This window comes from Parahaliea maris, from assembly GCF_008064665.1.
Lineage (GTDB): Bacteria > Pseudomonadota > Gammaproteobacteria > Pseudomonadales > Halieaceae > Parahaliea > Parahaliea maris.
Genome location: NZ_VRZA01000007.1, coordinates 173015 through 230685, shown reverse-complemented (window position 1 = coordinate 230685; position 57671 = coordinate 173015). Strand labels below are relative to the sequence as shown.

General features: G+C 54.9%; 56 protein-coding genes and 1 tRNA gene (2 of these 57 running past the window's edge). 24 read left to right on the top strand and 33 right to left on the bottom strand.

All coding sequences use genetic code 11. From position 1 onward, the window contains the following. The 10 genes from FV139_RS17935 to FV139_RS17890 all read right to left on the bottom strand — a co-directional run. Window positions 1-1050, bottom strand: partial view of an oligosaccharide flippase family protein gene (locus FV139_RS17935; RefSeq protein ID WP_187276621.1) — the 5' portion only. Its footprint begins 201 nt before the window's first position; 1050 of the gene's 1251 nt are visible here — the first part of the coding sequence; its start codon is at window positions 1048-1050; the stop codon falls past the left edge of the window. Between the two features lie 317 nt (window positions 1051-1367). Then, window positions 1368-2396 carry an SDR family NAD(P)-dependent oxidoreductase gene (locus FV139_RS17930; RefSeq protein ID WP_148069849.1) on the bottom strand — a complete coding sequence of 343 codons (1029 nt, stop codon included), beginning with the start codon at window positions 2394-2396 and terminating at the stop codon, window positions 1368-1370. Between the two features lie 5 nt (window positions 2397-2401). After that, complete coding sequence (locus tag FV139_RS17925) at window positions 2402-3571, bottom strand: NAD-dependent epimerase/dehydratase family protein (protein ID WP_213004157.1); 1170 nt, start codon at window positions 3569-3571, stop codon at window positions 2402-2404. Beyond that, a complete protein-coding gene (locus tag FV139_RS17920) occupies window positions 3572-4537 on the bottom strand; it encodes an NAD-dependent epimerase/dehydratase family protein (protein WP_148069848.1) in 966 nt (321 codons plus the stop codon). Between the two features lie 824 nt (window positions 4538-5361). Continuing rightward, window positions 5362-5571 (bottom strand): NAD-dependent epimerase/dehydratase family protein, encoded by a 210-nt coding sequence (locus FV139_RS21440; RefSeq protein WP_407946831.1) that lies wholly within the window; start codon window positions 5569-5571, stop codon window positions 5362-5364. A 197-nt stretch (window positions 5572-5768) separates the two neighbouring features. Further along, window positions 5769-6539, bottom strand: a complete 771-nt coding sequence (locus tag FV139_RS17910) for a class I SAM-dependent methyltransferase (RefSeq protein ID WP_148069846.1) — start codon at window positions 6537-6539, stop codon at window positions 5769-5771. A 214-nt stretch (window positions 6540-6753) separates the two neighbouring features. Beyond that, a complete protein-coding gene (fcl, locus tag FV139_RS17905; protein WP_148069845.1) occupies window positions 6754-7707 on the bottom strand; it encodes a GDP-L-fucose synthase in 954 nt (317 codons plus the stop codon). A 10-nt stretch (window positions 7708-7717) separates the two neighbouring features. Then, complete coding sequence (gene gmd, locus FV139_RS17900; protein ID WP_148069844.1) at window positions 7718-8848, bottom strand: GDP-mannose 4,6-dehydratase; 1131 nt, start codon at window positions 8846-8848, stop codon at window positions 7718-7720. 161 nt (window positions 8849-9009) lie between these two features. Then, entirely contained in the window at window positions 9010-9330 is a 321-nt protein-coding gene (locus FV139_RS17895) for a MarR family EPS-associated transcriptional regulator (protein ID WP_148069843.1), read from the bottom strand. Between the two features lie 230 nt (window positions 9331-9560). After that, window positions 9561-10061 (bottom strand): transcription termination/antitermination NusG family protein, encoded by a 501-nt coding sequence (locus FV139_RS17890; RefSeq protein WP_148069842.1) that lies wholly within the window; start codon window positions 10059-10061, stop codon window positions 9561-9563. 78 nt (window positions 10062-10139) lie between these two features. Between FV139_RS17890 and FV139_RS17885 the strand changes: the two genes are divergently transcribed. Continuing rightward, the gene (locus FV139_RS17885; protein ID WP_148069841.1) at window positions 10140-11282 is read left to right on the top strand and encodes a hypothetical protein; all 1143 of its coding nucleotides are present in this window, start codon (window positions 10140-10142) and stop codon (window positions 11280-11282) included. Window positions 11283-11316: 34 nt separating this feature from the next. Here FV139_RS17885 and FV139_RS17880 read toward each other — a convergent pair whose 3' ends face one another. Both FV139_RS17880 and FV139_RS17875 read right to left on the bottom strand, forming a co-directional pair. Then, the gene (locus tag FV139_RS17880) at window positions 11317-12036 is read right to left on the bottom strand and encodes an ABC transporter ATP-binding protein (RefSeq protein ID WP_148069840.1); all 720 of its coding nucleotides are present in this window, start codon (window positions 12034-12036) and stop codon (window positions 11317-11319) included. Then, complete coding sequence (locus FV139_RS17875) at window positions 12033-12764, bottom strand: ABC transporter permease (protein WP_235898710.1); 732 nt, start codon at window positions 12762-12764, stop codon at window positions 12033-12035. The genes FV139_RS17880 and FV139_RS17875 overlap by 4 nt, the downstream gene beginning before the upstream one ends. Window positions 12765-12945: 181 nt before the next feature. On the opposite strand from FV139_RS17875, the gene FV139_RS17870 reads away from it, so the two are divergent. The 4 genes from FV139_RS17870 to FV139_RS17855 are packed head-to-tail and all read left to right on the top strand — an operon-like array spanning window position 12946 to window position 16271. Then, window positions 12946-14202 (top strand): Wzz/FepE/Etk N-terminal domain-containing protein, encoded by a 1257-nt coding sequence (locus FV139_RS17870; protein ID WP_148069838.1) that lies wholly within the window; start codon window positions 12946-12948, stop codon window positions 14200-14202. 36 nt (window positions 14203-14238) lie between these two features. After that, window positions 14239-15030: a 16S rRNA (adenine(1518)-N(6)/adenine(1519)-N(6))-dimethyltransferase RsmA gene (gene rsmA, locus FV139_RS17865; RefSeq protein WP_148069837.1), complete on the top strand. Its 792-nt coding sequence runs from the start codon at window positions 14239-14241 to the stop codon at window positions 15028-15030. Window positions 15031-15036: 6 nt separating this feature from the next. Then, window positions 15037-15444 carry a Co2+/Mg2+ efflux protein ApaG gene (apaG, locus tag FV139_RS17860; RefSeq protein WP_148069836.1) on the top strand — a complete coding sequence of 136 codons (408 nt, stop codon included), beginning with the start codon at window positions 15037-15039 and terminating at the stop codon, window positions 15442-15444. 8 nt (window positions 15445-15452) lie between these two features. After that, the gene (locus FV139_RS17855) at window positions 15453-16271 is read left to right on the top strand and encodes a symmetrical bis(5'-nucleosyl)-tetraphosphatase (RefSeq protein ID WP_148069835.1); all 819 of its coding nucleotides are present in this window, start codon (window positions 15453-15455) and stop codon (window positions 16269-16271) included. Between the two features lie 15 nt (window positions 16272-16286). Here the strand turns inward: FV139_RS17855 and FV139_RS21435 are convergent, their stop codons facing one another. From FV139_RS21435 to galE, 3 genes are all read right to left on the bottom strand, one after another. Continuing rightward, window positions 16287-16589 (bottom strand): type II toxin-antitoxin system RelE/ParE family toxin, encoded by a 303-nt coding sequence (locus FV139_RS21435; RefSeq protein ID WP_148069834.1) that lies wholly within the window; start codon window positions 16587-16589, stop codon window positions 16287-16289. 9 nt (window positions 16590-16598) lie between these two features. Then, window positions 16599-16856, bottom strand: coding sequence for a type II toxin-antitoxin system ParD family antitoxin (locus FV139_RS17845; protein WP_148069833.1), 258 nt, complete (start codon window positions 16854-16856; stop codon window positions 16599-16601). Window positions 16857-16959: 103 nt separating this feature from the next. Continuing rightward, complete coding sequence (galE, locus tag FV139_RS17840; protein WP_148069832.1) at window positions 16960-17976, bottom strand: UDP-glucose 4-epimerase GalE; 1017 nt, start codon at window positions 17974-17976, stop codon at window positions 16960-16962. Window positions 17977-18302: 326 nt separating this feature from the next. On the opposite strand from galE, the gene FV139_RS17835 reads away from it, so the two are divergent. From FV139_RS17835 to FV139_RS17815, 5 genes are all read left to right on the top strand, one after another. Further along, window positions 18303-18539, top strand: coding sequence for an addiction module protein (locus FV139_RS17835; RefSeq protein WP_148069831.1), 237 nt, complete (start codon window positions 18303-18305; stop codon window positions 18537-18539). A gap of 189 nt (window positions 18540-18728) precedes the next feature. Next, the gene (locus FV139_RS17830; RefSeq protein ID WP_148069830.1) at window positions 18729-19967 is read left to right on the top strand and encodes a multifunctional CCA addition/repair protein; all 1239 of its coding nucleotides are present in this window, start codon (window positions 18729-18731) and stop codon (window positions 19965-19967) included. Then, window positions 19960-20697 (top strand): pteridine reductase, encoded by a 738-nt coding sequence (locus tag FV139_RS17825; protein WP_148069829.1) that lies wholly within the window; start codon window positions 19960-19962, stop codon window positions 20695-20697. Before FV139_RS17830 ends, FV139_RS17825 begins: the two co-directional genes overlap by 8 nt. A gap of 193 nt (window positions 20698-20890) precedes the next feature. Further along, window positions 20891-21229 (top strand): hypothetical protein, encoded by a 339-nt coding sequence (locus tag FV139_RS17820; RefSeq protein WP_148069828.1) that lies wholly within the window; start codon window positions 20891-20893, stop codon window positions 21227-21229. 7 nt (window positions 21230-21236) lie between these two features. Then, window positions 21237-22739, top strand: coding sequence for a hypothetical protein (locus FV139_RS17815; protein WP_148069827.1), 1503 nt, complete (start codon window positions 21237-21239; stop codon window positions 22737-22739). Here the strand turns inward: FV139_RS17815 and folK are convergent. The 5 genes from folK to FV139_RS17790 all read right to left on the bottom strand — a co-directional run bounded on the left by folK (window position 22736) and on the right by FV139_RS17790 (window position 25369). Beyond that, entirely contained in the window at window positions 22736-23257 is a 522-nt protein-coding gene (gene folK, locus FV139_RS17810; protein WP_148069826.1) for a 2-amino-4-hydroxy-6-hydroxymethyldihydropteridine diphosphokinase, read from the bottom strand. The genes FV139_RS17815 and folK overlap by 4 nt on opposite strands. Next, on the bottom strand, window positions 23254-23613 hold the full coding sequence (folB, locus tag FV139_RS17805) for a dihydroneopterin aldolase (RefSeq protein ID WP_148069825.1): 360 nt from the start codon (window positions 23611-23613) through the stop codon (window positions 23254-23256). The genes folK and folB overlap by 4 nt, the downstream gene beginning before the upstream one ends. Next, window positions 23613-24668 carry a tRNA (adenosine(37)-N6)-threonylcarbamoyltransferase complex transferase subunit TsaD gene (tsaD, locus tag FV139_RS17800; RefSeq protein ID WP_148069824.1) on the bottom strand — a complete coding sequence of 352 codons (1056 nt, stop codon included), beginning with the start codon at window positions 24666-24668 and terminating at the stop codon, window positions 23613-23615. The genes folB and tsaD overlap by 1 nt, the downstream gene beginning before the upstream one ends. Before the next feature lie 160 nt (window positions 24669-24828). Continuing rightward, the gene (locus FV139_RS17795; protein WP_148069823.1) at window positions 24829-25110 is read right to left on the bottom strand and encodes a BrnA antitoxin family protein; all 282 of its coding nucleotides are present in this window, start codon (window positions 25108-25110) and stop codon (window positions 24829-24831) included. Beyond that, window positions 25082-25369, bottom strand: a complete 288-nt coding sequence (locus FV139_RS17790; RefSeq protein ID WP_148069822.1) for a BrnT family toxin — start codon at window positions 25367-25369, stop codon at window positions 25082-25084. Before FV139_RS17790 ends, FV139_RS17795 begins: the two co-directional genes overlap by 29 nt. 261 nt (window positions 25370-25630) lie before the next feature. On the opposite strand from FV139_RS17790, the gene rpsU reads away from it, so the two are divergent. The 4 genes from rpsU (at window position 25631) to rpoD (ending at window position 30317) form a co-directional block, all read left to right on the top strand. After that, on the top strand, window positions 25631-25846 hold the full coding sequence (gene rpsU, locus FV139_RS17785) for a 30S ribosomal protein S21 (protein ID WP_116368301.1): 216 nt from the start codon (window positions 25631-25633) through the stop codon (window positions 25844-25846). Between the two features lie 32 nt (window positions 25847-25878). Beyond that, on the top strand, window positions 25879-26334 hold the full coding sequence (locus tag FV139_RS17780) for a GatB/YqeY domain-containing protein (protein ID WP_148069821.1): 456 nt from the start codon (window positions 25879-25881) through the stop codon (window positions 26332-26334). Window positions 26335-26411: 77 nt separating this feature from the next. Continuing rightward, window positions 26412-28268: a DNA primase gene (dnaG, locus tag FV139_RS17775; RefSeq protein WP_148069820.1), complete on the top strand. Its 1857-nt coding sequence runs from the start codon at window positions 26412-26414 to the stop codon at window positions 28266-28268. Between the two features lie 243 nt (window positions 28269-28511). Then, on the top strand, window positions 28512-30317 hold the full coding sequence (gene rpoD, locus FV139_RS17770; protein ID WP_148069819.1) for an RNA polymerase sigma factor RpoD: 1806 nt from the start codon (window positions 28512-28514) through the stop codon (window positions 30315-30317). Between the two features lie 113 nt (window positions 30318-30430). On the opposite strand, the gene FV139_RS17765 is transcribed toward rpoD, so the two are convergent. From FV139_RS17765 to FV139_RS17740, 6 genes are all read right to left on the bottom strand, one after another. Next, a complete protein-coding gene (locus FV139_RS17765; protein WP_148069818.1) occupies window positions 30431-31393 on the bottom strand; it encodes a homocysteine S-methyltransferase family protein in 963 nt (320 codons plus the stop codon). A 249-nt stretch (window positions 31394-31642) separates the two neighbouring features. Then, window positions 31643-32620, bottom strand: coding sequence for a dipeptide epimerase (locus FV139_RS17760; protein WP_148069817.1), 978 nt, complete (start codon window positions 32618-32620; stop codon window positions 31643-31645). Then, window positions 32617-33678: a DUF1611 domain-containing protein gene (locus tag FV139_RS17755; RefSeq protein WP_148069816.1), complete on the bottom strand. Its 1062-nt coding sequence runs from the start codon at window positions 33676-33678 to the stop codon at window positions 32617-32619. The genes FV139_RS17760 and FV139_RS17755 overlap by 4 nt, the downstream gene beginning before the upstream one ends. Before the next feature lie 122 nt (window positions 33679-33800). Further along, a complete protein-coding gene (locus tag FV139_RS17750; RefSeq protein WP_187276618.1) occupies window positions 33801-36032 on the bottom strand; it encodes an SLC26A/SulP transporter family protein in 2232 nt (743 codons plus the stop codon). A 115-nt stretch (window positions 36033-36147) separates the two neighbouring features. Next, window positions 36148-36801, bottom strand: a complete 654-nt coding sequence (locus FV139_RS17745) for a hypothetical protein (RefSeq protein WP_148069814.1) — start codon at window positions 36799-36801, stop codon at window positions 36148-36150. A 59-nt stretch (window positions 36802-36860) separates the two neighbouring features. Further along, complete coding sequence (locus FV139_RS17740; RefSeq protein WP_187276617.1) at window positions 36861-39302, bottom strand: HD-GYP domain-containing protein; 2442 nt, start codon at window positions 39300-39302, stop codon at window positions 36861-36863. Window positions 39303-39486: 184 nt separating this feature from the next. On the opposite strand from FV139_RS17740, the gene FV139_RS17735 reads away from it, so the two are divergent. Together FV139_RS17735 and FV139_RS17730 are read left to right on the top strand one after the other, a co-directional pair. Beyond that, a tRNA-Ile gene (locus FV139_RS17735) sits at window positions 39487-39563 on the top strand. Between the two features lie 64 nt (window positions 39564-39627). Further along, on the top strand, window positions 39628-40074 hold the full coding sequence (locus FV139_RS17730; RefSeq protein WP_235898709.1) for a hypothetical protein: 447 nt from the start codon (window positions 39628-39630) through the stop codon (window positions 40072-40074). A gap of 455 nt (window positions 40075-40529) precedes the next feature. Here FV139_RS17730 and FV139_RS17725 read toward each other — a convergent pair whose 3' ends face one another. The 7 genes from FV139_RS17725 to mads1 are packed head-to-tail and all read right to left on the bottom strand — an operon-like array spanning window position 40530 to window position 51918. After that, window positions 40530-43718 (bottom strand): DEAD/DEAH box helicase, encoded by a 3189-nt coding sequence (locus tag FV139_RS17725; RefSeq protein WP_148069812.1) that lies wholly within the window; start codon window positions 43716-43718, stop codon window positions 40530-40532. Beyond that, the gene (locus FV139_RS17720; RefSeq protein ID WP_148069811.1) at window positions 43718-44566 is read right to left on the bottom strand and encodes a hypothetical protein; all 849 of its coding nucleotides are present in this window, start codon (window positions 44564-44566) and stop codon (window positions 43718-43720) included. Before FV139_RS17720 ends, FV139_RS17725 begins: the two co-directional genes overlap by 1 nt. Continuing rightward, window positions 44566-47535, bottom strand: coding sequence for a type I restriction endonuclease subunit R (locus tag FV139_RS17715; RefSeq protein WP_148069810.1), 2970 nt, complete (start codon window positions 47533-47535; stop codon window positions 44566-44568). The genes FV139_RS17720 and FV139_RS17715 overlap by 1 nt, the downstream gene beginning before the upstream one ends. Window positions 47536-47537: 2 nt before the next feature. Then, window positions 47538-48740 (bottom strand): restriction endonuclease subunit S, encoded by a 1203-nt coding sequence (locus tag FV139_RS17710; protein WP_148069809.1) that lies wholly within the window; start codon window positions 48738-48740, stop codon window positions 47538-47540. A gap of 2 nt (window positions 48741-48742) precedes the next feature. Further along, window positions 48743-50281 (bottom strand): type I restriction-modification system subunit M, encoded by a 1539-nt coding sequence (locus FV139_RS17705; RefSeq protein WP_213004156.1) that lies wholly within the window; start codon window positions 50279-50281, stop codon window positions 48743-48745. Beyond that, on the bottom strand, window positions 50221-51702 hold the full coding sequence (locus FV139_RS17700; protein WP_148069808.1) for a type I restriction-modification system subunit M: 1482 nt from the start codon (window positions 51700-51702) through the stop codon (window positions 50221-50223). The genes FV139_RS17705 and FV139_RS17700 overlap by 61 nt, the downstream gene beginning before the upstream one ends. A gap of 30 nt (window positions 51703-51732) precedes the next feature. Then, on the bottom strand, window positions 51733-51918 hold the full coding sequence (mads1, locus tag FV139_RS17695; protein ID WP_148069877.1) for a methylation-associated defense system helix-turn-helix domain-containing protein MAD1: 186 nt from the start codon (window positions 51916-51918) through the stop codon (window positions 51733-51735). Window positions 51919-52460: 542 nt separating this feature from the next. Between mads1 and FV139_RS17690 the strand changes: the two genes are divergently transcribed. From FV139_RS17690 to FV139_RS17660, 8 genes are all read left to right on the top strand, one after another. Beyond that, window positions 52461-52937: a hypothetical protein gene (locus FV139_RS17690; RefSeq protein ID WP_148069807.1), complete on the top strand. Its 477-nt coding sequence runs from the start codon at window positions 52461-52463 to the stop codon at window positions 52935-52937. 273 nt (window positions 52938-53210) lie between these two features. Continuing rightward, window positions 53211-53387, top strand: coding sequence for a hypothetical protein (locus FV139_RS21090; RefSeq protein WP_187276616.1), 177 nt, complete (start codon window positions 53211-53213; stop codon window positions 53385-53387). 53 nt (window positions 53388-53440) lie between these two features. Next, entirely contained in the window at window positions 53441-53683 is a 243-nt protein-coding gene (locus FV139_RS17685; protein WP_148069806.1) for a hypothetical protein, read from the top strand. 68 nt (window positions 53684-53751) lie between these two features. After that, complete coding sequence (locus FV139_RS17680; RefSeq protein WP_148069805.1) at window positions 53752-54183, top strand: antirestriction protein; 432 nt, start codon at window positions 53752-53754, stop codon at window positions 54181-54183. 483 nt (window positions 54184-54666) lie between these two features. Further along, window positions 54667-55128 carry a bifunctional DNA primase/polymerase gene (locus FV139_RS17675; RefSeq protein WP_148069804.1) on the top strand — a complete coding sequence of 154 codons (462 nt, stop codon included), beginning with the start codon at window positions 54667-54669 and terminating at the stop codon, window positions 55126-55128. Beyond that, window positions 55125-55508: a PriCT-2 domain-containing protein gene (locus tag FV139_RS21430; RefSeq protein WP_148069803.1), complete on the top strand. Its 384-nt coding sequence runs from the start codon at window positions 55125-55127 to the stop codon at window positions 55506-55508. Before FV139_RS17675 ends, FV139_RS21430 begins: the two co-directional genes overlap by 4 nt. Beyond that, window positions 55505-56692 carry an ATP-binding protein gene (locus FV139_RS17665; RefSeq protein WP_148069802.1) on the top strand — a complete coding sequence of 396 codons (1188 nt, stop codon included), beginning with the start codon at window positions 55505-55507 and terminating at the stop codon, window positions 56690-56692. The genes FV139_RS21430 and FV139_RS17665 overlap by 4 nt, the downstream gene beginning before the upstream one ends. A gap of 319 nt (window positions 56693-57011) precedes the next feature. Continuing rightward, window positions 57012-57671: the 5' portion of a site-specific integrase gene (locus tag FV139_RS17660; protein WP_148069801.1), read on the top strand. It continues 531 nt past the right edge of the window; 660 of the gene's 1191 nt are visible here — the first part of the coding sequence; its start codon is at window positions 57012-57014; its stop codon lies off the right edge, out of view.

Sequence of the window (57671 nt, the reverse complement as noted above, 5' to 3'; positions counted from 1 at the left end):
TGCTACTTTACGTTCATTTCCCGTCATATTGAGTACAACACCGACAACGCCAAACACCGAGCTTCCGAGAAAGCCGATAGAGAGAATGAATAGTGGCAACGCCGCGTCAGAGTATGCATCACCAAAAATCAGTACAACCAGAGAGCGACCAGCAAGCAGAGTTCCTAACGTAACTATCAGCCCCGCAGCCGCTGCGATCTTTGTACAGAATCGAACAAGATTTTCAAGTTCAAGGAGCGATGAAGCCGCATAAAGCCTCGCGATATGTGGCCCGGCCATTATCGCGAGGGCCTGCTGTACAATCACAATAAGGTTAGCAATTTGGAAGGCAGATCGATAGATACCGACGGCTTCATCGGTTTGAAAGATACTAAGCGAGAACACGTCTGCAACCGAGTTTATCTGTGCAAGAACTGAGGTAAAGGCAAGTGGTATGCATGCACCAACCCATCGACTAGTATCTGCAATAAACGATGAATTTGTGAAAATGTTCTTTAGTATAATTGTAAGTGTCACGGTGAGGGAGAAACAGAGCGAAACAAACGCCGCGCAAAGGAAAGCCAGTATCGCGTCAGCTGATGAAAGCTGCACCAGGTTGGGTGGCCAAGCGAGAAATACCGCAACGGAAATAAGAACTAATGGCCGAATTAGAGCTACAGATACTTGCCCAAGAATCACTTTCCGAGATCCTTGGATTACTGCATCAAGAATCGCCGTTAATACTACTGCGGTCACAGTGAATAAAACAGTTAGATAGCCATACAGGTTCGCTCTATCGATCAAGCTATAACTGTAATCAAAGATGAAGAATATGGAGCTTGTCCCTAAGGACAGAAAGACGCCGATTACTAGTGCAAATAGGAAGTACCCGTTTATCATAGAATACTCGCCTCGCTGCACGTTCTCGGCGACCACCCTAACGCCTAGGCGATGCAAACCAAACTGCGAAGCAATTGCGAGACTAAGAATTACTGAAATATAAAAGGTATATTTCCCGTAGTTTTCCGGACCCATTATCCGAGCCAAGAAAATTGCTACCAAAGTGCTCACGCACAAGCTTGATGCCCTAACGGCCGTGCTTAGGACTGCAGAGTATCTGTAGCTTTGGTTCACTTAACTACCGGACCCAATGGGAAAGAATCATACTTTACTTTCTGAAAGGATTACTGATAGACCTGAAACGTCAATAGAACTGCTGGCTCCAATGGACACAGATTGGTTTTAGAATTGTCGAGCTTAATAAAGGGATCTACTAGATACACTTGCGAAGTGAACGAAGATGAGCATTCAGATCATAGATTTGAATTAGTGCAAAGTCAGCGTATCCAGAATGCGATAACAACATCTTTATGAATGTTCAGGAGCTTTTAGGCAAAGATCACATCCCTTTCGTGAAGATACTGCGCAAGTGCATCTAGACTAAGCGGCGCTTCATGCTCGGAATGGTAAACCCTATCGGGTGTGGCCCCGTCAACAAGGTGGGGGAAATTTTCAATGTCTGCAAATGCAGAAGTAATGATAAAGAAGTCGCCATACTCTCTTGTTCGTCTCACTTCTTCAGCGTTCATCAGTTCTTCATACATTTTTTCGCCAGGCTTAGCGCCAATCTCCTTGACTTCTATATCAAGGCCTCGCCCCAATGCGTCTTTCATAACGGTGGCAATATCTTCGATTCTTGCGACAGGCATCTTGGTAACCATCACCTCACCACCCGTTGCGAGCCATACAGATTCGAGTACCAAGCGTACTGCTTCCGTCAAGCTCATAATAAAGCGAGTCATGCGTCTATCTGTCAATGTTATTGGGCCGCCACCGGCAATCTGTCTTTGAAAAAGTGGGATGACGGATCCTCGAGAACCAAGTACGTTTCCAAAACGGGTCGACGCAAATATCGTCCCAGCGCCCTCCGAATTCGTAACCTTAGCACTGACTGATGTCTCCGCAGCAGCCGTCATCAATCGCTCTCCCATGAGTTTAGATGTACCCATTACGTTAGTTGGGTTAACAGCTTTATCAGAAGAAGTAAATATAACTCGTTCAACCCTGTTGATTTGAGCCGCATCGATGACGTTCTGGGTCCCTAATATATTCGTTGCGATCGCTTGTGCCGGACTATCTTCGCAGAGTCCAACATGTTTTAGCGCTGCAGCATGAATTACGAGGTCGACTCCGCGCATTCTCAATATTAGGGACTCCCGGTCTCGCACATCAGCAAGATATCCCAACACCCTCCCGGTTTTTCGATACTTCTCAATCAGGAAGAATAATTCAGTCTCATTGTTGTCCAGACAGACGACTTGCTTGGCTGGACTTTCAACAAGCTGACGCACCAGTTCGGATCCCACCGTTCCACAAGCACCTGTAATAAGCACTTTCTTACCGTTAAATCGATCCACCTTAGTCAACTCCAGCGAACGCGTGGCATAATTCGACTTCCCACAATTCGATCGCGATTCTCGATAATTCGTTCGAGCATTGCCCCCAAGACTGCCTCGTTCATGTAGTGTGGTTGTAAGCCTAGTTCTAATAGGCCAGAGTGGGATGGATTATAGTAGTGCTCTTCCCTCTCCTTTCTAGGATTCAAAATGGATTCTATTTTCACATTCAGGCCCATCTGGTCACCAACAGTTTTGACCCGATCAGCAAGCTCATTCACGGAGAATGTTTCAGTAAGCTGATTAAAAACCCTAAGCTGTCCTTCTGCCGCTGGTTTCTCGGCAGCTAATCGTACACACTGCAAAGTATCGCGGAGATTTAGGTAACCTCGGGTCTGGCCGCCTTTACCATAAACCGTTAGCGGAATACCCGCCACCGCTTGCACAAGGAAGCGATTTACCACAGTTCCAAAGATGTCATCGTAGTGAAAGTTTGGGCAAAGCCGTGGGTTTAGATCTGCCTCATCAGTGGATATGCCGTAAACAGGGCCCTGCATTAAGTCGGTGACGCGTAAACCGTGGGCCCGGACGTAGAACCACAATAGATCAGTGTCGAGTACTTTCGTTGTGTGGTATAGAGACCCTGCCGCACGAGGAAACAAGAAGGTGTCTTTGCGGCCTTTATGCTCGATCTCTATCCAACCCTCCTCGATGTCGATGTTAGGGGTGCCATACTCCCCCATGGTTCCGAGCTTGATTATGTGCGCCTGGGGAGCGTGCTCTTTGACGGCCCAAATACAGTTGAAAGTAACATCAAGATTATTCTTAAAGGTCTCTCTAGCCTCTGAAAAACCCTTCATCGAATACGGTGCCGAGGGTTGCTCAGCGTAGTGGACGACAGCTTCGGGTTCAAAGTCCTGAAAGATATGGAACATAAACTCCGGCTGCGCCAGGTCACCGATTTTCACAGCGATTCTGTAGCCCGTTTCTGCTTCAAATATGGCTGCACGCTCTGTGAGAGTTGGCGTTTCAATAAGAGGCTCACTATCCGTCGCCTCAGCAATTATTCTTCGTAGATAGTTATCAGCTACCAAGACTTCGTGTCCGGCCTTGGCAAAGTCCATCGCTGTGGGCCAACCCAGGTAACCATCGCCGCCAAGTATCAATACTCGCATTCCGGTTTTTTCCTCACTCAACTAATTTAAAAAGTACTTTACGGTTCGTAGAAGGCCTTGCTCTAACGAGGTCCGCGCCTCCCATCCAAGTATCGAATGTGCTTTGGACGTATCGGAAAAATTTCGCTCAACATCTCCTGGCCTCTTGTCTCCAAAAACGGTCTCAACGTTATCAATGCCGCATTTTTCCAACGCCGCAACAAGCTTGTCTGTTAGCTCATACACTGTTGTTTCGCTAGATGTCGCGATCTGAAAAGTGTGGCCACCGATATCAGCCATGGTACCCGCTTGGTAAATCGCATCGACAAGATCATCGATAAAGATAAAATCTCGTGTCTGCTTTCCATCACCATAAATTTCTAGAGATTCACCCGCCAGAGCTAGCTTTATGAACTTCGCCACAACCGACATCTTATGACCTGATCTTGGTCCATAAACATTTCCAAAACGCAGTGCCACGGTTTCCAAACCAAAGCAGTGATAGTAAGCAGAACAGTATCCTTCACCTGCCAATTTCGATGCACCATAGGGTGATGCCGGGTGAGGAGCCATCTCTTCATGAAGCGGCGGAGTTTGCACACCTAATGGTGCACCGGAGGAAGCGAACACAACTTTCGGCTTACCTAGCGCTCTTGCGGCTTCCAGCACATTGAGAGTACCTAGGACGTTAGTCTCGCAGTCACTTCTTGGATCTTCAACAGATGGAGCAACACCTGTATTGGCAGCTAGATGTACTATTACATCCGCACCCTCTGCTGCTCTAACCAGAGCCTCGAAATCGGAGATATCAGATCTGATCACTTCTACTTTAGAACCCCATCGTGCGGCTCTAGCAACAACCTCAAATTCGGTGACATCACCAAGATCAGCCAAGGTTCCCACAGACAGATTGTCATAAACCCGGATTGAGTATCCTTCGTTAGCCAATAGTCTGGCCACTAGGGAGCGGCCAATGAACCCGCAACCACCTGTAATCAACCAATTCATATATTAAGCCTTATTGGCCAGAGTCAGTGTGACTCCGGCTCTCCAATTTCAACTCCAGCCGCACCGACGACTGAATGGGGGACACTTGCAGATGCAAAAAAGCAATTGAATCCACCCTCAGACAAGACATCTCGTACTACTCTTGGTAAATGGTCAGGTGACGTTACAAATAGCACCGCTGATCCCCTAGACCTTAGAAGAGCAGCACGCACCTCTCCTAGTGTGTTCTCAGCGGAGTTAAGATTCTCTATGTCCATCCGGCGATATAATTCCTTGTTCTCGCGATCTAGCCGGTCATCCGCCACCAAGGGCACTCCTAGTTGTCTTGCGAGAAATACTCCTCGCGTCACCCTTCCGCTATCTTCGCCCGCCCCCATCATGACACTTCGCCAATTGCTCTTGCAGCTGCTGTAGCTGTGTACAAACACGAACTTGATCGCTCGAAAGTCGTCAGTTGCTGTCATTCTCGCACCTATTCGGCACTCATCGTCTGCTTAGACAACACCCCGTGAAGGCTGCTTTTTTAGCCAGAGCCGCGAAATCTCATCAAAAATGGCAGCTAACTTCCGCCGTAGTTGGGAGAATGCTTTCACTCAGTAACTACAGAAGCGTGTCGAGATACCAGCTACAAGTCGAGTTGATTCCATCGACGATGGTTGATCTTGTGCCTACACACGATAGATATAGGGAAATCGCTGTCTATAAATTTTCTGGGAGAGCCGCCTAGCTTACAGTAATCAAAACTGAACTGACCTTCGAAACCAGCAAACTTACTAATCGTAGAAGCGGGCTCAGATATAGTGCGCTTGATCCTGGAACCAACTTTAAATGTGCGATAGCTGTGTCACTGTGATCTCCGAGTACTTATGCCGTGGTAACGCCATGGTATAAAGACAAGCGCAATCCATGTCCTCAACATGTAGGAACTTTCGCAAAAGATTGCCTATTCCCCAGATCAGAAACTTTCTTCCCACAAACCTCTTGGCTTCGTTGAAAGGACGAAGAACCGCTGACACAACGTGACTATTCTCCAACCGCAATTGTCGCCCGGCTCATGATGATTTTTTAGGCATCAATCTAGGGTAATTAGTTCAGCGTTGCCTGCTATAGCTTTCACACAATTTCATGCCAGCAATCTTGGCGACAGCGTATGGCTCAATTAAGATACCAGTCTTGTTGCTTCTCCGTGTCGAGGGCCTGCTAGTCAAGTATCGATGCTGACTAATTTGCTTTAAGAGCGCTTCCATGCTGTAAGATAGATAACGGAGCAAAGGCTCGGCCATATCTGCATCACCCTATCTAGGTAGGGCGTCAGCGTCCGAATAATGGGCCGAGAACTACGATAACCAATCCAGTTCTTACCCTCAATTGAATAACTTGCGGCTCCCAAGTCCTGCGCTATGTACGCTAGATCTTCGACGTCCGGCTCTCGAACATGACCTCGAAAAACCTCGGTCTCATACCAATCACTCATCGTAGACCACTTGCCGCGCCCAAAAGGGACTGTAGCCCGTTTGCGCAGATTGACCGCGTTTGGGACGCCAATCCAGAACACACCGCCATCGCTAAGCTTGTTCCAGAGCGCTGAGAAAATCCACTTAGGCGAATTGTGCCAATGTTCCATAGAATCATGAGACGTGACCATGTCTAAGTCTTCCGGAATCTCATCAAGTTCTAGCTCAAAAACATCTCCGTCAATTACAGTTGTACCGCTTTCTTGAATTGCGCCTAGGACCTGTTTAGATTCAGGCGACTTGTACAAGTTGTCGGAAAAATCGTCAACGAGAATAGTTTCGTAACCAAGAAGCTGACAGGTGTACATAAAGGGAACGATACCCCCTCCTATATCAACGACGCAGCCACCTTTGGGAACAACATCGAGTGTTCTTTGACACTGCCAGAGCAGTCTCTTTCTGTTGTTCTCAATCAACCATCTCAGTTGGGCTGGATACGACTGCACCGCGAGTTCAAATGCTTTTTGTACTTCCGAAGATGCTTTCATATGAATATTTCTGTGACAGAACCATCGAGGGAGCAAAACCTAATGAACTTCTAAACAGGCTCGCTCATGAGTGCGAATTACCCAATCGAAAGAGCCTGCCTCTTTTTCCATAAAGCTGGGCAAGTCTAGAGCGCTTCTACGAACTCGCGTATGTTGAAATCGAGTTTTCAGCGCTCGATTCGTATGTTTTAAACCAACACGATAGGACAAGCGACTATTCTACCTCATGAGCCAGATACCATTGATAAGTACCTAGAATACCGTCGCTTAGTTGAATTTTTGGTGACCATCCAGACGAACGGATCAGACGGCTATCCATAAGCTTCCTCGGCGCACCGTCTGGTTTCGACTTGTCAAAAACGATCTCTCCGTCGTAATCAACGGCATTGGAGATTTCGCGTGCAAGTTCAGCTATAGAACACTCTTTGCCACTTCCGAGATTTACGTGTGACAGCGATGGTGACGTTAGCTGCATGTGGATATCAAGTGGTAGTCCCATGACATGTAAACACCCAACAGCCATATCATCCACATGAAGAAACTCTCGAAGCGGCTTTCCGGTTCCCCATACCACCACCTTATGATCACCCGCCTCATTCGCTTCGTGAATACGCCGAATGAGCGCGGGCACTACGTGGCTATTCTCTAGATGAAAATTATCCCCAGGACCATAAAGGTTTGTGGGCATTACGCTGCGATAGTCTGTTCCATATTGGCGATTGTAGCTTTCACACAGTTTGATGCCTGCAATCTTTGCAATCGCGTAGGGCTCATTAGTAGGCTCCAACGGACCAGTAAGTAGTGCATCCTCACGCATAGGCTGTGGAGCTTCTCTGGGATAGATACAAGAGCTTCCTAGAAAAAGCAGCTTTTCTACTCCCGCTTGAAATACGGAGTGGATGATATTGCATTCGATTACAAGATTTTCATATATAAAATTTGCGGGATAGGTGTTGTTTGCGTGTATACCGCCAACCTTGGCGGCCGCCAAGTACACCTGATCAATTTTTTCATCCTCGAAAAATGTCTTTACCGCGGCCTGATCGAGCAGGTCTAGCTCCGATCGCCTCTTGGTAATCAATTCGACCTGGCCGTCTTTTTCCAGCTGTCGGAGAATTGCCGACCCCACCATGCCGCGATGGCCGGCTACAAATACCCTTTTACTCATCGACTGCTACTTACTCGCCTGGTGTATTCACCTGATAGCCACTATCCACTAGCAGTCGATGCTTACGGGCTGCCTCCAGATCATGGGCCACCATTTCATCTATCATCTCGTCCAGCGTGGTGCTTGGCTTCCAGCCGAGTTCCTTCATCGCTTTTGAAGGGTCACCTAGTAGAGTCTCGACCTCAGCGGGTCGATAATACTTCTCATCGATTGCCACTATCGTATCGCCTGGCTGAACTGAGATTCCCTCATCGGCGACGTTTTGATCGATAGAGGCAACTAACCCTTTTTCGTCGAGGCCTTGTCCCTCGAACTGAATCTGAACACCTAATCGCTTTGCGGAACCAACAATAAAGTCTCGCACTGAAGCCTGTTTACCGGTGGCTATCACGAAGTCTTTAGCATCATCTTGCTGTAACATAAGCCACTGCATCTCTACGTAATCTCGTGCGTGGCCCCAATCGCGCCTGGCATCCAAGTTGCCCATATAGAGGCAGGGCTCTAGCCCCTGGCTCACGTTGCAGAGCCCTCTCGTGATCTTGCGAGAAACAAAAGTCTCACCACGACGTGGCGACTCATGGTTAAAGAGAATTCCGTTGCAGCAATACATGCCGTAGGCCTCGCGGTAGTTCACCGTGATCCAGTAGGCATACAACTTCGCCACGCCGTAGGGTGACCTGGGATAGAAGGGCGTAGTCTCTGTTTGCGGTGTCTCTTGTACCAGGCCATATAGTTCTGATGTAGATGCTTGGTAGATTCGTGTTTTCTTCTCTAGGCCTAGGAGCCGTACCGCCTCCAACACTCGCAACGTACCGAGGGCGTCAACATCTGCGGTGTACTCGGGCTCCTCAAAACTCACGGCCACGTGACTTTGTGCTCCCAAGTTGTAAATCTCGTCCGGCTGAACCTGCTGGATGATACGGGTGATGTTGCTGGTGTCGGTCAGATCTCCGTAATGGAGAATGAATTGGTGATCATCAGCGTGTGGGTCCTGGTAGATATGATCAACACGTTCTGTGTTGAACGATGACGCCCGCCGCTTTATCCCGTGAACCTCATAGTCCTTCTCAAGGAGCAACTCAGCCAGATACGACCCATCCTGGCCGGTGACGCCTGTGATCAATGCTTTCTTTCGTGTCATATCTTGTTTCTAAAGTGGTAGGGAGCAGTAAAGACGGATTGGAAGGCTCATGGACATTTTTGGGGTGCAATAACGACTGTTAGGATGCTCAATTCTATCACTTGCTTTCGATAACAAGAGTTATCGAGATCCAGAAGCCAATGCCATATCCATTCCAGCATCTACCTTCCCAATTGTCGTTTAAGTTCTGAAATATCTCTTTTCAGAGCCTCATACTCCTTCATCTTCATTTTCAAAAAGCGAGCAGTTAGCCTGGCTTTTGCTGCAATCCCCTTGGGAGTCAGAAGATAAGCGTAACGAGCCTTGCTCTCGCTGCGCTGAAAGTTTTCCATCTTTAGCCAACCCTTATCCACTAGCGCCCGGAGGCAGTAATTGACTCGCCCCAGGCTCACGCCAAGTTTCTCTGCCAACTCTCGCTGTGTTAATTCGGGCTGCGCCTCTAATGTCTGCAGCACGCGTAAATGCGTTTCGGATGGTTTCAAATTTAGCGCTTCGACGAAAATCCAATCGGTGTATGGGAATGCTAAAAATGACGGCGAAAAATAGACAGGCAGGCTACCGCAAGGTGCGCACCGTTAGTGGGAGTGCAGCAGCCTTGCCGAGCGAGTTGAAACATCCAAACAGGGTGGCGTTCAATGACTGAACATCATAACCGCACCACTGCTATGCGGCAACATATCTCGAGGTGAGAATCTGCGGGAGACTCAATCATCTACAGTGAATAGCCCAGATCATTCCGCTTGACCAATACCGGAGATTGGCGCCCTAACAGGTCTAGCAACAACTCAACCCTGTCCTTTTCCCGCTGGACCTGAAAAATACCACTGAGGCCGGCAAAAGGGCCACGCAGTATTTCAACCCGCTCACCGTGGCGATACGGGGAGTCATCTTCAACTGCAGCACCGTCATCCTGTGACTGGCCACGCTGTAAAAACTCGATGACTCGATTCTCCACAGGAATCAAGGCGGCCCCAAATCGGACCAGGTCGACTACTCCACGGGTAGAACGGATGACCCCGAGGTCTGCCTCACCCAGCACCACGTCGATGAACAGGTAACGCGGAAACAGGGGCCCCACCAGCCATTGCCATCCTCCGGGCCGGCGCTTTCGCTGGCGAACCCGAGGGAGAAACACACTAAAGCCCTGCCTCTCCAGGTTCTGTAATGCCTCGATTTCCCCCCGGGGCTTGGTTTGTACAGCTAGCCAAGTCATGATTCACCTCCTACGAGTATTCTACCCGCCCCCTCTTTTGCGTAGAATACCTGCATTACGAAACTCTCATGGCACAGCATGTCACCGGCCCTGCAACAAGCACTTTTCGCCTTCCTCGCGACCCTAGGCTTTATCTGCGCCCTGGCGCAAATGGCTCCCAAGGTAGACTTGGTCGATAAGCCCAATCATCGCAAGCTCCACCAAGGAGACGTGCCACTTATTGGCGGGCTGGCAATCTTCATGACCCTGGCCATTGCCACCTACCTGTTTGCCCATGAGAATCTGATTGTCTTCAGCGGACCTAAATCGGAAGTTCAGGTGCTCCTGCTTGCCGCGGGCCTTCTCGTTGCGCTGGGCGTCATCGATGACCGCAAACACGTTAGTGTGTTTACCCGAACATCCGTAGAAGTGGTGGTAGCACTGATTGTGATAGAGGGCCTCGACCTTCAGGTCGCCCACCTTGGAGACCTGGTCGGATTTGGCCATATACAACTCAATGACTGGCTTGCCTATCCGTTCACGGTCATCTGCATATTCGGCATCATCAATGCCTACAATATGCTCGACGGTATGGACGGCTTGCTGGCGATGATGGTGCTGATCACCATCTTGGCCTTTCATCTCTTCACTGGAATAAAGCCGGGCTTGATTACGCTCACGCTCAGCGCCTCGTTGGTCGCCTTTCTGGTCTCCAATCTCAAGCTGGCCCCCTTCATCCCCAAAACCTTTTTGGGTGACGCGGGCAGCAAACTCCTGGGCTTCATCGTGGTATCGCTGATACTCGCTGTAACATCGGCCCAGATTGGAGGCACCAAGTATATAGACCCAGTAACCGCGCTCTATCTGGTCGGCCTCCCACTCTTTGACATGGTATTCACCACCACAAGGCGCGTCTTTAACAAGCAGTCACCGTTCAACAGTGACAGAACGCATATCCACCATTTAATGCAGAGTCTTGGTCTAAGTCACCGACGCTCGTTGTTGATCATCGGTAGCATCGGCCTTACCCCCCCCTTTCTCGGGTTGATGCTACACAATTCAGGCGCGGCCGTTCCCTACCAGTTTTACATCTTCCTGGGTTGCTTTTGCATCTATTGCGTACTGATGAGCCAGGCCTGGAAGGTCGCAGAGCGATATCAGCAACTCCAGCGTGACCTGAAGGCCACGAACAGCGGTATTTCAGTCAGTTATCTGGAGCCACGAGTGAAAAGCGCCCCCTGAAACGGCACCAGTTGGGCTACGCCCGGCCCTGGCTTCAGGGGGCAGTATTCGAGAGGGAATCGGTATATTTCTCCAACACCTCGCCCACCTCACCTTCCGCGAGAATAGCCCCCCCCTCAATCCAAACCGCGCGATCACACAGCGCCCTGACCTGCGCCAGCGCGTGCGACACGAATACCACCGTCTGCTCACCCGCAATGCGCTCCCGCATACCGGCTTCCGCTTTGCTGCGAAACGCGGCGTCACCAACGCTGAGAATCTCGTCGATCAACAGGATATCCACGTGGGTTTTGAGTGCCGTGGTAAAGCCGAGGCGCGCGCGCATTCCCGTCGAGTAGGTTTTCACCGGCTCCTCGAAAGAGTCGCCTAGTTCGGAGAATTCCTTGATCTCGTCAAGGTACGCCAGCGCCTGTCTCCGTGAGGCGCCCTGCAACATGGCGGCGAGGATGGCGTTGTTTCTGCCGGACAGGTCGGGCCGAAAGCCCAGGCCGATTGAAAGCAGCGAGGCACTGGCGCCGGGGCGGCGACGCACTACTCCTCTGGAGGGCGCCAGGATACCCGCCATCAGTTGCAGCGTGGTCGTCTTGCCCGCGCCATTGCGGCCAATAATGGCGAGCGTTTCTCCCTCGTACAGTTTTAGCGACACATCCCGCAGGATATGGTGCACGCCGTGTTCAAAGGTGTCGCGCCTGGAACGGTAGCTGTGGGACACGTGCTCCAGTTCCAGTATCACTTGCCGGTCACTGGGACTCATGCGGTCAGTGCCTTGAGGGCCAGGTATTGGCTTGATCGGCGCATCAGTGCCAACATGCCGCCAATTAGGAGCACAGCGCCAAGGGCCACCAGGGCCAGGTGCGAAAGGTCCGGTACGGTATTCCACATCAAGGCCTGCCGATAGCAATCCAGGATGAAGGCGATCGGGTTCAGCGCCAGCACCAGCTCGGTTTTGGCCGGGTCTCCCAGGTCATGCACGTTCCAGAATATGCCTGAGGTAAACAATAGAAAGGTCATGCCCAGGGGAATCAGCATGCTGAAATCGCGCACTATGCAGACCAGCGAGGCGCCCACCAACGCGCAGGCCACAATCATCAGGTAATTCACTAAAATGATGGGCACCAGCCACCACCAGGTGCCGCTGGGGGCAAATCCAAAAACCACCAACACCACGAACAGGAGTATAAAGGCTGCCGCCTGCTTGTAGAGGCTTTCCTGCACCACCGACATGGGAAACAGGCTTTTGGGGATATCCAGTTTGGCGATCAAGCCCCGGCTGGCGACAATACTGTTGGACGCCTGGCTGACCGCCTTGGAGAACCAGATAAAGGTGAGCTTGCCGCACATCAGGAAGATCAGAAAATCGTCCTGACGCGACTTGAGGATGACGCTGAACACCAGGTAGAACACCCCCACCCACAACAGCGGCTCCAGCAGCCACCACAGGTACCCCAGGTAGAAGCGCGACGCATCTGCCCGCAGAGCCATGCGGGCCTGGACGTCCATTAGTTGAAAATATTGGGAAAGTGGCATTAGCGGAACAGCACCAGAACCTGCAATCCAGTTAAACGGCGGCGGCGAGTTTAGCAAATCCATCAGGAAGAGGATACGCGGGCACTTTGGCTGGTATAGTAGCGCTCCAGACCCACAAGGACACCGTGCACGCCCAATGACTAACGATGGAAGCCAGGCGGAACTCTACCGCGACGATGAGATTGACCTGTTTGAACTGGTAGAAGGCTTATGGGCGCGCAAGTGGCTGATTATGGGCATTACCGGTGCGGCCACTGTTGCCGGTTTGATCACGGCGCTGCTGCTTTCCCCTAGCTACCAGGCCAGCACCCAGGTGAGGCCACCGGACCTTTCGGACCTGGCCCAGCTCAGCGAACTCGAGATTGTGGAAATTACACCCACGGAGGCCTTCGCGAGAGGCCTGAACGAGCTGAACTCACAGCATGGACGCATGCGGACCTTTGACGCGGTCCGGGACTCCAGCCCCCAGGACTTGGGTGATGAGGAATGGAACTGGCGAACGCTCTCCGAACATATCAACATCACGCCAGACAAAGGCAACAATTTTGCCACGGTCTCCTATACAAACGGTGACGCCGAGTTCAGTGCTGCCGTCGTCAACCAGTTGATCGAAACGGCAAACCAACTGGCCACGCAAACCCTGGTGGAAGAGGTGAAAACATCGCTACAAACCAAGGCCTCTCTGTTACAGCAGCGTATTGAGCAGGAGATCGCACTGGAAGCCCGCTCCAAGCAGGACCGGATTACCCAGCTACAGGAGCGCGACAAGCTCAAAGCCCTGATACTCAAAGATCAGATTGCTGCCCTGAGAACCAAAGAGGAGCAGCTCAGGCTGGACCGCATTGCACAGCTTACCGAAGCGCTGTCAGTGGCCCAGTCGCTGGGGCTGGAAGAGCCCCAGTTCATCGCCCAATTAGGCGCCGGAACCGGGAACAGTTTAGCCATCAGGGCGGATATCGAGGGCGAAGGGGACCCTCTTTATCTCCGCGGGGCCAGGATGCTCAAGGCAGAAATCGCAGCACTGAAACAGCGTAGTTCCAACGACTTCACCAATCCCGATATCCGTAATCTGGAGTCCGATTTGGCGATGCTGGAGTACAATCGGGAGGTGGAAGTACTGCAGGCACGAGCGGACGACACCGCTTTTATTGTGGGCATCCGCGATATGCGTACCGAGCTGAATCAGCTAAAGAGTTACCTGAAGCAGGATTTTTCAGGCGTGCGCGTCCTCAAACTGGATGAGCCCGCCGTTGCGCCAGACAGACCGATCAAACCCCGAAAATCACTGATCGTTGCGGCATCGCTGGTGGCCGGCGGCATGCTTGGCGTTCTGGTCGCCCTCATTATGAATGCAGCCGCCAACCGTCGTCGGGCATTAGGCGGGCAGGGGTGAATACCGTGCAAAAACCGATCATACGTGATGGTTCCAATGGCTAATCCACCCCGCCATTTTCCCCGCAAACGCTTCGGCCAGAACTTCCTCGAGGACACCTCGGTCATTGGCCGCATCGCCGACGCCATACAGCCCCGGGAGGCCGACCACCTGGTGGAAATCGGCCCCGGCCAGGGTGCCCTTACCGAGGCATTGATCACCTTAGGCTGCCGCCTGGACGTGGTGGAACTGGACCGGGACCTGGTCACCGGTCTGCTGGCAGCCTTCAGCATCTACCCGGGCTTCAAGCTGCACAGCGCAGACGCGCTGAAGTTCGATTTCGCATCCCTGGCAGGCGACGAAAGGCCGCTGCGGATCGTGGGCAACCTGCCCTACAACATCTCCACCCCCCTGATCTTCCGCCTGCTGGAGTTTGCGCCCCTGATTCAGGACATGCACTTCATGCTGCAGTTGGAAGTGGTACAGCGGCTGGCGGCGGAGCCGGGCAGCAAGGCCTGGGGGCGGCTGGGTATCATGGCGCAGTACCTGTGTGAGGTGGAGCACCTGTTCGACGTGCCGCCGGAGGCGTTCTATCCGCCTCCCAAGGTGCAATCAGCCATTGTGCGGCTGGTACCGCGGCAGTCCTCGCCCTGGCCGGAGTGCAACCCGAAATCACTGAAACGGGTGGTGCAATCCGCCTTTGCCCAGCGCCGGAAGACGCTGCGTAACAATCTCAAGGGTATGATGGACGACGCCGGCCTCCAGGCCCTGGGGCTTGACCCCGGCGCCAGAGCGGAGACACTGGAGCTGGTGGATTTCATCCACATTGCCAACGCCATAAACGGATAATCCAGCGTGACCGACTTTCAGCCCCAGCAGGTGCGGGTAACCGTACAAACCACCTATCTGCCCAGCCACTCCCAACCGGAGGCAGCGCAGTTCACCTTTGCCTACACCATCACCATCCGCAATAACGGCCCGGTGCCGGTGCAATTACTCTCCCGGCACTGGATCATCACCGACGCCAATGACGAAGTGCAGGAGGTGCGCGGTGAGGGTGTTGTGGGTGAACAACCGGTGATTCCCCCGGGCGAGCAGTTCCGCTACACCAGCGGCGCCACCCTGCCGACGCCGGTGGGCTGCATGGAGGGAAGTTACACCATGATCGTCGCCCTCGAAGAGGAGGTGGACCCCACCGACGTCCCGGCTTTCGACGTGCCCATCCCGCCCTTCACCCTGCATACACCTAACGCGCTGCACTAGGACCGGGCATGGCCACTTACGTCGTCGGCGATATCCAGGGCTGCCTCAACCCGCTCAAGTGCCTGCTGGAGCGGGTGCGCTTCAACGCCGACCGGGACAAGCTCTGGTCAGTGGGGGATATCGTCAACCGTGGCCCCAAGTGCCTGAAAACACTACGCTTTCTCTACGAGATGCGGGACAACCTGGAACTGGTGCTGGGCAACCATGATCTGCACCTGCTGGCCGTCGCCGCCGGCGTGCGCAAGCCCAGCCGCTCCGATACGCTGGACAAAATCCTGGCCGCGCCGGACCGGGACAACATGCTCAATTGGCTCATACATCGCCCGCTGGTGCATTACGAAAACGGGTTCACCATGGTTCACGCCGGCATCCCGCCCCAGTGGAGTGTGGAGGACGCCCTCGCCCGCAGCCTCGAGGTGGAGAACGTCCTGCAGAGCCCGGACTGCACCGAGTTCTTCCGCCATATGTACGGCAACGAGCCGGCGATCTGGTCCGATGAGCTCACCGGCATGCCGCGCCTGCGCACCATCACCAACTACCTGACACGGATGCGCTTTTGCACCCGCGAGGGGGAACTGGACCTGATCAGCAAGGGGCCGATACCCACCAGCGGCAAGAAAGTTAACGCCTGGTTCAGCCACCCCCACCGGAAAACACGCAATGATCGCATCCTGTTCGGGCACTGGGCGTCGCTGGAGGGGAAAACGGAGGGGCCGAATGCGATTGGGCTGGATACCGGGTGTGTGTGGGGTGGTTCGCTGTCGATGTATTGTCTGGAGACGGGGGAGTGGGCGCGGTGCAGGTGTAAGGACGGGAAAGCGGCCTAGTAAGCTCTCCCGAGCTCAGTGGCTTGAAGGGTCCTGACGCTCATGCAATATCCGCGCTATTTCAACTACTCGGCCACAAACTCTGTATACAATTAAGTGCCGGCCACACTTCAAGCTACGCAGCTCCTGGCCGATGTCCTGTCGGACTTTTCCTATGAACGGATTCTCGAGAAGGTCCAGAGTTTGCTGTTCCAGCTTGGCAAGATACTCGTCGCTGCGCCCAAGCCCCCAGTTGTCCACGCCGTAAGCGTAGATCTCCTGCAAGTCATTGAGCGCTTGGCGAGAAAGATAAAGTTGGCGTATTCGGCGACTGGGCATCCGCCCAGCTTATTGCGAACGCCCTTTGATTAACTCATCCAATTCAGCCCGGTTGGCCACAGCGATGCTTTCACCAGCATCCAGTTGAGACAGCCCAATCTGGACCTGCCTGCGCAGTTCCGCAGTTTTCCATTCACGCAGCCAGGCTTCGTGGGTTTCGACAAATCGCAGAGCCTCTCGGACCACTTCACTGGCGTTGTTGTACATCCCGCTCTCGACTTTGGTTTTGACGATTGCTTCAAGTTCGGGGGTGAGGGAAACGTGCATGCCCAATCTCCTGCGTAATTCTCCCAAGGACAATGAGCAAAAATACAAACTTTGTCAAACTTTGATGCGCATCAACTGATGACCGTGCGCAAAATAGGCTCGCTTAGCGATAACCCTCCGGATTCCCCGACTGCCAGCGCCATACGTCCTCGCACATCTGGGCCACCCCACGAGTGGCTCGCCACCCCAGCACCGCTTCTGCGAGGGAGGGATCGCCATAGTACTCGGGGACATCGCCCGGCCGTCTCGCAACGATCTCATGAGCCAGCCGCTTGCCGCAGGCTTCCTCAAAGGCAGAGAGCATTTCCAGCACACTCACGCCCTCCCCTGTGCCGAGGTTCGCGGTCAGGAGGCCCGCCTGCCCCTCCAGATGCTTCAAGGCCGCGACGTGCCCTTCGGCCAGGTCCATCACGTGGATATAATCTCGCACCCCGGTGCCGTCGCGGGTCGGGTAATCACCGCCAAATACACTCAGGTATTCCCGCCGCCCCACCGCCACCTGGGCGATAAAGGGCATCAGGTTGTTGGGAATGCCCTGGGGGTCCTCGCCAATCAGGCCGCTGGGGTGGGCGCCCACCGGGTTAAAGTAGCGCAGGCAGGCCAGGCGCCAGGCCGGGTCGGAGGCGCTCAGGTCTTCCAGCATCTTTTCCACCGCCAGCTTGGTCTGGCCGTAGGGGTTCATGGCCCGGCGGGGGAAGTGCTCCTGGATGGGGTTGCTGTCCGGGTCGCCGTAGACGGTAGCGGAGGAAGAAAACACGAAGCGCTGCACCCCCGCCGCGGCCATGGCCTCCAGCAAGTTGAGTGAGCCGAAGACGTTGGTGCGGTAGTAGCGCAGGGGTTCGGCGACCGATTCGCCCACGGCCTTGAGGCCGGCGAAATGAATGGCGGCCTTGATATCGTATTCGTGGAATACGGCGTCCAGGTCTCCCCGGTCACACACGTCACCTTCGATGTAGGGTACGGAATAACCAGTAATCTCCTCAATACGCTGAAATACCTCGACACTGGAGTTGCAGAAATTATCCAGCACCAGCGGCTGGTAGCCCGCCTCGATGAGGGCCACCACGGTGTGCGAACCTATATATCCGGCGCCGCCGGTAACGAGTATGGTGTTGGGCATGGGGCCTGCTTCTGAAAGTTCGGAAGATAGCCAGTGTGCAAGCACCTTTTTGTGGCGCCAAAACGAATACAGCCAGAATGACCCGCTTGAGCCATATTCCATTCCGGTCGCCAACGCCCGATTGTGAAGTGGTTTCGCCCGATCCGGTCGAGGTTGCGACGACGCTATTCCATCAAATTAAGCCGGTCACGCGGCCCTTCCCGTCATCAGCGCTACAATTCAGGAAACAGGAGGGCCTGAACGCCAGGAACCAGAGACCATCGCCACGGTTTACTCGACAGCACGCCGGCGCTAGCATCATTCTTACAGGCACACGGGAGATTGGTATGCCCACCCAGCGAAAATCCATTTTGGCTCAGGCGCTTGAGCTTCCAGAACACGAGCGCTCGGCGCTGGTAGAGCGGCTGCTTCTCAGCCTGGAAAGAACCGACAGCGAAATCGACGCCGCCTGGGCGAAGGAGGCTGAATGGCGGCTTGCTGCCTACGAAAATGGAGAAATAGAAAGCGTACCAATTTCGGATATTGCCGAGTTCCAAGCTGCCATCGTTTCTGAAGGAGAGTGAAGCCCGAACCAAGGCTGCTCGCACCGGCCCTGCGCTGTTGCCAAATTCCCCTATGCGGTGATCTACCACCATTCCAGTTCAAGGAATGAGATACTTGTCGTAGCCATCGCCCATCTGCACCGAGAACCGGGCTATTGGGGACAACGCGATCTATAAGTGACTGAACAGCCAGCAAAGGCAGATCTGAACATGCAAACCTACCTCGTCGGCGGCGCCGTGCGCGACGCCCTGCTCAACTACCCGGTCACCGAGCGTGACTGGGTGGTGGTGGGTGCGCGGCCGGAGGAGCTGCTGGACCAGGGCTACCAGCAGGTGGGCAAGGATTTTCCGGTATTCCTCCATCCCAAAACCAAAGAGGAGTACGCCCTGGCCCGTACCGAGCGCAAGCAGGGGCATGGCTATACGGGGTTCGCGGTGCATTACGAGCCCGATGTCACGCTGGAGGAGGACCTGCTGCGGCGCGACCTGACGATCAACGCCATGGCGCAGACTCCGGAGGGGGACATCATCGACCCCTACGGCGGGCAGCAGGATCTCGAGCGTCGGCTGTTGCGCCACGTCTCCCCCGCTTTCGCTGAGGACCCCCTGCGCGTACTGCGCGTCGCTCGCTTTGCCGCCCGCTACGCCCACCTCGGTTTCACGGTTGCCGGGAAAACACTCGAACTGATGTCCGACATCGTCCAGGCAGACGAGCTCCCCCATCTGCCCGCCGAGCGGATCTGGGTGGAAACCGACCGCGCTCTGGGCGAGCGCGACCCGGATGTGTTTATCCAGGTATTGCGGAACTGCGGCGCCCTGGCCGCCCTGATGCCCGAGGTGGACGCCCTGTTTGGCGTGCCCCAGCGGGCCGAGTACCACCCGGAGATCGACACCGGCATTCACACCCTGATGGTGCTGCAGCAGGCCGCCCTGCTGTCGGCGGATACCGCGGTACGCTTTGCCGCCCTGGTGCACGACCTGGGCAAGGGGATTACCCCTCGGGAGGAACTGCCCCGGCACATCGCCCACGAACATCGCGGCGTTCCGCTGGTCAAGGACCTGTGCCAGCGCCTGAAAGTGCCCAACCGCCACCGCAACCTGGCGCTGAGCGTTTGCGAATACCACCTGTTGTGCCACCAGGCCGGGGAGCTGCGCGGCAAAACGGTGCTGAAACTGCTGCGTGCCACCGGCGCCCTGCGCCAGGACGAATTGCTGGAGCCCTTCCTGCTGGCCTGCGAGGCGGATGCCCGCGGCCGCCTCGGGCTGGAGCAACGGCCCTACCCGCAGGCGGGCTACCTGCGACGGGCACTGACGGTCGTGCGCGACGTCTCCGCGGAGACGTTTCGCGAACAGGGTATCAGCGGCAAGGCGCTGGGCGAGGCGATTCACGCCGAGCAGGTGCAGCGCCTGGACGCCCTGCGCAAAACGGAGGCGCCGGCCCGTGGCTGAACTGGCCCTGGTCAGCGGCGGCGCACAGCGTATCGGTGCGGCGATCTGTCGCGAGCTGCACCGGCGGGGGCTGGATATCGCGCTGCACTACCGCCACTCCAGAGAGCCCGCGCTGGCACTGGCGCGGGAACTGAACCAGCTGAGGCCAGGCTCCTGTCACACCTGGCGAGCGGACCTCGAGTCCGTGGACGACGTCCGCGCCTTCGCCAGCCGCCTGCTGGACCACCACCCCCGCCTCAGCCTGCTGGTCAACAATGCCTCCGGTTTCGAGCCCACCCCCATCGACCACTGCAACGAGGCGCAGTTCGACGCCATGCTGGGGTCCAACCTGAAGGGCCCCTACTTCCTGACCCAGGCCCTGCTGGGCGCACTGCGCGCCGCCGGCGGCGCCGTGGTCAACCTGATCGACGTGCATGCCGAGCGGCCGCTGAAGGACTTCAACGCCTACTGCGCCGCCAAGGCCGGTCTGGCCTCCCTCACCCGCAGCCTGTCGGTAGAGCTGGGGCCGGAGATCCGGGTCAACGGGGTAGCACCTGGCGCCATTCTCTGGCCCGAGGACGACGTTGCCTTCGATGAAAAGAAACGCGAGGACATCCTGGCCAGCACCCCCCTCGGCCGCCTTGGCGACCCGGCCGACATTGCCGGCGCGGTGGCCTTCCTCGGGCTGGATGCGCCCTTTATCACTGGCCAGGTGGTCTCGGTCGACGGTGGTTGGGGACTGGGTTTGTAGGGCGACTTGAGTCACCTCCGGTAATTTGACTCACCCCTGCCAAGGCGGAAGATCTAAGCTCGGCAGCAACGGGATTCTCTGAATGGATCCCCGATAAAAGCATTCGGGGATGACGCGACAGCGGGCGGCATCTGGCTGCGTCGCCATGTAGAATGCCAACCAGGCAAACCATCACCACCGGGGACCACTCACCTTGAACGCTATCTCAGTCTCCCTCCTTATGCTCGCCGCGCTCTGCGCCTCGGCGGGCCAGTTGCTGTTCAAGGTCGGCGCCACCGGCCGCACTGCGCTACTGGAGTTCATCAATCTGCAGATCATCGCAGGGCTGGGACTCTACGGCGCCGCCACCCTCCTGTGGATCTACGTCCTTTCCACCCAGGCGCTGACCACGGTGTACGCGTTCACGGTACTCACATTTGCCCTGGTCTACATGGGAGGCGTATTTCTGCTGGGGGAGCGCCTCTCACCTGGCGGCATCGCCGGTACCGCGCTGGTACTGCTAGGCCTGTTCTTCATCGCCCGCTTCGGCTGATCCGGGCATGGCGCCAGCCACCCCTGCGCTTCCGACTCAAACCGCACTGCGCAGCGATGTGGTACGCGGCGGCCTGACCCTGGCGGCAGGACTGTGCCTGACGCTGACGGCGCTCCTGCTGTGGGATCTCTTGCAGGTTCAGGTGTATCGCCACGATGCCATGTACTACCTGCAACAACAGGCCTTCTTCGACAAGCTGGTCGCCGAGGGGCGGTGGATCAACTACTACCTGTTTCCACTGCTGCGCCAGATACCTGGCGGGCTGGCCGCCGTGGTCTCCCTGCTTTGTTGGGGATTGTTCGCGTACTTGAGCGCCCGCCGCTGGGTGCAATCGAGCCTGTTGGCCCTGTGCATTGCCTCACTGGCCATGCAGATATCCCCGTTGATGAACCAGTTGCAGTGGCCCGCCACGATTCTGCCGGCTTTCCTGTTACTGGGCCTGGCCCCGCTGGCGGCTGCGAGAATCCCCGCCCTGCTGTTCTTCCCGGTTTTCGGGGTGCTGATGTTCGGAAGCTTCAGCTATATCTACTATCTGCTGCCGCTGCTGTATCTACGCTGGCTGGACTCAGACGATCTGGCCGCAAACATGAAGCGGCTGTGCCTGCAATTGCTGCCGCTGTGGGCACTGGGCTTTGTAGTGGGCTACCTGAGTTCACTGCTGGCGGTCTACCTGGCCAGCGGCGCCTTCGGAATGGAGATCGAGAGCTGGCGCCAGCCGCACTATATCGAGTCCCCTGGCGATGTGGCTGCCAACGTACAGCGGGCCTTTGGCTACTTTACCGAGCACCTTAGCGCACTCTTTCCCGATGGCCTGCACGTTGTAGCGGGCGCGGCAGCCGCTACCCTGTGCCTGCTGGGCAACCGGTCACCGCGCTACATCGCCCTGGGCACGCTCGCCCTGGCCATCATCTGCGTCCACTACGTGCTCACGGTGCCCCTGGGCATTATTATTTCTTTCCGTACTGCCAGCCCGATGTGGCTCGGCTGGATTGCCCTTCTGTTCTTTACGCCCCTGCGCTTACGCTGGCAGGCCCTGGGGCTGCTGGCCTGTCTGCTGTTGTTCACAACCTCTCTCTACCTGCAAAACCGGGATACCCTGCGCTGGTACGCTACGGTCACCACTACCTTTACCGGGCAATTGCGAGCGGCCAGCCCGAAGCCGCCGGAGAGCTACCAGGGTGCCGTGTTCCTGAGCAGCGATACCGCCGTAGCTGAGGCGATCAGTGCAATCGAGAGCCGTTACGGGCTGAAGCCGCTGCCGGAAATGGAATCGCTGGCCCGGGCCGCTCGCTGGGTACCCGCGGCGCGAGAAGCGGGATTCAGGAAGGTGTGGCTGTGCGAAACGGAGGAAAAGCGCGCCAGGCCATTGTGCACGCGTATTCTCGAAGGAGCTCCAGCCTCACCTGCCAGGTGCCAGTCCGGGCTGTATCGGGTCAACGGCGAGAGTAAAGGGTTTCTGCTGGTGGAGATGAATCCACCGGAATGCCTGCAGAACGGCATCGACCCCTAGACAGGCCCGCTCTGGGAGATTTCCCTGCCCCGCCACTTGAATGGCACCCGCCTAACTGCCTGCGAGCCCTGATCGAACTGACTCCACAACGCGGCATAACTTTGCCCCGCTTCCGGGTGCACCTCCTCCGGCGCCAGCTCCGCCAGTGGCCGCAGCACGAAGGCATTGCGCAGGATTTCCGGCCGCGGCAGCAGCACGCCGTCGACCACACCGCAGGCGTCGCCCCAGGTCAGGAGGTCGATATCCAGTTGGCGAGGAGAGTAACGCGCTGCGTCCGGCAGGCGGCCGTGCTCGGTTTCGATGCGGCGCAGGTCGCGGGCCAGTTCGGCCACGCTGGCAGCGGTGTCGATACCCACCACCATATTAAGGAAGGGCTGGCCGACAAAACCGATGGCCTCACAATCGTAGACCGGCGACAGCTCCAGGTGACCGTACAGGGCTTCGAGAGCATCGAGGCCCGCGGTCAGGTAGCGTTCGCGCTCGATATTGCTGCCAAGGCCAAGGTAGACGCGGGTCATGCGGACCGCTCCCCGCGCTCGATAACCACCCCCACATCCCGGGCCGCCGCCACGGCGCCTGGCTTGCACAGGCGCAGGCGCAGCCAGGGCACCCCGAACTCCGAGCGCACCAGGGCAGCTATTTCCTCTGCGGCGGTTTCGATCAGCAGAAATTCGCTGCCACCCAGAAACGCCACTATACGGTCCGCCACTGCGGCGTAGTTCAGCGCATGGCTGAGGTCATCGCCCGCAGCCGCCGGACGGTTGTCCCAGGCCATGTCGAGGTCCAGCAGCAGGGTCTGGCGCACCTCGCGCTCCCAGTCGTAGACGCCGATCACCGTGTCCACGGCCAGTTCGCGGATGAATACGGTGTCCATCAGGCGGACACTCCCGTAGCCAGCCCGGCAGAAAGCGGCGGCAGCTCCGCCATGGGCCAACGCGGGCGCACGGCACTGGCCTCACCATCACGCTGCCCGGCCGCCAGGCGCTGGGCGCCGGCGTAGGCGATCATGGCGCCGTTGTCAGTGCAGAATTCGGGGGCCGGGTAGAACACCTTTGCCTTCTCTTTACTGAGCGCCCGCTCCAGGCTGGCCCGCAGGTTGCGGTTGGCGCTGACCCCGCCGGCCATCACCAGGGTTTTCAGCCCCTCCTGCTTCAGGGCCCGGCGGCACTTGATCACCAGGGTGGCCACCACGGCCTCCTCGAAGGCGCGAGCGATATCGCACTTGTCCTGCTCGCTCAGTTCACCGTTGGCCTTGCAGTCCGTGACTGTATTGAGGGTGTAGGTCTTCAGGCCACTGAAACTGAAGTCCAGGCCCGGGCGATTGACCATGGGCCGGGGGAAATTGAAACGCTCCGGATCACCGCTCTCCGCCAGGCGGGCGATATGGGGGCCTCCCGGGTAGGGCAGGCCGAGCATCTTGGCCGCTTTGTCGAAGGCTTCGCCGGCGGCATCATCCAGGGACTCCCCCAACAGGCGGTACTGGCCGATGCCATCCACCCGCACCAACTGGGTGTGACCACCGGACACCAGCAGCGCCACAAAAGGAAAGTCCGGGCGCTCCTCCTCCAGCATCGGCGCCAGCAGGTGCCCCTCCATATGGTGGACCCCCAGCGCCGGCACACCCCAACCCCAGGCCAGGGCCCGGGCCAGGGTGGCCCCTACCATCAGCGCACCCACCAGGCCGGGGCCGGCGGTATAGGCCACACCCTCGATATCCGCAGCGGTACAGCCGGCCTTGGTGAGCACCTCCTCGAGCAGGGGCAGGGCCTTGCGGATATGGTCCCGCGATGCCAGTTCCGGTACCACACCACCGTATTCCACGTGGATATCCACCTGGCTGAACAGGGCGTGGGCCAGCAGGCCGCGGCTGGTGTCGTAGAGGGCTACGCCGGTTTCGTCGCAGGAGGTTTCAAGGCCGAGGATGAGCATATCGGGTCAGTTTAGTCGTCTGGTCAACATACAGGGCAGCGAATGATACGGGGTTGTCGTTGTATCGTCATCGTTGCACAGACCCGGCCGCGGCGCTCAATCCTGACAGCAAAGACATGTTACCGCCCGCTTCGCGAAGCATTCTGAGCACAGCAGCCACCTAGTCATGCCTGTGCGCCTCGTAATAGGCGCGCAGCACCGCATTGATCCGGCTCTGGTAGCCTTTGCCCTGCGCTTTCATCCAGGCCAGCACGTCGCTGTCCAGGCGGATGGTGACTGACTGCTTGCCGGGCGGATAGACCAGGTCAGCGTGCTCGAAAAAATCGGCATCCAATTCCGGTATATCGCTGTAATCGATCGATTCTTCGGCTTTTCCGCTCAGTTCTTTCAGTCGCTTCTTCGAAACTGAAAGCTCATCGAGCGATTTTCTGACAGTACTCATGATATGCCCTCCTTTCTTTGCGGTTCGCCAGGCGTGCCGAGATGATTCGAATAACTTCAGCTCTGTCTGTGTGCACCACAACAACAGCGATCTGACCGTCCAGAGTGCCAATACTGATATGGCGCACTTCACCGTAGTCAGCGCGACGGTCAACACGGGTCAGCACCGGCTTTTTGAACACCAGTGCCGCCTCTTTAAAGCTCAGGCCGTGTTTCCCCTGATTGGCCTGGTTCTTTGCTTCATCCCATTCGAACTCCATATTTCTGTAATTACATTATGTACATACACCTGTCAATTGCCAGGAGCACCCCAGACACCCAGTTCGTCACCCCAAAAGCCAAGAGGCCTTCCTCCCCATAGGCTCCCCAACCGTCATCCCCGAGCGCCCCTGTCGGGGATCCAATTGGGATCCAATTGGCCTTTGCAAATCCCCCAACATAGGTATAGAATGCGCGCCCTTTCAGGTGTTGTCTGCTCAATTTGCAGGCACCTACAACTATTGGATACAGGTGAAGACTTAATGCCTCACGTTAAGGTCAAAGAAAACGAGCCCTTCGACGTTGCCCTGCGTCGTTTCAAGCGCTCCTGCGAAAAAGCGGGCGTACTGGCTGAAGTTCGCAAGCGCGAGCACTACGAGAAGCCCACCACCGTGCGCAAGCGCGCTGCAGCCGCAGCCGTCAAGCGTCACCTGAAGAAGCTCTCCCGGGAAAACCGCAAGCGCGTCCGTCTGTACTAAGCCGTACAGACCACCCTTCTGGTACAACCCCAATGAGTGACCCGACCCTCGTCGAGACCGTGAAGGCGGCCATGAAAGCCGCCATGAAAGCACGGGAAAAAGAGCGGCTGGGCACGATTCGGCTGATTCAGGCCGAATTCAAGCGCATCGAAGTGGACGAGCGTATCGAAGTCGACGACGCTCGCGCCCTTGCCGTGCTCGACAAAATGGTCAAGCAGCGCAAGGACTCCGCCTCCCAGTACTACGATGCCGGCCGCAATGAGCTGGCGGAGCAGGAAGAGCGCGAAATTGCCGTAATCCAGGAATTCCTGCCGGCGCAGCTGTCTGAAGCGGAAATCATCGAGATGGTCGATGCCGCCATCAGTGCTTCCGGCGCCAGCGGCATGCAGGCCATGGGCCCCGTCATGGGCCAGCTCAAGCCGCAGCTCCAAGGCCGGGCCGATATGGCCGAGGTCAGCAAGATCGTCAAGGCTCGCCTGGCGGGCTGAATAGCCGGGGCTGCCAAGCCCCCCTCCGGCGTGGTTCAATAACCCGCCATACCACCAACGAATCCTGTTGACCCCGAATGGCCGGACGGATACCGCAATCCTTTCTCGACGAGCTGCTGGACCGGCTGGACATCGTCGAGGTGGTGGACCGCCGGGTCAAACTGAAGAAATCGGGCAAGAACTACAGCGCCCGCTGCCCCTTCCACGAGGAAAAAACCCCCTCCTTCAGCGTCAATCCCGACAAGCAGTTTTACTACTGCTTTGGCTGCGGCGCCGGCGGCAATGCCATCGGCTTCGTGATGGACTACGAGAACGTGGATTTTCCGGCCGCAGTGGATACCCTGGCCGGCAGCCTCGGACTCGATGTACCCCGGGAACAAACCCGCGGCCCCGGCGGCGCAGCGCCCCCCGAGCACACCAACAAGCCGCTCTACGCCCTGATGGAGGAAATCGCCCGCTACTACCAGCAGCAGTTGCGGCAACACCCCCAGGCCCAGCGCGCGGTGGACTACCTCAAGCAGCGCGGGCTCACCGGCCAGATCGCCAAGCAGTTCGACCTCGGCTTTGCCCCCCCGGGTTGGGACAACCTGCTGCAGCGCTTCGGCGGCAGCGAGGCGCAACGCAAGCTACTACTCGACGCCGGCATGCTGGTGGAGAACGATGCCGGACGCACCTACGACCGCTTCCGCGACCGGGTGGTGTTCCCTATCCGCGACCAACGCGGGCGGGTGATTGCCTTTGGCGGGCGGGTACTGGGCGACGACAAGCCCAAGTACCTGAACTCTCCGGAAACGGCCATTTTCCACAAGGGCCGCGAGCTCTACGGTCTGTACCAGGCGCGCCAGGCCAACCGCCAGCTGTCACGCATCTTGGTCGTCGAAGGCTACATGGACGTGATCGCCCTAGCCCAGCACGGCATCAGCAACGCCACCGCCACCCTGGGTACGGCCACCAGCAAAACCCACCTGGAACGCATCTTCCGCCTGTGCCCGGAAGTGTTGTTCTGCTTCGACGGCGACGAAGCGGGTCGCAAAGCGGCGTTCCGCGCCCTCGAAGCGGCACTACCTGCACTGCAGGACGGGCGCCAGGCGCGCTTCCTGTTCCTGCCCGAGGGCGATGATCCGGATACCGCGGTACGCGCCCGCGGCAGCGAGGGTTTCGAAAAACTGCTGGAGACAGCACAACCGCTGGAAACTTTCCTGTTCGAGGCGCTGTCTGAAGGAATAGACACCGACAGCCTCGACGGCCGCGCCCGCCTCAGCAAGCAGGTGCTGCCCTATATTCGCCAGCTGCCGGAAGGCGTATACCGCCAGCTGATGTTCCAGGAACTGGCGCGCCGCACCGGGCTGGACCTGCAGAGCCTGATGCAACTGGAAGCGCCTCCGCCCCCGGCGACAGAGCCGGACACCGAACGCGCGGGGCAAGCGGAACAGGACACCGCGGCAGAACCCGCGCCGCGCCAGCGCAGCCCGGACATCCCCGTTGCCCGGGGCTACTCCAACCTGGCGCAGGCGGCACTGGCCCTGTTGCTGCACAAGCCGGCGGTGGCGCAACTGGCGGAGATCGATTCGCTGGCCCTGCTGGAAGGCGATGACATCGCCCTGCTGGTGGAGATGCTCACCCTGCTGCAGCGCCGGCCGGAGTCGTCCACGGCCATGTTACTGGGGCACTGGTACGGCACCCCGCAGGGCGAATTGCTGAACAGACTGGCAGGCCAGGAGCGCCTGATACCGACCGAGGGCATCGAGCGGCAGTTCGCCGACACCATGGCGGAACTGGCGTTACTACCGCGTAAATCCGCGCTGGCGGCGCAAGTCGACAAACTGAAACTCACCAACTACGCTCAGATGAGCGCAGAGGAGAAGCAACAGCTGAGAGAGCTGTTGCAAGAAAAACAGAAGCTCGACGCCGAGCGTGGCAACCGCGGACGCTAGGCGTGCGCTGACCGTACAGGATCGTCGCGAGAGGTAATTGGGCGAGCCCCTTGAGTTTGCAGCCGCTTGCCCCCACTGACCGTAAACCTGGACCAGCGGCTGGAAATACCACTGAAGTACCGACATTCAGGGCTGATCAGCGGCAAAAACCGTGAAATTACCCGCGCTCGCGGTGGTTAGACAGGCCCTCATTCCGGTACAATTCGCGGCTATATTTTTTTTACGTAAATAGGTATGCACTTGATGACGAACGTCGTGCAACAACAGTCCCGCCTGAAGGAACTCATTGCCCGCGGCAAGGAACAGGGTTACCTGACCTACGCCGAGGTGAATGATCACCTGCCCGAGGACATCTCCGATCCGGATCAGGTCGAAGACATCATACAGATGATCAACGACATGGGCATCCAGGTTTTCGAAGTTGCCCCGGATGCCGATGAGCTCCTGATGAGCGAAGGCGACGGCTCAGCCGACGACATCGCCGCCGCCGAAGCGGCCGCCGCACTGGCCGCGGTAGAAACCGAAGCCGGCCGCACCACCGACCCGGTGCGTATGTACATGCGCGAAATGGGCACCGTGGAACTGCTGACCCGTGAAGGCGAAATTGTCATCGCCAAGCGCATCGAAGAGGGTATCCGCGAACTGATGGCGGCCCTGGCCCACTACCCGGGCGCCGTCCAGGCCGTGCTGGACGAGTACGATGCCGTCACCCGTGAAGAGCGTCGCCTGGCCGACCTGATGGTGGGTTACCTCGACCCCGCCGAGCACGTTCCCTCCGCCGCCGAAGTGGCCGCCGAGAACAACAACAACTCCGACGACGATGAAGAGACCGAATCCGGCCCCGACCCCGTCGAGGCCAAAAAGCGCTTCACTGCGCTCAAGCGCCAGTTCAACAAGACCGAGAAAGCCATTGCCTCACTGGGCCGCGACCACAGCGATGCCCAGAAGGAAATGGAAAAGCTGGGTGAACTGTTCAAGTTCTTCAAACTGACGCCGCGCGTATTCGATCCGCTGAGTGATTCGCCGCGCAATATCCTGGCCGCCGTGCGCGACCAGGAACGCGAGATCATGAAGATCGCCGTGCGCGAGTGCAGCATGCCGCGCAGGGAGTTCATCGAGACCTTCCAGGGCTCTGAAGCCGATGTGAAGTGGCTCGGCAAGGTCACCCGCGCCAAGAAGGACTACGCCACCAAGCTGGCCGCGCGCAAGGACGAAATCCAGCGCCTGCAGCGCCGCATTGCCCAGATCGAAGAGCAGAGCGGGCTGGTGGTTGGCGAGATCAAGGAAATCAACCGTCGCATGTCCATGGGCGAAGCCCGTGCCCGCCGCGCCAAGAAGGAAATGGTCGAGGCCAACCTGCGCCTGGTGATCTCCATCGCCAAGAAGTACACCAACCGCGGCCTGCAATTCCTGGATCTCATCCAGGAGGGCAACATCGGCCTGATGAAGGCCGTGGACAAGTTCGAATACCGCCGCGGTTACAAGTTCTCGACCTACGCCACCTGGTGGATTCGCCAGGCCATCACCCGCTCCATCGCGGACCAGGCCCGCACCATCCGTATTCCGGTGCACATGATCGAGACCATCAACAAGCTCAACCGCATCTCCCGCCAGATGCTGCAGGAAATGGGTCGCGAACCCACGCCTGAAGAACTGGGCGAGCGTATGGACATGCCGGAAGACAAGGTGCGCAAGGTACTCAAGATCGCCAAGGAACCGATCTCCATGGAGACGCCCATCGGCGACGACGAAGACTCCCACCTGGGCGACTTCATCGAGGACCACACCATTTCCTCACCGGTGGACGCCGCCACAGGCCAGGGCCTGCAGGAAGCCACCAAGGAAGTACTGGCCGGCCTCACCGCCCGCGAAGCCAAGGTGCTGCGCATGCGTTTCGGCATCGACATGAACACCGACCACACCCTCGAGGAAGTGGGCAAGCAGTTCGACGTGACCCGCGAGCGTATCCGCCAGATCGAGGCCAAGGCCCTGCGCAAGTTGCGCCACCCGACCCGTTCGGATTACCTGCGCAGCTTCCTCGACGAATAAAGCCGAGTAATCCCGGCAAACGTCAGGCGCAAATCAAAAGGCCGGCTGATCAGATCAGCCGGCCTTTTCTGTTTCTGGCCCCGAGCTTTTACTGCCCGGTTACTCCCTGAGCTTCAGGCGATATTGCCCACTGGCGCCTCACCGAACCGCTGCTCGGCAATCGCCCGGATGTGCCGCATATCGGTGCCACAACAACCGCCCACTACCGAAACCTGCGGCAGTCGCCCGGTCAACACCCGGTACTCCCGGGCCAGCTCCTGCGGGTTACCGATGTCCAGTTTCTCGGCACAATCGAGTTCTGCATGGCTGCACTTGGAAGCATTGGCGCGCAGGCCGCGGATCCGTTGCACCCAGGGCTCTTTGGAGGCGAGCGCGTCATCAAAATGGGTGGGATGGGCGCAGTTGATCATGTAGTAGGCCGGGGGCGAGTCACAGGCCGCATCCACAGCACTGATGGCCTGCTCAAGGCTTTCACCGGTGATCAGGCGACCATCGGTTTCCACGGTGAAGGAGATCACCGCCGGCACGCCTGCTGCGGCGGCAGCCCTGGCGATACCGGCGGCCTCCTCAATATAGTTCATGGTCATGGCGGTGACGCAGTCGACCCCCTCATCGGCAAACAGCTCGATTTGCTGCCGGTGATAGGCTTCGGCCTCGGCAACGCTCATCTTGTGTTCCGCCACGTAACCGTCGCCCCGGGGACCGATACAGCCGCTGACCACCAGTGGGGACTGGGGAGTTTCACAGGCTTCGCGCAGGCCGGTCAGCAGGCGAATCGCATCCCGGTTCAGGGCGTCGAGTTGCTCCGGGCTGTATCCCAGCGCCTCGGCCCAGCCATGGCTGCTACGCCAGGTGGCGCTCTCCAGCACCACGCCCACACCATAGTGTTGGCCCAGTTCGATGTAGCTGCGGTAATAATCCTCCAGGTATTGACGGTGCTGCGGGTGTACCAGCATGTAAATGGCAGAGAATTGCGGCAGGTCGATGCCTTCCAGGAACACCAGGGTGGTTTCCAGGCCGCCATCGGTCAGGCAGTCCTTGCCGTTGATCTGGGGAAGTGCGTTGCGGTATTTCATGTCGGTAGCCCTCCGTGAGCTGTTGATTCGACACCCACAAGTCTACTCAGAACGGCCCCCGAGTCAGTGCACCGGCAGTAGGGAAATGTGCACAAATATTTTCATAAAAATCAGCACCTTAGGAGACTCTGGAGCAGAACGGTGCTGATCCGTGCCGTTAACTGTACCTACGGTATAGCCAAGCGGCCTCTACACGACGGCATAAACCCCAGCCGTACCCCTCGGTTGTTGTGTTTTGAGGGGAAGCGATCACCCCCAGAGTGACGGCGAGGGCACTCCCACCACACCGCCTTCGCCATAATCCAGCCCACCATCGATGTCCTGCGCCAGTAACAACGCTCCATCGATGTCGACAAACTGGCAGAACTGACCCACCACGAAGGCGGGGGCCATGGACAGGGAGGAACCGGTCATGTTGCCTACCATCAGTGCTTTGCTGTCCTGCTGGGCAAGTTGAACCAGCTTCAGTGCCTGGGTGAGCCCACCGCACTTGTCGAGCTTGATGTTGATCACCGAGTAGTAGCGCGCCACCCTGGCGTAGTCCTCGGCGTCCAGGCAGGATTCGTCGGCACCGAGGGGTACGGGAGATACATAACCTTCCAGCGCCTCGTCTTCGCCGCGCTTGAGAGGCTGCTCGATCATGGCGATGCCCAAGCGCTTCGCCGCGGGCGCATACTCGCGCAGTTGTTCAATGGACCAGCCCTGATTCACGTCGATGACAAGTACAGCGTCCGGCCGGGCCTTGCGGATAGCCTCCAGGCGCTCGATGGGAGCATCATCGCTGAGTTTGATTTTCAGGTTGGAGTAACGGCGGTACTGTCGAGCCAATTCGGCCATGGCCTCCGGGGTATCAATACCAATGGTGCACACGGTCGTAAGCGGCTTTGGCCTCAGATTCAGCAATTCCCAGACACTGGTGCACGCGCGCTTGGCCTCGAGATCCCACAGCGCGCAGTCCAGCGCATTCAATGCCCCGCCGGCAGGCAGCAGGTCCTGCACTGCCTCCCGACTTGCGCCGGCCTCGACGGCGCTCGCCACCTGTTCCAACTGGCTTGCCATGCTCTGCTGGGTCTCGTTGTGATAGTACATCCCCATACCCTCACCTCGCCCGCGGAACTCCCCATCCTGCAGACGAACCTGCACGGTGTCGGCCGAGTCAAAGCGGTAGCCGGTGATGACAAAGGGACGCTCCAGGGGAAAGCTCACCGGTTCGACATGTAACTTCACAATGAATTCTCCTGTTCTTCGCTGGAAAGCCCAGAGGCGGCGGGGGTCATTGCCTGCAGGGTTTGCAACAGCGAAGACGGAACTTGCCGCAGTGGGTCGAAACACGGCAACCCCAGATTTTCTTCCAGCCGGGAAAGGTACCCCGCCACTTCCGCCGAAGCGAGGTTAGAGGTATTGACGCTAACACCAACGCAGCGGATGGCGGGATTGGTGATGGCACCTGCGGCAACGGTGCGCGCAATTACCTGATCGACGGACGCCAGAGGGAAATCTTCCCATCCGGAAATATGGGTGCGTCCCGCCTCATGGCAAACCACAAAGGCGTCCGGTTGCGACCCCAGCAACAGCCCCATACTCACCGCGGCGTAGCCCGGGTGGGTCAGGCAGCCCTGCCCTTCAATCACGTCCCAATGCGCAGGCTCGTTTGCCGGAGACAATAACTCAGCAGCACCGGACACAAAATCTGCCACCACCGCGTCGATTGGCATTCCCTCACCGGCGATCATGATCCCGGTCTGGCCACTGGCGCGAAACTGCGACTGCAGACCGACTTCACGCATCGCTTTATCAATGGCCAGGGCGGTGTACTTTTTGCCTACGGCACAGTCCGTGCCTACGGTCAGTAAGCGCATGCCGCGGCGCTTCCTGCCACTGGCAACGGGAATACCGACCGGCGGCACCCGCACATCCACCAGGCGCACGCCGGCGGCACTGGCCGCTGCGGACAGGGCCGGGTGGCTCGCGAGTGTCGCATGTACGCCAGCCACAACTTCCATCCCGACAGAGACCGCCTCCAGCAGGGTGGGCAGCCACGCTTCCGGAACACCCCCGCCCACCGAGGCGGTGCCGATCACCAGGGACCGGGCACCGGCTGCCGCAGCTTCTGCGACCGTCATGGCAGGCAGGCCAAGGTCGACGCCGGTATCAATCAGGCTCAACTGGCCGAGGCACAGCTCCGGGCGCCACTGCGCCAGGCCTGCGCCTGTCTTGGCGTAGGTGGTATCGGTGACGTCACCCAGGAAGATCAGGTAGGGCGGCGACAGTTCAATGACGTTCATGACGGGTTTCTCCAACAGCACCGGAGCACCAGAAGCCAGCCACAAACAGGCTTTCAGGCCCGGTTGGCTTGCCACATTGCACGTGCCCAGCATCAGCTGGGGCGCAACCAGAGCCGCTATGATTACACGTACACCCGGCTCGCCATAGTCCGGGACTTCGCCGCCAGGCGGTCGGCGAACTCGGTGGACATGGCGGCGAGGAAGCGGAACGCCAGGTCCGGCGCCAGCCTGTGCAGGGTGGTGAGGGCTGACTGCGTCAGGCAGTAACAGGTCACCTCGCCACGCGCGTAGGCCGTGCCATAGCGCCTGCGGTTCTCCAGCATGCCCAACTCCCCGCACAAAAAGCCGGGACAGATGCTCTGCACTGTCTTGTCCGTGCTGCCACTGACCCGCACTCGCACGTCCACCTGTCCACTGGCCACCAGGAACACGCAATCTGCCTCGGCGCCCTCCACGAACAGCGCTTCGCCATCGGCGTGGTGGGTCGGGTGGAAATAGCCCTGTAGCAAGTCGATGTCCCCGGGCGCCAGGTTCTGGCACATGCCGAATTCGGCAAAAGCGAGGGGCCGCTGGTAGCGGTCGCCGCCGAGCGCCCGCCCCAGGAGCTGGTCTTCGGCAAAACGCAAGGCGTCGTTGAGATACACAAAATGACGGCCCACAAACGCATCCAGGGTACCGATACGCTGCAGGAAGGCATTGTCTGCTTCTCGCAGGTCGACCCCGCTCAGTAGCAACAGCGTGCCGCCCTCCCGGCACCGGGCATTCATCTTCGTCAACAGCTCGGCGCCGGTGGCATCCACCTCGGTAATGCGCCGCAAATCCAGAACGACGTACTCAGCCCCCTGCTCTGCCAGTTGCAGAATGCGATCGGCTACGGTGTCTGCCGTACCAAAGAACAGTGCACCCTCTATCTCCAGCAGGCGAATGGCCCGGCCGCGGGATTTCAGTACCACCTGTTCCCGGTGCCGGCGCAGCGCTCCGGAGTTCACCTCGATCCCGTTGGCGTCGCCACGGATAATCTCCTGCCCCATGCGCATGACAAACAGGGCCAGGGAGATCGCGATGCCCGCCGCCACGGCCTCGAGCACCCCGAGGCCCAGCAGGATGCCCATCACGAGTAACATGACCAGCAGGTCGCGCAGGGCCTCTTTCGCCTCGAGACCACCGCTGAAGGCAATGCGCGCCATGCGCAGGCTCCAGGGGTCCACCGCCTGCAGGGAAAACACCACCAGCACACTCGCCAGCAGCACCGCCGGCAGGTGGGAAATCAGCGGGCCGAGAAACAGCAGTACCGCCAGGGCGAACACGCCACAGCTCAGGCGGGATAACCGGGTACGGCCGCCGTTGTCGTAATTGACCAGGGTGTTGGAATTGCCCGCCACCGACACCCCGCCGAAGCAGGCCAGCAGCATGTTGCTGGCGCCCTGGCTCACCAGCTCCACATTGCCGTTACTCTGCAGTCCCCGGCGGTTGTCGGCAGTGGCCATGAACAACAGGCTCCACAGCGACAGCACGCCGGCCACCCCCAGCGCATAGGGCAGAACATGCAACAGCTGACCGGCGAAACCCGGCGCCAGTTGCACGAACTCCAGCGCCCTGGCCGGGGTTGGCAAGGTGCTCTCGAGGTGCCCCAGCATGGGCCCGGGAGCATGCCCGGTAACGAACTGGATGGCATAGAACAGCAGGCACCCGACACCGAGCCCGGTAAATACGGGGGGCACCCGGCTGACCAGCCGGCCGCCGCGCCAGATGGCCAGCATGGTCACCGCGCCGATGAACAGGCTCCAGGCGAACCCGCCGTGCTCCGCGAGCGACACTGCAGCCAGGGTGGTGCCGGATGGCAGCCCCAACAGCACCGGCAGTTGGGCCGTGAATATGAGCACCGACACGCCATTCACCAGGCCCGCTATCACCTGCCGCGGAATCAGGCGGGCCAGCCCGCCCAGCTTGACTACGCCCGCCACCACCTGGAACAGGCCGGCCAGGAAAACCGTGAGAAACAACAGGGCCAGCGCGGTCTGCTGGCGTTCCGCCGGCGCCAGGTAGGACAGGCGCTCCAGCAACCCGGCGAGGACCGCCGCCAGCATCAGCGACGCCAGAGACAGGGTACTGTTGATGAGGATGGGGCTGCCGCCGCGGAAACTCAGCAGGTTGCCAAAGGCCAGGGAGATAATGCCGGCCAGCAGGCCGGTGGCGGCGTACTCCGGCCCCAGCGGCACAAACACCAGGGCGCCATAGGCCATGGCCTTGGGCAGGGTCACGACGGAGGCGGTAACGCCACCGCTGATGTCCGTCAGCAAGCGTCGCCCGTCAACCTGCGTATCCGCTGTGCGTTTTGAAATGAATGGGTTCACCGCTGCACCTGACGTGATCGGGATAGAGCGGCCTTCCCTGGCCACTCACCTTCTATAGCGACAGGTGCGGGAAGATTTACCCAAAATTAGTGCGATTATTTTTCCGGCGCGGGGTTCAGCCCCCCTCGATCGCCGCCAGGGGTACCTGCCAGACCTCGCCATTGGCGAACTCCAGCGTCCACATATCGCCTTCCAGGTTCGCCTTCAGTTCACGATTGGTGGCGTTGACGTAGTCCGTCATGAAGTTGATGGTGAACTCCTCACCCTTGGGACTCGTCACCACAATCGAGGCCTGCCCCCCGTCCATGCGCAGGATGCCGCCGGGGCAGGTGCCAAACTCCGACTCGCCCGCGGCCTTGCAGCGCAGCAGGGTGGTGGCGTCGTAATCGGCCGTGGTATAGGGCGCCGTCGGGTTGTCGTCGTCGGCGGGTTCCAGGCCCGCCGTACTCCAGTAGACATACACGCTCTCGTCCGGCATACGGAAGATCAGCCCCTGATCCCCCAGGCCACTGTTGCGGTACACGGGGTGTCCGTCCTGGTCCTGGTAATTGCCGGGCTCGTCGCCCACCGGCGACAGGTCGTGCGTTATCCCGTCCGAGCGGGTAATGGTGACGTAACCCTGGCGCTGGCTGAAGGTGCAGGCAATGCTGGCCGAGGCGTGGTCTTCCCCCGCCGGGTAGATATCGCAGCGCGCCTCGGTAGAGTCAGCACTCGCCGTAGCCGCCCAGAGCGCCGAGAGGGTAGCTGCCCACAAGCCGAATTTGTTCATGGTGATTCTCCGCTATTGAGGATTTTCCGACCGCCTTGAGTCTAGCTGAATTTCCGCTGTCATACGCCCGCCAACAGCGCCTCTGCATCCACGTCGTCGATCTGGTCCGGTCGCAGGAAGTCCCTGGCGTAGTCGCGGTACAGGCCCTGCTCGACAAACAGCCGGAACAGGTCCTTGTCGATGTGCTGCTCCAGCGCCAGGCTGCGCAGGATCGACATGGACACCGAGAGCTTCTTCGCCGGCTTGTAGGGCCGGTCGCCGGCGGTCAGCGCTTCAAAAATATCGGCGATGGCGAGGATCCTCGCCGGAATCGACAGCTGGTCACCACGCAGACTGCGCGGATAGCCGGTGCCATCCATCTTCTCGTGGTGACCACCGGCATATTCAGCAACCCGGCTGAGCTCCTCCGGCCACGGCAGGGCTTCGAGCATATCGATGGTGGCGGAGATGTGCTCATTGATGCGGTAGCGATCCTCGTCGGTCAATGTGCCCCGCCCGATCGACAGGTTGTAGAGCTCACCGAGGTTCTGCTTCAGAGGCGGCGGCTGCATGGTAAAGCGGCCCGTATCCAGGCGAGGGCCAATATGGTCCCAGGGAATGCAGTGTTCGGGCTTGTCGGCCAACACAGTTTCTGTTCCCGGCGTTGGCGAGGGGATAGCCGCCAGGCGCGCCGCTTCCACCGGCGACAGCCCCAGACGATCATCGAGCCGGCGCTCCCAGGTGAGCGCGCCAATGCGCCGGAGGCGCTCGATATGTGCATCGTCCATGAACTCGCCACCAATGTTGCATCGGGCAAGGAAGGCGAAGTCATCGGCAATCTCGTCGCAGCGACGCTTGAGGCCCGCCTCGTCCATAACCTCGCCTTGACCACCAAGCGGGGCCTTGCGCAGGAAAGCGATCTCCGCATCCCGCAGCAGCACCTCGAAGCGCATGCGGATCTCGTGGATACGATTGTAGTTGGCCTCCAGCTTGGCGCCCTTGTCCACGATGTGTTCCGGCGTGGTGATCTTGCCGCAGTCGTGCAGCCAGGCGGCAATGCGGAACTCCCGCCACGCCGCGTCGCCACTCAGGCTGAAGTCCGCCAGCGGCCCTGAATCCGCAGCACTGGCGGCGCTGGCCAGCGACTCCGCCAGCACAGGCACACGCTCGCAGTGGCCGCCCGTGTAGGGCGACTTGCGGTCGACGGCTCCTGCGATCAATTTGATAATGCCTTCGCGCAGGGCCCGCTGCTGCTCCTCGTAACTGCAGATGGCGTCCGACATTTCCACCAGCGATTTGGACAACCAGGACACCTCGCGAATGGCGCTCGGCACCCGGTGTACATTCTCGTAGTCGCGCTGGCGCACCTTGTCGCTCTCTGCGGCCAGCCGGCGAATCGGTTCTGACACGGCCCGGGTGGCAAGAAACACCAGCGGCAGCACCAGCACCACCATGCCCACCGAGATCAGGACGGAGATCAGCGCCTGGCGACGGTAGCGGGCCATCACCTCCTCCACGCTGACGAGGAAACCCGCAAAGCGGGTACCGGCGTCCGCATCCAGCCCCTGCAGCGGCTCCACATAGGCGAAGTAACTGTGCTCCGCCAGCGAAACCTCCCGCAGCCGGCGTATCCCCGCGGGCTCGGCGGCCAGCTCGACCAGAAACCGGTGCGGCTGCGCCGCGCTGATCTCATCCCTGACCCGGGTGACCTCAGCCGCTCCCTCCGGAGGACGGCTCGAGGCAATGAGCTGCCCCGCCTGATTGAACAGCAGCGACATCTGGGTTTGCGGGTAGCGCGAGGCGCCGAGCGCGGCGTCCAGGCTGGATAGCAGCACCACTGCGCCGACAACCACCCCTTCGCCGGCGGCAACCGAGTAGCTCATGCCCCGGCGCTGAACGATATCGAGCTGGTAGGGATCGGTAACGTGCAGCCTCCCCCGCTCGGCCCCCTGGAACCAGGGGCGCTGATTCGCGAAATAGTCGCTGTCCCTGACCTCCTCCCGCAGAACGGCAAGGTCTGGCCCCAGGAACTGACGCACTTCACTGCGCACACCGTCACGATCATGTATCCGCATCAGCACCCAGCGCTCTTCCGGCCGGGCACCCCACGCGCCACGCAGGCCGCTGGAGGCATCAAGATTGGAGAGCTCCAGGTAGTCACCGCCGGGAAAGCCGGCGAACAGGCTGAAGATCGCATCATCGCGGTGTAGCAGGCGGGCCATGGCGGACAACAAACCATGACCCTCACCCTTAGTGAACAGGCGCTCGCTAAATTCGTACTCACTGAGGGCCAGCGCGAGGCTCTCGCCCTTGCGCTCCAGCTGGTTCACCGCATCCGCACTGCGCATGGAGATGCTTACAAACTCGTCCGCCGCCGCCCTCTCGCCGTGCCGCGCGTCCAGATAATAATTGATGCCCGTAATCGCGGCGGCGGTGACCAGCACAGCCCCCACCGCCAACAGCGTCAACACCAGACCCAGAGGCACCGAAAGACCCGCTCGCGCTTTCTTGTTGTCGTCCACAAACATTCCCGAATGACCGTGAAACAGGCCAGACAGTCTACCTGCCGGATTGAGGGCCACCAACAGAGCAGTGGCAAGGCAAAGCTGAGCTCACCAGGCCGGTCACCGGTAAAAATAGCCCCGGGCCCCGTGCCGCCAGCAGGAATGTCGGATATAATCCCGCCCCGAAGATACATCCTCCCCGGGGCCCATAGCTCAGTTGGTTAGAGCATCCGACTCATAATCGGCAGGTCGAAGGTTCAAGTCCTTCTGGGCCCACCATTTTCTTATGATTTTCAGATAGTTAAAGCGCCTTGGACCGCCCGATTATTCCGAGGGATGGGTGGTGGCCCAGCATCCAAAATTAGCGGGTGAACTAGTCCATATTCACCAGAGCCCTGCCTATAGTATGGTTTTACGATCCGAAAGCCGCCAAGACTGGTACTTCACCATGCTCAACCGCGATCTCCTCATAGTCAGACTGAAGCAGCCATTCGTGGACTGGATCAACGAAGCAGACCCTTCACCCGTTGGCGACTATCTCACCCTGGAATCTGCCAACGAAGATAGCTCTGTCTTTCTAATCCACGAATTTGCCAGCGAAGAATTCGAGAGCTGGCTGGAGTCCTGTTACCAACCTCTATTCGATTACATCCTAGGAGAATGGTACACCGACCCTGCGCTCTGGCCACAAAACCGGACGCTGGAGCTATTCAAAGCTTGGTGCGAGCTAGAGGTACATAGCATGGTAATGGACTATGTGGATGAACCTCTGGTTGACGATGGCTATTAAGATGACGAGCGATTCAGGCCGTAACCCGCCGGCGGCGCTTGACACGTATTACCCCCAGCCCAGGTATGCCTATAATGGTTCCTGCGTGGGACATCGGTGTTCGCTCCATTAAACGATCTTCGCAAAATCAGTTTAATGAATGCCGGTGTCCCCCGTTTATGATGAAGAGCCCTACGTAGAGCCGGTGGGGGAATTCGGGTGTCGCGCCGGGGTGTGTGGCTGGTGGACGCAGTGAGATGCCATGGTGTTGAATTGCACTGAATTTTGAACAAAATAATGGTGGGTTATTGCACCGAATTATGACCCACATCAGCGGGAAATTATTGAGATCAGTCAGTTGGTTACGGTGAAACTGACTGATCAGAATCCGGTGCATTCCCTGTTCAAAGTTCGATGCAACTCAACAGCCAATATCCGTTGGAAGCATTTTTATAATCGCTCCCAACAGCTCTCAATCACTCTTGCGCGAACGCTTGGTGAACTGCAACCCGACATAAAATAGCAGGATTTGAGATTGAGAAAGCTAGCTTGTCAGGACTGTCATAACCCAAACGGATTGCTGTACTCAGAGCTTCGACTACCTCGGACGATAGACTCTCCTGGCTGTCGTACGGATTAATTTCAGTTACAACACGTGTCACCAGGCCCATAACAAAAGAGAGGCCTCTTGGTAGAACAGTACCTACCAACTCCCTAGCTCGTGGACACGCTTTTGCAGTTGCATTATCTGAATCTGGGCTTCCCCCCAAAGCAAACTCCACATCCTTTAGTGGTGAACCAGCTAACCATGCAAATATCCCTGGAGATAACGCATCCAGAACGTCATCTGAGAGATCGCCATTTTTATTTCGTCCAGTTGCCCCAAGCACTGACTTTTTTACATCAAAAAGTAATAGCTCCTTAGCTTCTGGATCAGATTTAAACCAATCAAATAGCCAAAAAACCCATTCTTGAATTGACGTTGGCAATATCCCGATATTGTGTGTAATCGCGGCCCTTAAACGTGAAAGTACAAGTGGTGGCAATCCACTTTGTGATGCTAGAATTGATAAAGACTGATCAATTTCATCGCAGTCTTTAAGCTTCACAAGACTTTCTAACTCAACTAATTGGGCATCAAATCTCTGCTCTTCATTATTCGTTCTAGATCGGAATGCAGCAAAAGAAGATCTAAGATTAAACAATGAACTTTCATTGTTGTCAGAATCATTCAGAGTTGCAAGGCGATTAACAAGGTACATCACATCACGATCTACAGTATTGCCATTGGAGATTTCATCTAAAATCTTAGATATTGGGTCTGAAATTTCTACACATCTGTCATCTTCTGGAATTATTGACTGCAATTTACTTACTACATCCTCATCTAAACTTTGGTTCTCGGGAAATATCAAAATTGGCTCTGGCACGAGCAATACAATTCCATTTGCAAGATGCCCAGCTCTACCTGCTCGCGCAGCAGCATTCAATAATTCATGCGCCTCCAAAAGTTGGCGCCCATCATTTTCAGCACGTTTATCTCCTGCCAATATCGCCATTTGCGCGGGGAGATTAAGACCTTGAGCTAATGTTGGGGTAGCAACGATTACCATTGCCCCATCTGCACGTTTATACATACGTTCAGACAGCTCTCTTTCGATGCGAAGCATGGATGCGTTATGTGGAACTGCAGCGTTTCCCTTGGTTAGTAATGAATGCTCAAGCCCTCCTAGCTCTAACTCTAACGCATCCCATCTACGAATTTCATCTTCCGTTGGAACAATGTTTGCGCCAAGCGCAATAGAGATACTTTTAGCAGTAGATATGGCATGAGACTTTTGGTTAACAAAGACAATAGTTTTAAGTCTACTACTGGCACTTGTCACGGCCAAGGTTGAAGCAACACTGTTTACATTAGGGGTGATGGATATGTTGTTTGGATAAAGCTTTCCGCTAAGTAAAACTTTATCCTGTGTTAGCTTTGTGAAAGTACAGATTGCATTATTATTTTCCAAATCCAGCCAATTGTGCTGCAAGCCCCAAATGGCATAAGGATTTATGACCAACTCTCTGGAAGAAGCAGCTCTTAAATTTGCGGCACGGCTCCCGGCCTTCTTATCAAGATGCGCTTGTACATTTTTTGCATTTGCTTTTATGGATTGAACGTCATTTTCTGCGTAAATTACAACTCCGCGAGCCTGCCTGCTCGGCTTCCATAGCAGATCAATACTAATACAACCTCTACCTGTTAATTGATTAATCCATTTTGCAAATTCTTCTCCGTTTTGCACCATCGCAGAGAGAAAAAGAATATCCGCTTCTGGGGCAATTTTATTGAATGCAAGCAGGCAAAGCATACTATCTAGCGATCTGCGAATCTTTCCTGATTGCGGGCTGAGCAAATGACATTCATCAAATACTAATAAGCCAACATCATCAAAGGATTCTGGAGAGAAGGAAAGCATTGCTAAGCATCTCTCAGGTGTCATTACCTCAATTTCAGGGAGAACTGCACCAACCTGGAAAAGCAAGTCAAAGTCACTTGATACTATCGAGCCTAGAATATCTTGCGGGAACATCTCTTGCAGGTCGACGGTAAGCTGCTCAACAAGCGCATGAGTTGGAGCAAGAAATATTACCTTTTTTCCTCGTGATAAAGTGCCAGCGATTTTTATTGAGGAAATAGTTGTTTTTCCAGCTCCTGTTGGCAAAACCATTACAGCAGACGTTTCATTGTGGTGGAAGCCATCTGCGAGAGCTTTTCTGTGATTAGGCCAGATATAAGGGAATTTTTTTGCTCGGAACGCTATCCAATTATGCCAAAATTCAGGCCCAGAGCCCTGTGGTGGTTCTAGCCTAGTGAGTGCAGATTCAGATATCCCGTCATATGTTGCTGAGAGTAATGATGCTAGGTGAGTAATCCCAGGAAACGTGAATTCTACTCCACATGCTAGAGCATCTCTCTTGATTGAAGCTGCTAGTGATTTTACATGCTCAAAAATCACTTTGGGAGATTGGATTTGGACATCATCTAAACCAATTCCTAAGACGACTTTTGATAGATTTTCTATGCCGAAGACTAAAGACTGAACCAGTGCGAGAAAGGCAGAAAATTCAACATTACTACCCTGTTCTACAACAAACCCTACTCTTTCATTACCTCTATAAACAATATCTGTTAGCCGACCATTAGCTAAATCTACTATATGTCTGACTAACTCAGTAACAAGGTAATGCTGCCCCTCCTTTTCGATTTTTACCTTGGACGCGGCTTCAAGGGCATCTGCGTACTGTTCAGCCGCAAGAAATAGGAGGACAGCTGCTATTTCAGGTGCTAAACGATCCCTGCTTACATTTTCTCTCTCAGCAATTTCTTCTTCTAGTAATTCCTCTCTCCTTGCTATCAACTGCTGAGCACTCGCAGCAACAAATGCAGAGGACCGCCTAATAGATGGATCGCTATTGATAGAAACTACTAGCTCATAGGTATCCGCAATACGAGCTAATGTCCAGCCACCTTCTTGGCTTAATTGTTCTTCTCCGCCAAGCCTCAAAGAGACAATCTGTGCATAGTGGCTGGTTAAGAATTGCGGCAGGTCTTCAGGGGCTAAATCAGGAAACTCGGGAGCGGATCGAAGGAGTGAAGCTGTTTCTGGATCAAACATTAATCCTGCTCCACATCTAACTGTTCTATGTAAGCAATGATTTTTGTTGACAACGCATCAAACCAATCCCTTAACTTTCCATCCACAATAAGGCTTGCACCAATACGTTGTTCCTGGTTTATATCCTTTATTTTGTCATACCCCTTAAACAACGCCTTCTGGGCTTCCTCCGTATTGAAATCCTGAGTTAACGCAAAACCTGCTCGATATTGCCTGCTTGAGTTATCAATTACTTTGCGAACCATAGACATGGCCTGCACATTACTAACTCCACTTAGCTGGATAAGGGTTGCAGCGGCAGCAATAAGCTCTGCGTTTCTCGTGTTTCCGTGCCGATCTAAGAACCCAGGTATTACTTTCTGCGTAAATGTATCTCGTGGATTGTCCGTACACTTATCTTCAAAGATGGTGGATTTTAATATTTCACTACCATCTTCATTAAGCTCTATCATGATCCCGTCTAAGCCTTGAGATGTAGAACTCGTGTGCGGATCTTTAAGAAAACATTTGTCACCGGATACCTGTTTGGCAGCTATCCAGGAAATAATTTCAAATATCAAGCCATCCCTCTGAATTCTGGGATAACCCTTTCGTGGAGTTTGAGCCACTTCCTGAACAGTGAACTTTATTACTGCTTCCTGTTTGAGTGCATCAGTAGTAAATGCAGGAGCGGCTGGTAATAATTCGTCAATAATATGAGCTGCCTGCGCAGCCTGTCCCATAATAACTATTGCTATAAGACGAGCCAACTGATCTTCATTCTCAACTTTCCATTTTGACCCGACACAATCATCATCAATTGGAAAGCCAGTAATCTCAAGTGCAGCTATATTATCGTCTTGAGGCATCAATAGTATTCCCGAATATATGCGTATGCCTGATCAAATAAATCCTGATCAGTATGCAGCTTGTATTTCAGCAATGTCTTACGCAGCGACTTCTGCACCTCACGTTCGCCCCCAGTAGTATTCTGCCAGCCAGGGAAACGTACTATGCGAACAATGGCATCAATATCATTGACTATGCGCTCGACGACTGCGGGCGTTTGGTTGCTTTTCAGCTCCAAGAATAGCTCAGTAAGAGCGGCTTTTGGTGATTTCTCTTGTCTAGCTTCCTCAAGCTCCTTTTCAGCCTGGAGTGTTTCCTTAGCGATCTTGCAAAGCTCTTTAACAAAGTCGATTGAGGCGATTAGTCCTTTCTCAGCCTTATCTCTAAGCGTTTCAAGCCTCTCGCTCAACGACTTAAATACTGGAAGATCGACGCGATCTTTAAAGCGTTTCGCTAACGCCTTCTCTAATTGCTTTGTCTTCCTTGGATCAGGGTTATTGAATATATCTTCAATAACGTCGGCGTCCATAACGAATTCATCTAGTGTATGCACTTCACCGACATGAATGTTTTCATGGATCAACTGGGTTGTCTGTGCACCCAAGGTTAACCACAGCAATTTCCCAATGTTGTCTGAAGCTGGTTTGACCGACTCATAGACCTGGGCGAGCCATTTATAATCGGTGTTATAGGCATCAAGGATATTATCCGGCGAAAGCGATTCCCAAAGCTTGGCTAAGTATTTGAAGTCTGCTGCAAAGGCATCTTTCTTCTCGTCAGTATCAATGGCATCCTGCGCGGCTTCTAATCCCTCAAATCCTTCCAGGGCGCGATCAACTCCTTCAAAATGAGATAAAGCGTCCGCCATTGCTTGTGGCAATTTTGACCTGAGCTCGGCAAGATTGGTGATAACCTGCTGTAGGCTTTCATCATCGAACTCAAGAGCCTTTGCTGCATCATCAAATACTCCAAAATAATCGACAATTCTGCCGAAGGTTTTATACGGATACAGACGGTTAGTCCGGCATATCGCCTGGAGGAGCGTGTGATCTTTTATGGACTTGTCTAAATACATCGTTTGAAGTATTGGTGAATCAAACCCCGTCAAAAGCTTGGCTGTAACGATAATAAATTTAAGTTCTGAGGTGGCATCGTTAAACTCATCGACGATCTTTTCCTGCTGGCTTTTATCAACACCCCATTTTTGTTTAAACTCAAGCTCATCGTTAGCCGTCGTAGAAATAACAACTTTACTGGCTTCGACTGGGAAGTTCTTATCCAGCTCTTCCTTGTATTGAACACAAGCATGGCGATCCGGCGTGACTATCATTGCCTTGAAGCCATGGGGTAACACCTTCTCTTTGAAATGCACGGCAATGTCATTCACGATCTTCTCAACGCGCTCCGGAGCCTTGAGGAATGCAGCCATCTTCGCCGATTTCTGGTTTAAGGCATCTGCTTCCTCATCCGTAAGGCCCGCTCTCTCTTTCAGGTTTTCAAAAGCCTGATCCAAGGAGTCTTTATCAACATGGACATCAACCAAGCGCGGCTCAAAATGCAGAGGCAGTGTTGCTTTATCGCGGATGGAGTCGTGGAAGGTATAGCGGCTCATATATCCGCCTTGATCTTCCTCAGCGCCAAAAGCCCAGAATGTATTCTTGTCCGCCTTGTTGACTGGCGTTCCTGTCAGACCAAATAGGAAAGCATTGGGTAATGCAGCCCGCATCTGGCGACCAAGATCGCCTTCTTGAGTGCGGTGTGCTTCATCCACAAGAACAATGATATTGTCGCGGGTATTCATGTCTGGCTTCGCATCGCGGAACTTATGAATCATCGAGATAATGATCTTGCGGGTATCCCGCTCCAGTATTTGCTGTAGCTCTTTAATGCTTTCGGTGGTTTCGACATTGGCGATGTCCGCGGCATTAAACGTCCCGCTAATCTGTGTGTCCAGGTCGGTTCTGTCTACCAGCACAATAACGGTTGGGCTTTTAAGGGAGACTTCGCGGCGGAGCTTTTGCGCAGCAAAGACCATGAGCAATGATTTACCTGAGCCTTGGAAGTGCCAAATCAAGCCCTTTTTGATCTTGCCCTCTATAACCCGCTGAACAATCTTGTTGGCCCCTTCATATTGCTGAAAGCGCGGTATGACCTTCATACGCTGCTTCTTGCTGTTGCTAGTAAACAAAGAGAAGTTACGCATGATATCGAGCAGGCGAACCGGGCTTAGCAAGTCGATAAGCTCCTTACCCATACCAGCTAAACCAAGGCTTTTGGCAATTTTCTCGTCGTCATTCTCCAGTCGCCACGGCGCCCAAAATTCTAATGGGCAGCGTATAGCGCCGTAATACAGCTCTTTGCCTTCAGTCGCAAAAGACAAGATATTCGGCACAAAGAGCTGCGGAACCGCATTCTCATAGATGTTGTGTATTTCATTCGCGCCATCAAGCCAGCTCACGGATGGCCGGATGGGTGTTTTAGCTTCGCCGATGACAACGGGAATGCCGTTAATCACCATCACCACATCGGGTATCTTGGTTTCGCGGTGATGAATGCGAAACTGGTTAGTGACTATATATTGGTTATTGGCGAAATCGTCGAAATCGATTAAGCGAACAGGTACATGGCGATTACTCTCGCCGAAAGGCATGGTTTTCTCGCCTGTAAGCCACAAGAAGAATTCTTCATTGGCTTTTACAAGACCAATCTGATTTACCGAGATTAAAATGGCGCGGAGCTTGTAGATGACCTCATCCGCCAGTTCAGGCTTCGCTTGTATTTCAGGGTTAAGACGCAGTAACGCTTCTTTCACCTGCGACTCAACGAGTACTTCATTAACACCACGGCCAAGCTGCTCTGAACTTTGATATTGCCACTCAGCGCCATAGGGCTGCAAAGGTGTCTCAGCGACCTTTCCCTGATTGAGATTTACACCCGTCAATTGATTGATGATGTAGTGCTCGACGCTATTTAATTCAGTAAATCCCATCCCTAAAATACCTGATTGATAATTACTTTTTGTAATTCTTTAGCCTTTGCTATTTTTTCATCCATCAAGAATATTTCTTTTGTTATGGTCTCTAGACGTTGCCCTATTGCTATTTGCTTATCTTTACCCAAGTCAGGTACTTGTAGTTTTTCTACGTCTGCTGCATATATATGCATAACAGTAGCTCCAGTTCCAAATTTGTTTAGCTGCTGTCTCACCAGCTGAGAATTCATCAGATACCCCAAATACACGCCATCCATATCATGTGGCCGAAATATTAAAATGTCGCTGCCAGAATATGCCTTGTCATCGTGTATAAAGCATGCTGACTTTCCAATTTCGGTAATAGTTTCACCTGAACCGGCAAATAGAACATCATTTTTTTTGAGTTGAACGGCTTTCTCAGCAGATTCCTCTGATATATACGAGTCAAAATCCCTAATTATGCGATGATGTTTTGTGTATAGTTCTCCATATCTGACACAAGGAATTCCTTCGCGAAGGACTTCAGCTTTTGGTATTCCTCTACCCTTGAATACACTTCCAAGCTCTTTGAGCTTTATTACATTGATGGACTTTGATAGCTCCGAGAGAACCTGGTTGATGGTTTTCCCGGCGATATCTACTCCATGAATCTCTGATTCAACCTCAGCATTCAGCAAAGATGAAAGATCACTTTTAGTTCTAACAGAAGACTCAATAGTTTCGTCGCCACACCATAAAAGTTCTGAAAGCTCACGCTGAACATTAATAGAAGGCAATAAAAACTCGAATTTTGCCACATCCCTCCAACGAACATGTGGATTTGTTGAACCAACAATCGAAGAAGTTGTGTGCGCGTAGAACGCATCGCAATGAAACAGAAACGGAAGGAACTCAGGAAGAATTATTTCTGAGTTGGCCTCTATGGTTAATGTCTTTTCTCCGCATATCCCATCAAAGTGGGCTAAAGAAGCTCTCTTTAAATGGGGGTTTCGTGTTGGAAACAAAACCTGCCCCTTTCTGAAAATCTTGTAGAATGTGGGAGGAATCTCGTGCGCTTCTTGAGAGGCCCATCTTTTTACATGTAAGGACTCAGCATCTAAATGATCAACCTTAATAAAGAGATCAAACTCATTTTTAGCGTTAGCTCTATCAACTTCTTCCCTTTTTGTGACTACGTCTCCGAGCTTTACTTTTTTCCAGCTTAACTTATCTAACTTCATGATCACCCCTCTTGCCCCAAGAGGGAACTCATACTTATTCTTGAAGATATAGTACTTTTCTCCCATGCAGAATAAGCATCATTAAATTCTATGTCGGTTGGATCTGATATCCTCGATGATTTTATATAGTTCGTAACCAACAAAGAACAATCATTCTCCTTGATATCTTCATTCGACACTACGCGACAAAAGTCATCAACATCTTCATAGTTACTATACGCTTTATATATTTTTTCGATGTGTTGATCTAATAGATAAGAAATAGCTTTTTCTTCCTTAACCTCTTTAAATGCATTAATGAACAGCACCTTACCTTTCTTTTTCCTCTCCTTATTTGTCCGTCTAATCAACAATGCGGACTCCATGGATGAGTTGTAAAACAGGTTCTTTCCTAGGGCAATGACACAATCAACTGTGTCTGTCTCAATCATCTTGCGTCGCATTTCCTTTTCGCTGTCTCTGAAAAGGATGCCATGAGGCCACAACTGAACACACCTACCATTTTTTGTATCCATACTTTTGTGTATATGTTGTTCAAATGCGTAGTCGGCGCAGTTTTGTGGCGGCGTACCCCAAAAATTTCGGCCAAAGGGATCATTTTCGAATGACTTCCTATCCCAGGATTTAATTGAATATGGCGGGTTTGCGAGGATGACATTGAACTTCTTAAGTTCATCATTCTCCAGAAATCCCGGATTGGCCAAGGTATTACCCCGCACAATATCGAATTCCTCAATACCGTGCATAAACATATTCATGCGAGCGATAGCCGATGTTATGAGGTTTATCTCCTGACCATAGAGCTTGAGCGTTCGGTATTCTTTCCCTTCTTCTTTCAAATGCAGGGCACAATTCAAAAGTAAGCCACCAGAACCACAGGTGGGATCGTAAACAGACTCTCCCGGTTGTGGGTCCATGATCAAGGTCATCAGTTTTACGACGGTTCGGTTCGTATAAAACTCAGCGGCAGTATGGCCGCTATCGTCCGCGAACTCCTTTATGAGGTATTCGTATGCGTTACCCAGTTTGTCATCAGGCACGTTACTCAAATTCAGTTTGTGCTGTGAAAAATGCTCTATCAAGTTTGTTAACATCGCATCCGACAAGCGATCTTTGTTTGTCCAGCTTGCATCACCGAAAATGCTTTCTAGCGTGTCTGGGTTCGCCTTCTCAATAGCCCGCATTGCGTTTTGTAGGGCAAGGCCCACATTTACCGTTGTTTCACGCACATCTTTCCAATGTGAACCTTCCGGGATTTGAAAGTGGTGGTTTTCAGCGAATGCTGCGTACTCTAAATCGCCATCGGATTCTGCCAGTGCATTCTCAAACTCTTCATCGTAAACATCGGAGATACGCTTAAAGAAAAGCAGCGGGAATATGTACTGCTTGTAATCACCTGCGTCGATAGTGCCGCGCAAAGCCGTGGCCGCGCCCCACAGGTATTTCTCTAGCGATTTTTGGTCTAGTTCTTTTGCCGACATTAAATAAACTTCTCCAATACTTCCTTGAACTTTTCTTCCGCTTCCAAGCTCGCTTCCCATGCCTCTTTCAATTCGGCCATGGCTTCTTCAACGCTCGGCAAGTTGTCTTCAATAATTTTCTCGACATAGAGCGGAATGTTCAGGTTGCAGTCGTTATCTAATAGGTTTTCCTGCGTTGCGACTTTTGCGTAGTTATCTACATCCTCGAACGCCTGATACCATTTATGGATTTGTTGAACATGTTTTGGTTCTAAAAAGTTTTGGGCTCGGCCTACACGAATTTGGTCTGATGCATCTATAAATAGGACTTTGCCTTTTTTCGCTGTGTCTTTGTTTTGCTTGAATACCATCACACATGCCGCTAGCTGTGTTCCGTAGAACACATTGGGTCCTAAGCCGATTACGGCTTCTAGCAGGTCATGCTCAATTAGCACTCTACGAATTTTGCCTTCAGCGCCTTTGCGAAATAGCGCTCCATGAGGCAGCACCACAGTCATTCTTCCTGTGCTATTCATGGATTTCACCATGTGCTGCACCCAGGCCATATCGCCGTTACCTTGTGGCGGAACTCCAGCGATATTCCGGCCATATGGGTCATTGGCCCAATTCTCGGCTCCCCAATCTTTGAGGGAGAACGGGGGGTTTGCTATGACACAATCGAATGTTTGAAGGCCATCAGCTTCGAAGAATGCAGGCTGTCTGAGAGTATCGCCGCGCAGTATTTCAAAATCCTCAATACCGTGCAGGAACATGTTCATGCGAGCAATTGAGCTAGATGTTAGGTTCTTTTCTTGGCCGTAGAGCTTTAGCGTTCTGTAGTCTTCATTATTGTGATTGAGGTGATCAACGCACTCAAGCAGCATCCCACCTGTGCCGCAGGCAGGGTCGTAGATTGTTTCACCTTCATGGGGGTCGAGGATCAGGCCCAATAGATGCACAACGGATCGCGGGGTGTAGAACTCTCCTGCCTTTTTATTGGTTAGGTCGGCGAAGTGCTTGATGAGATACTCATAGGCATTGCCCAGCATATCTGGATTTGCATTTTCTCTGCCCAATGTGTATTGCGAAAAATGCTCAATAAGGTTGATTAGTAGGCTATCGGATAGCTTGTTCTTGTTACTCCATTGGGCATCACCAAATATGCCGTAGAGATATTCCTGATTTGCCTTTTCGATTCCGCGCAAGGCATGTTCAATGGCTTGGCCAACATTGGTGGTGGTCTCGCGAACATCGCGCCAATGGCAGCCCTCGGGAATCTCAAAGCGATGCATTTCAGGCAGAGATGCGTACTCTACATCACCATCGGATTCTTCAAGCGCTGACTGGTATTCTTCGTCATATACATCCGATACGCGCTTGAAAAATAACAAGGGAAATATGTAGACCTTGAAGTCTGAGGCATCGACCGGCCCTTTGAGTATCCAGGCTGCTTTCGAAAGATATTGCTCTAATTGTGATAAGTTTAATTTTTCACCTGACATCTATTCGGTTTTCCTGTTCCCACACTCTGATCACGAGTTCTTGTTCTCAGTTTTCTGTTCTTCAATCCAGCGCTCTAAATCTGTTTCTTTGAAGCGCCAGCTTCCGCCAACCTTGAAGCCAGGGAGCTTGCCGTCGGCTGCCAGGCGATAAGCGGTTTTCTCTGCAAGCTTCAGATACGCTGCCACCTCTTTTAAGGTCAAAATTTGTTCGCTCATGGTTTTCAGCATTCACATTCCCGCGTGAGAGAATAGGGGAATATCGGGGAAGGGTAAACGTTAAACCCTGCGAGCCCGCCGATTCCTTTAGAATCACATAAGTGGTTAATATGTGAGCTGTTTCGGGCTTGGGGGGGGTTGAGGAAGAAGAGCTTCCTTGAATCCTGCGCGATGCTTTGTATCAACGAAGCCTGCGTCTTGAATGAGCAGGGAATTCGGGAGAGGTGGGCACGAAATTAAGTACAATGACCAACCCCTAGTCATATCTCCGCCCCGGGGTTAATCCAACGGGTTGATCCAATTCCACTCCTCAGAACGCCCGCACCACCAACACTCTTTAACGCCACTTCATGTGCCCTTGCCTCAACGCAGCCGGCCCAATCTATATGTTTGCCCTGCGATATCAGCTAATCGTCAATGCGCAAAAATTGCCATCTTATATGAAAGGAAGCAGTCCCCGCGATGAAGCTATTCGCTGTCTGTGAGCTTCATCAAAAAATCCCCTCTGCAGTACCCCTTCAATCCATCACGGAGAACGACCTATGGCAAAACCCAAAGTAGCGTCACCTTCAGCCCGGGTGATCAAAAAATCATCATGCCCCACCATCTCCGGTAAGTCCGAGATCACCTACTGCCTCGGCACCACCGAGGACGACCAGCTGATGATCCGCATCCATGAGAACCCCGGCGGCGGCTTCTTCAGTGACGAGTGGGTCTCCATGGCTCACATCCTCAGTACGCTGGAAGCCTCGGAAACTGACAATGGCATCACCTCTATCGCCCTCAAGAGCCTTTTCCGAGGTCGGTCAGTGAACACACCGGCCTTCCTGATGGCAGCTCTGAAAGCGGAGGGTGTCATTGAGCCCATCGAGGGTAAGCAAAGGTGTCACCAGCTCGGAGATGTCCAGGGCTTTCTGACCAAGGCCAAGCAGCTGCAATCCTCCAAGCCTCCCCGCAAGACCCCCGCTCGCAAGCACACTCCCGCCAGGAAAAAGGCCGCTCCCCGGGCCAAAAAGTAACCACCTCCTCTGGGTTTCCCGCCCGGTAACGCCAATCACCCCCAAGCTTCTCGGCTCGACTTTGATTCGGGAGGTGGATGTTTTTACTCCCTTGTAACTCCCTGTTTGTCTTCACTTTTTCTAATGGGTCTTGGCTCGAACCTGGAAAACCGACCCTATACCGACCCTAACTCACATAAATAAAGCTGTTTGTTTTCAACGCCTTAGCAATTTTGAGGCAGATCCATCGTTTTTGACCCGAACCAACCATCACCTCACGCAAGGAGAAGTCCTATGGACGATTACATTGATTATCTGCAAGACGCCCTCGACCTGGTTTCAGCCTGGGAACTGCCAGAAGAGCAATTCTTCGACGCCGTCAGGGACCAGGCCATGCTGATAGCAGGGGTTCACGTTGATTGGATCGGCGAATTTCCCGAATCCGATCATCGCACTGCCCTCCGCTTCTAACCCTTCCCCGCCGTTCCGGCACACACCCTCTCCCAAAACCAAGGAATTTTCATATGAAGACACCCGATCTGCGGGAGGTACGCACTCGCCTGGAAGAAGCTGTCCAGCTGATACCAGGTGAGCCTGTGAACAAGCAGGACGAGTTCGAGGCTTATGAGTCTGTAGCCATCGCCATTTTGGATTCAGAGCATTCGGACTTCCCTCCTGGCGTTCTGCAGGAGTACCTCATGTCACTGCTGTATCTGCGGCAGTTGGAACTAAACCTCATCCCCTTTCCTGACCCTCAGGAAGCGTAACCCCAGTGGCGGCACCTTCGGGTGCTGCCCTTCTTTGTCCCCCTGATTATTTTTTGTGGAGTACCTGTATGAGTGGCAACGAAAGCAACACCACCGTCACCGCTACCCTGATCCTTGAAGAGCAGCGTCTTGATTTCATTGGCAACCACTTTGGTGCCACATACCCTCTGCTGATTGAACCGACAATTTATAGCACGGCCGAGAAACTCACCAATGGTCAGTACCATGGAGGCTACTGGCTGATGTACCAACTCTCGAATGGTGGCTTCTATACCGCCCCGGATGATGACCGTCGGTTTCAGCTGTCTTGCGAGAACTACTGGTCGGGAGAGCTTTCAGCAGATGCCCTGGGAATCACAGTCTGCCTGTACGCCTTCTCCCGGCTGTCCTATGCCAAGAACGTGGTCTTCGGTAAGCTCTGCGCAGAGAACTACTACTGGCTCCGAGATTATGTCTACGAGCACCCGGAGGCCGCGGCGATCCTCGGTGCCACCGACTGAGGGCGGCAGTTTGCCAGAATTCCAGTTTTCCAGGCTGCCGGGGAGGAGCCAAGTACCGAACCGGATTCGCTGGGAAACTGGGTGTCTGGGGTTCTGGCCCGGTGCCAGCCCTGACCATTTCGTGTAGGCACCCAAAATCTAAATTTTTCACGTCATACATTCTTGATCTAGAAGGGCTGCATCCGCTACCGTGTAAGTCTGGTGGAGGCTTCTGGCAGCCATCGTACGACAAGCTTTTTGTTGTGATATATCCACATTGCTATACGCGTGTGGCGGGTAGTGAACCTCCGGCGAAGTCACTACTTGAGCTGAAGCATACTGATTCTGCAGCCGACTACTTCCTATTGCTAATACACTGATTCCTTTCAAGCGACCCGTGCGACGTTAGCAGGATCGAGTTTTTGCACTCGTCCCAGCTAGCCGTATTGCGCCTAAGTCTCTTCCAGCACAGTAATCAAACACTATGTTGAAGGAGGCCTTTAATTGGACCCCGAATCAGAATCCTATTTATTAAGCGATAAGATTGAAGCGGCAAAGAATCAACTCGAAAAGGCGTTAATCTACTTCCTTGCCGGCTTTCTCGTCATACCCCTTTATCCCAACTCAAAAAAGACCACCCGTAAATGGGACCCTTGGCTATCTCACCTCTGCGAAGCAGCTATCAGGGACTACTGGTCAAGATACCCCTCGCATTGGATCGGCTTTATCGTTCCGGAAGACCTGGTTGTTCTAGATGCTGACTCACCCGAAGCTCTTGCTGCTCTATACCAGATCGAAGAATCCTTCGATTTAGAGCCTGGCCTGGTCGTAAAAACCAGAAGAGGTGAGCATCACTATTTCCGGTTAGAACCCGGGACTCCGGTACGGACCCAGTCTATTGACTGTACCAAGCTCCCCCAGGGCATTGACATAAAAGCCAGGCGCTCAATGGTGGTGCTGCCATGAGTGATGAAAAGCAGATTGAAAGATGCAGCATTTCTCATATACGCGATTTACCCGTCGCCCCTCCGTTGTCTCTGTGCGCAGTATTCCGTAACAACGGAAAGCCACCTCCCTCGCACGTCGCCAGTCTTCGACCGCCACCGAAAGCAGTTATTCCTCCTACCCCGCTCACACAAAGAAAATTGGATGAGCTAGAGGTATTGGTCAACGCACTCAGCCCTGATATCTCCTACGGCGACTGGGTTAGCGTCGGCATGATCCTGAGTTTCGAGACAGGCAATAGTTGTGAGGGTTTCGCTATATGGGACCAGTGGAGCAGTAGGGGCTCTAAATACCCCGGCATATCGCAGATGCGTGCTAAATGGGGGTCGTTCAAGCCATGAAAGATGGACGACAAACCATTGCTACACTGCACTGGATGGTAAAAAACACAGGCAAGGACCCGCAGCAGCTAATCAACGAAAAACTAGATGCATTCGAGAAAACACACACCGAAATCGTGTATCCCGATCGCCAACCAGAGATACCAGCGCCACCACCTCAAAACAGATGCCTGCTCGAAAAGTATTCTCTAACCGGATCAAGTGCTGAGCTCGAAAAACGCTGTCAAGAAGAGACGTATGTATTCGACCAGATCGCCCTTGTAGGTCAATCGACCATTATTTATGCCTCTCCCAACTCAGGTAAAACACTCTCCAGTCAAGGCCTCTTAGCGGAGTCAATCACTGCCGGTTTCATTAATCCAGCACAGATTTACTACGTTAATGCCGACGACAACCTATCTGGCCTGCTTGAGAAAGTAAAAATCGCCGAGGAATACGGCTTTCACATGATTGGCGACGGCTATAACGAATTCCGCGCCGAAGATCTTCTTGGGCTAATCGAACAGATGATAGCGGATGGCTGTGCCTTGGGAGCGATCTTGGTACTGGATACTGCCAAACGCTTTACCGACCTGATGAGCAAACGAGTGGCTTCTGAGTTCACTAGACTGATGCGCCGATTCGTATCCGTTGGGGGCACTGTAATCGCTCTTGCTCATGTCAATAAAAGGAAAGGCGACAACGGCAAGTCTATATATGCAGGCACCAGTGATCTTGTGGACGACTTCGACTGTGCCTATGTGATTGAGGTTATCGATGATGGCGCCAGCACTGGAAAGCGCGTAATCGCTTTCGAAAACATCAAATCACGTGGCTCCGTCGCTCGCGAAGTTCATTTCAGCTACTCAGCCCCAGACCAGATACGCAATTACCGGGACCTATTGGACTCCTTCACTCGCATACCTGCTGAAGAGGCGAATCGCGCAGCGACACTAAACCAACTCGACAGCGACTCCGAAGCCATCACTATCGTCAAAGCCGCAATTGGCTCAGGGGGCTCATCGAAAAAGGAGCTTATAGCTACTCTACAAGAAAGTGGAGGAATTTCCAGGAACGCGGCGGCACAACTTATAGAGCGTTATTGCGGAACGGACCCAAGCAAGCACTTATGGACCTTTGATCGCGGTGAACGCGGCGTACACCGATACCGCCTTAACAACACGACACCAGGAGGTGCGTCATGAACGAGATATCAGAAGCGCCGAGGCACCGACCCAAACCCGCTGAAAACCCCAAGGTGTTCTATAGACAGTTACGCAGAGCTATGGATGCAGTGTCCCCTTACCTAGTACACGACCATTGGTACTGCCTCGGGGATATGCTCACGGGTACGTTCCTCTGGGATGGTACAGAGCGAGGTGTACACCACCGTGCCGGGCGCATGTTCGCTTGGATGGTCCAGAGACAACTGGTGTCCTTTAGAGCTGTGCCTCTTAGCGACAGCCCTGGCACTTCCCGATACTACACATACATCGGTATCCAAACATACAATGGAGGGCTCTAATGCCAGCAAAGGTTCTCGACGACAATTTCATCGAAAACGGCCTGATCTGCCCTCCAGGCAGACAGCGCATCGAATACACGGACATCAACAGAACAGGACTTTATATTGAGGTAAGCGCGGTAACACCAGGGGTTGGCACCTATTGGTATCGTTATAAAGACGCCAATGGCAAGACGGCTCGAGTTAAAGTAGGCCGCTCAACAGACGTGTCGATCAAAGACGCGAAAGCCAAGGTAAAAGAACTCAAGGCAAAGACCCATCTGGGAGAAGACCCCGCTGCTGATGTAAAGGCCAAGAAGCAGGTCCCGACTCTCGCGGCCTACTTTGAGGACACATACCTACCTCACGCCAAAGTCAACAAGCGCTCATGGCCGTATGATAAAAAAATGTATGACCTACGCATCAAGCCTCGTTTCGGGCACATCAAACTTAACCAACTCCGGAGGGCTGATATCCAGCAGTTTCACAATGAACTCGGTCAGTCCGAGCTCTCCCCTGCCACCGCCGACCACCATCTGAAACTGATAAGGAGGATGCTTAATCTCGCGGTGGAATGGGACCTGATAGAGAAGAATCCTGCTATTGGCGTAAAGCAGTTCAATGCCGACAACAGAGAGGAGCGCTTGATGTCTGACGAGGAACTGCAGCGGCTTCTCACT

Coding starts and splice junctions, on each gene's coding strand:
- FV139_RS17920 (WP_148069848.1), bottom strand. CDS start 4,537: ATGAATTGGTTGATTACAGGTGGTTGCGGGTTCATTGGCCGCTCCCTA.
- FV139_RS17910 (WP_148069846.1), bottom strand. CDS start 6,539: ATGAAAGCATCTTCGGAAGTACAAAAAGCATTTGAACTCGCGGTGCAG.
- fcl (WP_148069845.1), bottom strand. CDS start 7,707: ATGAGTAAAAGGGTATTTGTAGCCGGCCATCGCGGCATGGTGGGGTCG.
- gmd (WP_148069844.1), bottom strand. CDS start 8,848: ATGACACGAAAGAAAGCATTGATCACAGGCGTCACCGGCCAGGATGGG.
- FV139_RS17890 (WP_148069842.1), bottom strand. CDS start 10,061: ATGACTTGGCTAGCTGTACAAACCAAGCCCCGGGGGGAAATCGAGGCA.
- FV139_RS17885 (WP_148069841.1), top strand. CDS start 10,140: ATGTCACCGGCCCTGCAACAAGCACTTTTCGCCTTCCTCGCGACCCTA.
- FV139_RS17880 (WP_148069840.1), bottom strand. CDS start 12,036: ATGAGTCCCAGTGACCGGCAAGTGATACTGGAACTGGAGCACGTGTCC.
- FV139_RS17875 (WP_235898710.1), bottom strand. CDS start 12,764: ATGGCTCTGCGGGCAGATGCGTCGCGCTTCTACCTGGGGTACCTGTGG.
- FV139_RS17870 (WP_148069838.1), top strand. CDS start 12,946: ATGACTAACGATGGAAGCCAGGCGGAACTCTACCGCGACGATGAGATT.
- rsmA (WP_148069837.1), top strand. CDS start 14,239: ATGGCTAATCCACCCCGCCATTTTCCCCGCAAACGCTTCGGCCAGAAC.
- FV139_RS17855 (WP_148069835.1), top strand. CDS start 15,453: ATGGCCACTTACGTCGTCGGCGATATCCAGGGCTGCCTCAACCCGCTC.
- FV139_RS21435 (WP_148069834.1), bottom strand. CDS start 16,589: ATGCCCAGTCGCCGAATACGCCAACTTTATCTTTCTCGCCAAGCGCTC.
- FV139_RS17845 (WP_148069833.1), bottom strand. CDS start 16,856: ATGCACGTTTCCCTCACCCCCGAACTTGAAGCAATCGTCAAAACCAAA.
- galE (WP_148069832.1), bottom strand. CDS start 17,976: ATGCCCAACACCATACTCGTTACCGGCGGCGCCGGATATATAGGTTCG.
- FV139_RS17835 (WP_148069831.1), top strand. CDS start 18,303: ATGCCCACCCAGCGAAAATCCATTTTGGCTCAGGCGCTTGAGCTTCCA.
- FV139_RS17830 (WP_148069830.1), top strand. CDS start 18,729: ATGCAAACCTACCTCGTCGGCGGCGCCGTGCGCGACGCCCTGCTCAAC.
- FV139_RS17815 (WP_148069827.1), top strand. CDS start 21,237: ATGGCGCCAGCCACCCCTGCGCTTCCGACTCAAACCGCACTGCGCAGC.
- folK (WP_148069826.1), bottom strand. CDS start 23,257: ATGACCCGCGTCTACCTTGGCCTTGGCAGCAATATCGAGCGCGAACGC.
- folB (WP_148069825.1), bottom strand. CDS start 23,613: ATGGACACCGTATTCATCCGCGAACTGGCCGTGGACACGGTGATCGGC.
- tsaD (WP_148069824.1), bottom strand. CDS start 24,668: ATGCTCATCCTCGGCCTTGAAACCTCCTGCGACGAAACCGGCGTAGCC.
- FV139_RS17795 (WP_148069823.1), bottom strand. CDS start 25,110: ATGAGTACTGTCAGAAAATCGCTCGATGAGCTTTCAGTTTCGAAGAAG.
- FV139_RS17790 (WP_148069822.1), bottom strand. CDS start 25,369: ATGGAGTTCGAATGGGATGAAGCAAAGAACCAGGCCAATCAGGGGAAA.
- rpsU (WP_116368301.1), top strand. CDS start 25,631: ATGCCTCACGTTAAGGTCAAAGAAAACGAGCCCTTCGACGTTGCCCTG.
- FV139_RS17780 (WP_148069821.1), top strand. CDS start 25,879: ATGAGTGACCCGACCCTCGTCGAGACCGTGAAGGCGGCCATGAAAGCC.
- dnaG (WP_148069820.1), top strand. CDS start 26,412: ATGGCCGGACGGATACCGCAATCCTTTCTCGACGAGCTGCTGGACCGG.
- rpoD (WP_148069819.1), top strand. CDS start 28,512: ATGACGAACGTCGTGCAACAACAGTCCCGCCTGAAGGAACTCATTGCC.
- FV139_RS17765 (WP_148069818.1), bottom strand. CDS start 31,393: ATGAAATACCGCAACGCACTTCCCCAGATCAACGGCAAGGACTGCCTG.
- FV139_RS17755 (WP_148069816.1), bottom strand. CDS start 33,678: ATGAACGTCATTGAACTGTCGCCGCCCTACCTGATCTTCCTGGGTGAC.
- FV139_RS17745 (WP_148069814.1), bottom strand. CDS start 36,801: ATGAACAAATTCGGCTTGTGGGCAGCTACCCTCTCGGCGCTCTGGGCG.
- FV139_RS17725 (WP_148069812.1), bottom strand. CDS start 43,718: ATGTTTGATCCAGAAACAGCTTCACTCCTTCGATCCGCTCCCGAGTTT.
- FV139_RS17720 (WP_148069811.1), bottom strand. CDS start 44,566: ATGCCTCAAGACGATAATATAGCTGCACTTGAGATTACTGGCTTTCCA.
- FV139_RS17715 (WP_148069810.1), bottom strand. CDS start 47,535: ATGGGATTTACTGAATTAAATAGCGTCGAGCACTACATCATCAATCAA.
- FV139_RS17710 (WP_148069809.1), bottom strand. CDS start 48,740: ATGAAGTTAGATAAGTTAAGCTGGAAAAAAGTAAAGCTCGGAGACGTA.
- FV139_RS17705 (WP_213004156.1), bottom strand. CDS start 50,281: ATGGGAAGCGAGCTTGGAAGCGGAAGAAAAGTTCAAGGAAGTATTGGA.
- FV139_RS17700 (WP_148069808.1), bottom strand. CDS start 51,702: ATGTCAGGTGAAAAATTAAACTTATCACAATTAGAGCAATATCTTTCG.
- mads1 (WP_148069877.1), bottom strand. CDS start 51,918: ATGAGCGAACAAATTTTGACCTTAAAAGAGGTGGCAGCGTATCTGAAG.
- FV139_RS17690 (WP_148069807.1), top strand. CDS start 52,461: ATGGCAAAACCCAAAGTAGCGTCACCTTCAGCCCGGGTGATCAAAAAA.
- FV139_RS21090 (WP_187276616.1), top strand. CDS start 53,211: ATGGACGATTACATTGATTATCTGCAAGACGCCCTCGACCTGGTTTCA.
- FV139_RS17685 (WP_148069806.1), top strand. CDS start 53,441: ATGAAGACACCCGATCTGCGGGAGGTACGCACTCGCCTGGAAGAAGCT.
- FV139_RS17680 (WP_148069805.1), top strand. CDS start 53,752: ATGAGTGGCAACGAAAGCAACACCACCGTCACCGCTACCCTGATCCTT.
- FV139_RS21430 (WP_148069803.1), top strand. CDS start 55,125: ATGAGTGATGAAAAGCAGATTGAAAGATGCAGCATTTCTCATATACGC.
- FV139_RS17665 (WP_148069802.1), top strand. CDS start 55,505: ATGAAAGATGGACGACAAACCATTGCTACACTGCACTGGATGGTAAAA.